The organism is Psychromonas ingrahamii 37 (genome assembly GCF_000015285.1).
GTDB classification, from domain to species: Bacteria; Pseudomonadota; Gammaproteobacteria; order Enterobacterales; family Psychromonadaceae; genus Psychromonas; species Psychromonas ingrahamii.
This window is the reverse complement of the sequence record NC_008709.1, coordinates 173,015-230,685: the sequence shown is the minus strand read 5'-3', so window position 1 is coordinate 230,685 and position 57,671 is coordinate 173,015. Positions and strand designations below refer to the sequence as shown.

The 57,671-nt window shown below is 39.4% G+C and carries 51 protein-coding genes (2 of these 51 running past the window's edge); 22 read left to right on the top strand and 29 right to left on the bottom strand.

The features are described from left to right. The 3 genes from PING_RS00965 to PING_RS00955 form a co-directional block, all read left to right on the top strand. Positions 1–622, top strand: partial view of a TIGR00153 family protein gene (locus PING_RS00965; protein ID WP_011768608.1) — the 3' portion only. The gene continues 59 nt to the left of window position 1, outside the view; 622 of the gene's 681 nt are visible here — the last part of the coding sequence; its start codon lies beyond the left edge, outside the window; its stop codon occupies positions 620–622. Between the two features lie 16 nt (positions 623–638). Next, a complete protein-coding gene (locus tag PING_RS00960; protein WP_011768607.1) occupies positions 639–1,904 on the top strand; it encodes an inorganic phosphate transporter in 1,266 nt (421 codons plus the stop codon). Positions 1,905–2,308: 404 nt separating this feature from the next. Further along, the gene (locus tag PING_RS00955) at positions 2,309–2,917 is read left to right on the top strand and encodes a TIGR04211 family SH3 domain-containing protein (protein WP_157035277.1); all 609 of its coding nucleotides are present in this window, start codon (positions 2,309–2,311) and stop codon (positions 2,915–2,917) included. Between the two features lie 52 nt (positions 2,918–2,969). On the opposite strand, the gene PING_RS00950 is transcribed toward PING_RS00955, so the two are convergent. Together PING_RS00950 and PING_RS00945 are read right to left on the bottom strand one after the other, a co-directional pair. Continuing rightward, positions 2,970–3,797, bottom strand: coding sequence for a general secretion pathway protein GspB (locus PING_RS00950; RefSeq protein WP_011768605.1), 828 nt, complete (start codon positions 3,795–3,797; stop codon positions 2,970–2,972). Then, positions 3,797–5,551: an ExeA family protein gene (locus tag PING_RS00945; RefSeq protein ID WP_011768604.1), complete on the bottom strand. Its 1,755-nt coding sequence runs from the start codon at positions 5,549–5,551 to the stop codon at positions 3,797–3,799. Before PING_RS00945 ends, PING_RS00950 begins: the two co-directional genes overlap by 1 nt. Positions 5,552–5,627: 76 nt before the next feature. On the opposite strand from PING_RS00945, the gene PING_RS00940 reads away from it, so the two are divergent. Both PING_RS00940 and PING_RS00935 read left to right on the top strand, forming a co-directional pair. Next, positions 5,628–6,857 carry a multifunctional CCA addition/repair protein gene (locus tag PING_RS00940; RefSeq protein WP_011768603.1) on the top strand — a complete coding sequence of 410 codons (1,230 nt, stop codon included), beginning with the start codon at positions 5,628–5,630 and terminating at the stop codon, positions 6,855–6,857. A 45-nt stretch (positions 6,858–6,902) separates the two neighbouring features. After that, positions 6,903–7,628: an ABC transporter permease gene (locus PING_RS00935; protein WP_011768602.1), complete on the top strand. Its 726-nt coding sequence runs from the start codon at positions 6,903–6,905 to the stop codon at positions 7,626–7,628. Positions 7,629–7,805: 177 nt separating this feature from the next. On the opposite strand, the gene PING_RS00930 is transcribed toward PING_RS00935, so the two are convergent. The 3 genes from PING_RS00930 to folB are packed head-to-tail and all read right to left on the bottom strand — an operon-like array spanning position 7,806 to position 9,484. Beyond that, the gene (locus PING_RS00930) at positions 7,806–8,609 is read right to left on the bottom strand and encodes an undecaprenyl-diphosphate phosphatase (RefSeq protein WP_011768601.1); all 804 of its coding nucleotides are present in this window, start codon (positions 8,607–8,609) and stop codon (positions 7,806–7,808) included. 27 nt (positions 8,610–8,636) lie between these two features. Then, entirely contained in the window at positions 8,637–9,131 is a 495-nt protein-coding gene (gene folK, locus PING_RS00925) for a 2-amino-4-hydroxy-6-hydroxymethyldihydropteridine diphosphokinase (protein WP_011768600.1), read from the bottom strand. Then, positions 9,131–9,484, bottom strand: coding sequence for a dihydroneopterin aldolase (gene folB, locus PING_RS00920; protein ID WP_011768599.1), 354 nt, complete (start codon positions 9,482–9,484; stop codon positions 9,131–9,133). Before folB ends, folK begins: the two co-directional genes overlap by 1 nt. Before the next feature lie 125 nt (positions 9,485–9,609). Between folB and plsY the strand changes: the two genes are divergently transcribed. From plsY to gloA, 3 genes are all read left to right on the top strand, one after another. Next, positions 9,610–10,206, top strand: coding sequence for a glycerol-3-phosphate 1-O-acyltransferase PlsY (gene plsY / locus PING_RS00915; RefSeq protein ID WP_011768598.1), 597 nt, complete (start codon positions 9,610–9,612; stop codon positions 10,204–10,206). 97 nt (positions 10,207–10,303) lie between these two features. Next, on the top strand, positions 10,304–10,729 hold the full coding sequence (locus PING_RS00910; RefSeq protein ID WP_198134728.1) for a c-type cytochrome: 426 nt from the start codon (positions 10,304–10,306) through the stop codon (positions 10,727–10,729). Between the two features lie 112 nt (positions 10,730–10,841). Beyond that, positions 10,842–11,255, top strand: coding sequence for a lactoylglutathione lyase (gene gloA, locus PING_RS00905; RefSeq protein WP_011768596.1), 414 nt, complete (start codon positions 10,842–10,844; stop codon positions 11,253–11,255). A gap of 74 nt (positions 11,256–11,329) precedes the next feature. On the opposite strand, the gene trpS is transcribed toward gloA, so the two are convergent. The 11 genes from trpS to PING_RS00850 all read right to left on the bottom strand — a co-directional run bounded on the left by trpS (position 11,330) and on the right by PING_RS00850 (position 21,742). Further along, complete coding sequence (gene trpS / locus PING_RS00900; RefSeq protein ID WP_011768595.1) at positions 11,330–12,331, bottom strand: tryptophan--tRNA ligase; 1,002 nt, start codon at positions 12,329–12,331, stop codon at positions 11,330–11,332. Positions 12,332–12,341: 10 nt separating this feature from the next. Then, the gene (gene rpe, locus PING_RS00895) at positions 12,342–13,010 is read right to left on the bottom strand and encodes a ribulose-phosphate 3-epimerase (RefSeq protein ID WP_011768594.1); all 669 of its coding nucleotides are present in this window, start codon (positions 13,008–13,010) and stop codon (positions 12,342–12,344) included. A 212-nt stretch (positions 13,011–13,222) separates the two neighbouring features. Then, positions 13,223–14,050, bottom strand: a complete 828-nt coding sequence (locus PING_RS00890) for a Dam family site-specific DNA-(adenine-N6)-methyltransferase (RefSeq protein ID WP_011768593.1) — start codon at positions 14,048–14,050, stop codon at positions 13,223–13,225. Then, on the bottom strand, positions 14,043–14,978 hold the full coding sequence (locus tag PING_RS00885) for an SPOR domain-containing protein (protein ID WP_011768592.1): 936 nt from the start codon (positions 14,976–14,978) through the stop codon (positions 14,043–14,045). The genes PING_RS00890 and PING_RS00885 overlap by 8 nt, the downstream gene beginning before the upstream one ends. Positions 14,979–15,181: 203 nt before the next feature. Further along, on the bottom strand, positions 15,182–16,252 hold the full coding sequence (gene aroB / locus PING_RS00880; RefSeq protein WP_011768591.1) for a 3-dehydroquinate synthase: 1,071 nt from the start codon (positions 16,250–16,252) through the stop codon (positions 15,182–15,184). Next, a complete protein-coding gene (gene aroK, locus PING_RS00875; RefSeq protein WP_011768590.1) occupies positions 16,252–16,767 on the bottom strand; it encodes a shikimate kinase AroK in 516 nt (171 codons plus the stop codon). Before aroK ends, aroB begins: the two co-directional genes overlap by 1 nt. Before the next feature lie 170 nt (positions 16,768–16,937). Next, positions 16,938–19,007 carry a type IV pilus secretin PilQ family protein gene (locus PING_RS00870; protein ID WP_011768589.1) on the bottom strand — a complete coding sequence of 690 codons (2,070 nt, stop codon included), beginning with the start codon at positions 19,005–19,007 and terminating at the stop codon, positions 16,938–16,940. 27 nt (positions 19,008–19,034) lie between these two features. Continuing rightward, on the bottom strand, positions 19,035–19,559 hold the full coding sequence (locus tag PING_RS00865; protein WP_011768588.1) for a pilus assembly protein PilP: 525 nt from the start codon (positions 19,557–19,559) through the stop codon (positions 19,035–19,037). Beyond that, positions 19,556–20,128 (bottom strand): type IV pilus inner membrane component PilO, encoded by a 573-nt coding sequence (locus tag PING_RS00860; RefSeq protein WP_011768587.1) that lies wholly within the window; start codon positions 20,126–20,128, stop codon positions 19,556–19,558. Before PING_RS00860 ends, PING_RS00865 begins: the two co-directional genes overlap by 4 nt. Continuing rightward, the gene (locus PING_RS00855) at positions 20,128–20,685 is read right to left on the bottom strand and encodes a PilN domain-containing protein (protein ID WP_011768586.1); all 558 of its coding nucleotides are present in this window, start codon (positions 20,683–20,685) and stop codon (positions 20,128–20,130) included. The genes PING_RS00860 and PING_RS00855 overlap by 1 nt, the downstream gene beginning before the upstream one ends. Next, positions 20,678–21,742 carry a pilus assembly protein PilM gene (locus tag PING_RS00850; RefSeq protein WP_011768585.1) on the bottom strand — a complete coding sequence of 355 codons (1,065 nt, stop codon included), beginning with the start codon at positions 21,740–21,742 and terminating at the stop codon, positions 20,678–20,680. Before PING_RS00850 ends, PING_RS00855 begins: the two co-directional genes overlap by 8 nt. 205 nt (positions 21,743–21,947) lie before the next feature. Here PING_RS00850 and PING_RS00845 point away from each other — a divergent pair, with 205 nt between their 5' ends. Beyond that, positions 21,948–24,500, top strand: coding sequence for a penicillin-binding protein 1A (locus tag PING_RS00845; protein ID WP_041766762.1), 2,553 nt, complete (start codon positions 21,948–21,950; stop codon positions 24,498–24,500). A gap of 383 nt (positions 24,501–24,883) precedes the next feature. On the opposite strand, the gene yrfG (PING_RS00840) is transcribed toward PING_RS00845, so the two are convergent. Then, complete coding sequence (gene yrfG / locus PING_RS00840) at positions 24,884–25,489, bottom strand: GMP/IMP nucleotidase (RefSeq protein ID WP_011768583.1); 606 nt, start codon at positions 25,487–25,489, stop codon at positions 24,884–24,886. 91 nt (positions 25,490–25,580) lie between these two features. Between yrfG (PING_RS00840) and PING_RS00835 the strand changes: the two genes are divergently transcribed. The 5 genes from PING_RS00835 (at position 25,581) to yrfG (PING_RS00815) (ending at position 33,144) form a co-directional block, all read left to right on the top strand. Next, a complete protein-coding gene (locus tag PING_RS00835) occupies positions 25,581–26,804 on the top strand; it encodes a tyrosine-type recombinase/integrase (RefSeq protein ID WP_011768582.1) in 1,224 nt (407 codons plus the stop codon). Further along, on the top strand, positions 26,785–29,115 hold the full coding sequence (locus tag PING_RS00830) for a hypothetical protein (RefSeq protein ID WP_041765730.1): 2,331 nt from the start codon (positions 26,785–26,787) through the stop codon (positions 29,113–29,115). Before PING_RS00835 ends, PING_RS00830 begins: the two co-directional genes overlap by 20 nt. Position 29,116: 1 nt before the next feature. Continuing rightward, positions 29,117–31,870: a hypothetical protein gene (locus PING_RS00825; RefSeq protein ID WP_011768580.1), complete on the top strand. Its 2,754-nt coding sequence runs from the start codon at positions 29,117–29,119 to the stop codon at positions 31,868–31,870. After that, entirely contained in the window at positions 31,867–32,394 is a 528-nt protein-coding gene (locus tag PING_RS00820; RefSeq protein ID WP_011768579.1) for a hypothetical protein, read from the top strand. Before PING_RS00825 ends, PING_RS00820 begins: the two co-directional genes overlap by 4 nt. Positions 32,395–32,472: 78 nt before the next feature. Then, positions 32,473–33,144, top strand: a complete 672-nt coding sequence (yrfG, locus tag PING_RS00815; RefSeq protein WP_011768578.1) for a GMP/IMP nucleotidase — start codon at positions 32,473–32,475, stop codon at positions 33,142–33,144. A 68-nt stretch (positions 33,145–33,212) separates the two neighbouring features. Here yrfG (PING_RS00815) and PING_RS21550 read toward each other — a convergent pair whose 3' ends face one another. From PING_RS21550 to PING_RS00795, 5 genes are all read right to left on the bottom strand, one after another. Continuing rightward, the gene (locus PING_RS21550) at positions 33,213–33,335 is read right to left on the bottom strand and encodes a hypothetical protein (RefSeq protein WP_269571554.1); all 123 of its coding nucleotides are present in this window, start codon (positions 33,333–33,335) and stop codon (positions 33,213–33,215) included. Between the two features lie 12 nt (positions 33,336–33,347). Next, positions 33,348–35,930 carry an EcoAI/FtnUII family type I restriction enzme subunit R gene (gene hsdR, locus PING_RS00810; RefSeq protein WP_011768577.1) on the bottom strand — a complete coding sequence of 861 codons (2,583 nt, stop codon included), beginning with the start codon at positions 35,928–35,930 and terminating at the stop codon, positions 33,348–33,350. Positions 35,931–35,966: 36 nt separating this feature from the next. Further along, complete coding sequence (locus PING_RS00805; protein ID WP_011768576.1) at positions 35,967–37,169, bottom strand: restriction endonuclease subunit S; 1,203 nt, start codon at positions 37,167–37,169, stop codon at positions 35,967–35,969. Then, the gene (locus tag PING_RS00800; protein ID WP_269571553.1) at positions 37,169–37,855 is read right to left on the bottom strand and encodes an HsdM family class I SAM-dependent methyltransferase; all 687 of its coding nucleotides are present in this window, start codon (positions 37,853–37,855) and stop codon (positions 37,169–37,171) included. Before PING_RS00800 ends, PING_RS00805 begins: the two co-directional genes overlap by 1 nt. Before the next feature lie 151 nt (positions 37,856–38,006). Continuing rightward, complete coding sequence (locus tag PING_RS00795) at positions 38,007–38,231, bottom strand: helix-turn-helix domain-containing protein (protein ID WP_011768575.1); 225 nt, start codon at positions 38,229–38,231, stop codon at positions 38,007–38,009. A 332-nt stretch (positions 38,232–38,563) separates the two neighbouring features. On the opposite strand from PING_RS00795, the gene PING_RS00790 reads away from it, so the two are divergent. The 3 genes from PING_RS00790 (at position 38,564) to PING_RS19685 (ending at position 40,740) form a co-directional block, all read left to right on the top strand. Beyond that, the gene (locus PING_RS00790; RefSeq protein WP_011768574.1) at positions 38,564–39,133 is read left to right on the top strand and encodes a hypothetical protein; all 570 of its coding nucleotides are present in this window, start codon (positions 38,564–38,566) and stop codon (positions 39,131–39,133) included. Then, the gene (locus PING_RS00785; protein ID WP_011768573.1) at positions 39,127–40,524 is read left to right on the top strand and encodes a DEAD/DEAH box helicase; all 1,398 of its coding nucleotides are present in this window, start codon (positions 39,127–39,129) and stop codon (positions 40,522–40,524) included. Before PING_RS00790 ends, PING_RS00785 begins: the two co-directional genes overlap by 7 nt. 63 nt (positions 40,525–40,587) lie before the next feature. Next, positions 40,588–40,740, top strand: a complete 153-nt coding sequence (locus tag PING_RS19685) for a DUF4113 domain-containing protein (protein ID WP_083761706.1) — start codon at positions 40,588–40,590, stop codon at positions 40,738–40,740. Between the two features lie 153 nt (positions 40,741–40,893). Here the strand turns inward: PING_RS19685 and PING_RS00780 are convergent, their stop codons facing one another. Further along, positions 40,894–41,115, bottom strand: a complete 222-nt coding sequence (locus tag PING_RS00780) for a hypothetical protein (RefSeq protein WP_011768572.1) — start codon at positions 41,113–41,115, stop codon at positions 40,894–40,896. A 519-nt stretch (positions 41,116–41,634) separates the two neighbouring features. Further along, entirely contained in the window at positions 41,635–43,254 is a 1,620-nt protein-coding gene (locus tag PING_RS00775) for a putative bifunctional diguanylate cyclase/phosphodiesterase (protein ID WP_011768571.1), read from the bottom strand. A 34-nt stretch (positions 43,255–43,288) separates the two neighbouring features. On the opposite strand from PING_RS00775, the gene PING_RS00770 reads away from it, so the two are divergent. After that, positions 43,289–44,272, top strand: a complete 984-nt coding sequence (locus tag PING_RS00770; protein ID WP_011768570.1) for an IS30 family transposase — start codon at positions 43,289–43,291, stop codon at positions 44,270–44,272. Between the two features lie 2,012 nt (positions 44,273–46,284). On the opposite strand, the gene PING_RS00765 is transcribed toward PING_RS00770, so the two are convergent. The 5 genes from PING_RS00765 to PING_RS00745 form a co-directional block, all read right to left on the bottom strand. After that, a complete protein-coding gene (locus tag PING_RS00765; RefSeq protein ID WP_011768569.1) occupies positions 46,285–48,546 on the bottom strand; it encodes a glycoside hydrolase family 3 protein in 2,262 nt (753 codons plus the stop codon). A 1,113-nt stretch (positions 48,547–49,659) separates the two neighbouring features. Next, positions 49,660–50,427: an FCD domain-containing protein gene (locus tag PING_RS00760; RefSeq protein ID WP_041765721.1), complete on the bottom strand. Its 768-nt coding sequence runs from the start codon at positions 50,425–50,427 to the stop codon at positions 49,660–49,662. A 343-nt stretch (positions 50,428–50,770) separates the two neighbouring features. Beyond that, positions 50,771–50,968, bottom strand: coding sequence for a hypothetical protein (locus PING_RS00755; protein ID WP_011768567.1), 198 nt, complete (start codon positions 50,966–50,968; stop codon positions 50,771–50,773). A gap of 225 nt (positions 50,969–51,193) precedes the next feature. Further along, positions 51,194–52,378 carry a mannonate dehydratase gene (gene uxuA / locus PING_RS00750; protein WP_011768566.1) on the bottom strand — a complete coding sequence of 395 codons (1,185 nt, stop codon included), beginning with the start codon at positions 52,376–52,378 and terminating at the stop codon, positions 51,194–51,196. Positions 52,379–52,544: 166 nt separating this feature from the next. Beyond that, a complete protein-coding gene (locus PING_RS00745; RefSeq protein ID WP_011768565.1) occupies positions 52,545–53,519 on the bottom strand; it encodes a TRAP transporter substrate-binding protein in 975 nt (324 codons plus the stop codon). Positions 53,520–53,803: 284 nt separating this feature from the next. Between PING_RS00745 and PING_RS00740 the strand changes: the two genes are divergently transcribed. The 4 genes from PING_RS00740 to uxaC all read left to right on the top strand — a co-directional run. Then, positions 53,804–54,295 (top strand): TRAP transporter small permease, encoded by a 492-nt coding sequence (locus PING_RS00740; RefSeq protein WP_011768564.1) that lies wholly within the window; start codon positions 53,804–53,806, stop codon positions 54,293–54,295. Between the two features lie 66 nt (positions 54,296–54,361). After that, complete coding sequence (locus PING_RS00735) at positions 54,362–55,669, top strand: TRAP transporter large permease (protein ID WP_011768563.1); 1,308 nt, start codon at positions 54,362–54,364, stop codon at positions 55,667–55,669. A gap of 75 nt (positions 55,670–55,744) precedes the next feature. Next, entirely contained in the window at positions 55,745–57,208 is a 1,464-nt protein-coding gene (locus tag PING_RS00730; RefSeq protein ID WP_011768562.1) for a fructuronate reductase, read from the top strand. 58 nt (positions 57,209–57,266) lie between these two features. Next, a protein-coding gene (gene uxaC, locus PING_RS00725; protein ID WP_041765717.1) for a glucuronate isomerase crosses the window boundary here: on the top strand, positions 57,267–57,671 show its start. 1,017 nt of this gene lie beyond the right edge of the window; 405 of the gene's 1,422 nt are visible here — the first part of the coding sequence; its start codon is at positions 57,267–57,269; the stop codon falls past the right edge of the window.

Here is a 57,671-nt window from a genome sequence, read left to right as displayed (position 1 = left end):
GCATATTGATAAAGTTGCGGCTTGCAGTGAGTTATTAATCCCTTTTTTTAAAGCGAGTAATGAACAGGATTGGATAAAAGCGGAAGAGATAAGAAAAGAGCTGTCCATGCTTGAAAAAAAAGCGGATGCTTTAAAACGAAAGCTCCACTTGAGATTACCAAAAGGTTTATTTATGCCTATTGCACGTGGTGATTTAATTGAGCTTGCTATCCGTCAGGACAAAATAGCCAATACGGCAAAAGATATTGCGGGACGGATTTTAGGCCGAAAGCTACAAATACCTCATGAAATAGAAAAAAATTTCATGGTCTATCTACAACGTTGTTTAGATGCCGTACAGCAGGCCCAAAAAGCCATTAATGAACTGGATGAATTATTAGAAACCGGTTTTAAAGGTCGCGAAGTGGATATAGTCACTAAGATGCTTGCTGAACTTGACGCGATTGAAGATGATACAGACTCTTTACAGATTAAACTTCGCGCAGATCTTTTTGCTGTCGAACAGCATTACAATGCCGTTGATGTTATGTTTCTTTACCAAATTTTAGAATGGGTAGGCCGTCTTGCGGATCATTCTGAATCAATCGGTGATCAACTCGAACTTATGATTGCGCGTTCATAACGCTTAAAGGATTTTTATGGATATTTTAACTTCATACGGAAGCATTCTTGTACTATTTGCGGGCGCTGTTGGTTTCCTTATGGCTTGGGGTATAGGTGCAAACGATGTTGCCAATGCAATGGGCACCTCCGTTGGCTCAAAAGCATTAACCATCAAACAGGCAATCATTATTGCCATGATCTTTGAATTTGCAGGCGCTTATTTAGCGGGTGGTGAAGTAACATCAACAATACGTAAAGGTATTATCGATGCCAGCTTCTACGTTGATCAACCCGAATTATTAGTCTTTGGTATGACGTCGGCGTTATTAGCCGCCGGTGTATGGTTAATGATTGCCTCCTATTTTGGTTGGCCAGTTTCTACAACACACTCTATTGTTGGTGCAATCGTTGGTTTCTCTGCCGTTGGAGTAGGAGTAGACAGCGTCGTCTGGATCAAGGTAACGGGTATTATTGGCAGTTGGGTGATAACCCCGCTGATCTCGGGTATTATTGCTTATATGATTTTTATGAGTTCGCAAAAATTAATATTTGATACTCAAGATCCGATTAAGAATGCCAAGCGTTATGTTCCATTTTATATGTTTCTGGCGGGTTTCCTGCTCTCTTTAGTAACTATTACTAAAGGCCTATCACATGTTGGTTTACATTTTACAACCTTTGAAGCGTTTGCCTTAGCCACTATTGTCGGTATCTCTGTTGCGGCGATTGGTAAAATATTTATTAACCGCATTAAAATCGATCCTAAAGCCGATAAAAAAATGCATTTTGCCAATGTCGAAAAAATATTTGCCGTATTGATGGTAGTGACAGCTTGTGCAATGGCTTTTGCACATGGTTCAAACGATGTCGCCAATGCGATCGGGCCACTTGCTGCTGTTGTTAGCATTGTTGAAAACAACGGCCAAATAGCGGCTAAAGCGGCACTGGCGTGGTGGATATTGCCATTAGGTGGTTTAGGGATTGTACTTGGTTTAGCTATTTTTGGTAGGCGTGTTATGGCCACCATTGGCACAGGTATTACCCACCTTACGCCAAGCCGAGGTTTTGCTGCAGAGCTTGCAGCTGCAGCAACCGTGGTTATCGCATCGGGAACTGGTTTACCCATCTCCACAACACAAACGTTAGTAGGTGCTGTCTTGGGCGTTGGTATGGCGCGAGGTATTGCGGCACTAAACTTAGGTGTTGTGCGTAATATAGTCATCTCATGGGTAGTAACCCTACCCATTGGTGCTGGTTTATCAATTATATTCTTCTATATGATGAAAGCTATTTTTAGCTAAATAAATGATTAACACTCATGCTACCTCAGGATGAAAAATCAACATTTTAAAGTAGAATAGGTGTAGTTATTACAAAAAAAGAGCTCTGGCTCTTTTTTTTGTCTCTAAGGCTTTTCCTTAGTGGTTTTTGCTTTTAAAATAGACTAATACCAAAAGAAATAAAAAAGTGATCACCCTTGTTGGTTAAAATTGTCCCTAACTGCGTTGTAAATTTTATTCAGAACATCCTGTTCTTCACCACTTTGTGGTTAGCTAAAGCTGTTCAAAATCGTTTTATGCGATTTTGTGAAGTTGAGAACAACGATCGAATGCAACTTTAGTGTTAATTTTTTCCTTCGCAATCATTGATCTCTTCATTAATTCTTTTGATATAAATTTTTACTTTAATAAATAGGATCCTGAAATTGAAAATATTCATCTATATTACCACTGTTATTTCGCTGATGCTGTGCATGAATGCGACTGCAGAAACCCGCTATGTGAGTGATGATATTTTCATTTATATGCATTCGGGACCAAGCCGGGAATATCGTATTATCGGCACACTTGACGTGGGCAGTCCGGTCACAACTTTAACATATAATAAAAAGACAGGTTTTTATCAAGTAAAAACTGCTAATGGTAAAACCGCCTGGGTAAAAGGCGATCAGTTACAAACGACTTTACCAGCAAAAAATTTGCTACCTGCAATCCAAAAAGAGCTCCAAGAAGCACAAATAAAACTACAAAATATTGATCAGAAAAACAGTGAGATATTGAATCAACAAAAGCAATCAATCATTGATAAAGACAACTTGATCGCAGCGCTAGAGAATGAGAAAAACAGCTTGCAGGAAAACATCATCGAGCTTAAAGCCACTAATCTGGAACTCGACTTGTTGCAGGATACCAAGGACGAACGGGTTAAAATGGAATGGATGTTGTATGGAGGCAGTGTGCTATTTTTTGGATTGCTGTGTGGTTTGCTGATCCCTTCGTTACCACGCCGTAAGAAAAACAACAATAATTGGTAAGACTGTATACCCAAACTGCTTGAAAATGGATCTTTAAGCCGTTTGGGTCGCACTATCTGTTAACCTTCCAATCAGTTAATGACTCTAAACTAAAACTTTGCCGATCCAATCGAAAGATACTACGATTGGGCTGAATCTCCAGCAGCTGTATTTTTCCTTGGGGGTCAAACTGCCCTTCCTTTAATTTGTTGCCATTAATCTTAATCCAACGTTCTTCTACAATGCTCGAATAGATATGTGTATCATATCTTATGCTTGGCACTTTTTGCTGAAAGTTACCGGCCATCTCATAAAGGTCTCTGCCATCATGGCTTAACTCGATCGGAGATAATTTATTCTGTTTTTTACTGTCGGCTAAGGCGAACTCAAAACGTTGTTGTAACTCATTAGAAACAGCCGAATAATCAAGCTCGCTGGTTAAATTGGCAGCATCTGTGGTTGATTCGTCCGGGACTAACTTTATGGGTGGCTCAGGCTTTTCAACCTCGGGTAAAGGTTGGGTTACAAAAGTCATTTCCTTAACGGCTTTGGGCGCTTTTTTGATTATTTTAATAGGCACTTCATTAACAGCGGGCGGGGTAACTTCAATAATGTCAGAATCAACTTTAATAATATTAGAATCAACTTCCATAATATCAGAATCAACTTCAAGCACATCTACCACTTTATCTAGCACAATTGATTGTTTTATCTTTATGCCATTCGTCTCTCCGTTAAGTTGCAGATAAAGTAATACACTTAATAAACTGATGATAACCAATAGGGATATTAATAAAGTAACTCGCCATTTAAACAGTCCTTTTTCAACCTCTGGTTGTTGGATAAAATGAGCGCCTGGTGATGATTTTTGCTTTTGCAGTGCCGCTAGAATTGTTGACATTAATTTACTTCCTGTTGTAGTCGTGGCAACTGAGAATTAACTATTTGCATTAGTGGTATTAAGGTTCGCTCGCCCACAATACCATCATCTTTTAAGCCATTTTCTATCTGAAAACGCATCACTTGCTGTAATAATGGCAAATCGAAGCGATTTTTACTCTCAATCGGCATTCCCTGCAACTTATTAAGTTGCCTCGCCAGCCAGGCTATTTGCTCACTTTGCTGGCCAAATTTAAGGTTACCCTGTAATTCAAAGGGTGCCTGCCAAAGTACCGTTAGCTCCCCTGACCAGTAGGTGTTAAACCAGGTTTCTGACACCTCAATAACTTGCCCGTCAATCAATAATTGGTAGCTGTCATTAATGGCATAAAGCACCGCATGTAAACTTTCTAAATTATCCCTTTCAAGTCTAACCACACTGGGGTAATTCAACTGCTTTAATTTTTTCAGGCTGGTATTTTCCGAATAACAGGATAACAACACACTTTTTCCCTGTTCACAATTAACCGTTTCGGGATCAACCTGATACCCCCAAACAGCATATAAATTTAATAGGGCATTAGCAAAGGTTGCATTGGAAATATCTAATAACTCATAATTATCAAACCAGTCAGGAGATTCATTCTTCTGTAATACTCCAACCTCGGTGGCTTGTTCCAATTCGGTTGGCACAGTATATTCTGCGGGAGGCGCGATGAGCTCTTCGGGAGGCACAATATTTTCTGGCAGAGGCGTAATATGTTCTTCCGGAGGCACGATCAGTTCTGGCAGAGACTCACCTAATGTGGCAGCTATAGCTGGTATGATTAATTCTGCCGGTTGTGCTTTGACCTCTTTAAAGCGGTTCAACAGTTCAGGAGCCTGAAAAGCAGTGAAGACAGCCAATAGGCTCAAAGCAATAAATCGCCAACTGCTTTTGAAGATCGCATTAAAAAGTGTTTGAGGTGGTGAAAGCGCCATCTCATCACTCGCTTTTTTTACCATCAACACCGTCACTTTTAATGAATTTTGAGTGTATGCACAGAGCAGGCTACGATCACAAAGTAAATTAATTAAGCGCGGGACTCCCTGACTGCGCTTAAAAACTTCTCTTACTGCCCGGTGTTCAAAAATCGGAAAACTTACCCCCGCAACATTCAATCGATGCTGGATATAATAGACGCTTTCCTGCTCCGTCAAAGGCATCAGATGGTAACGTGCGCTAATTCGCTGTGCCAATTGGCGCAACTCAGGCTGCTTCAGTTTTTGCTGTAACTCGGTTTGGCCAATTAAAATGACCTGTAATGGTTTTTTATTATTGGATTCAATATTGGTGAGCAAACGGAGTTGCTCTAATACCGAGAAGCTAAGATGTTGTGCTTCATCAATTAATACAATCGCACTCCGTCCTTGATGATGGTTATTCATCATCCAAGCGGTTAAGCTGTCAAATAATAATTTTAAACTGATCTTATCTTTTTCATAATCAATATGAAATTCATCACAGACAGTGGCCAGCAATTCAATATCAGTTAAAGCCGGGTTTAAAATAAAAGCGATATCGGTGGTTGCACCGATCTCCTGCAATAATTTACGGCAGACAGTGGTTTTTCCCGTACCCACTTCACCAGTTAATAAGACGAACCCGCCGTTACCTTGAACACCATATTGCAAATGGGCTATTGCCTCTTGATGACGGTTGCTCAAAAATAAAAAATCGGGATCAGGCGAGATCGAAAAGGGTTGCTCTTTTAAAGAGAAAAAATCTTGATACATAACAAAATCCAAAGAAAATAGTGACAAGAGAAGTTATTGCATATAATAACTAACTAAGACATAAAGAGGAAAAACAATGCAAATATTTTTAGTTGGAGGCGCAGTTCGTGATCAATTATTACAACTTAAGGTTAAAGATCGAGATTATGTAGTGATCGCAGCCACCCCGGATAAACTATTAAAGTTAGGTTTTCAGCAAGTAGGTAAAGATTTTCCCGTTTTTATCCATCCTCAAACGGGTGATGAATATGCCCTCGCACGCACTGAGCGAAAAAAAGGTTCCGGTCATAATGGATTTGAATGTTACGCTGGCCTGGATGTCACTCTCACGGAAGACTTAAAACGCCGAGATTTAACCATTAATGCCATTGCACAATCACCACAGGGAGAGTTGATTGATCCCTACCACGGGCTGCAGGATATACAGACCAAAACCCTGCGTCATATATCGACAGCATTTAGCGAAGATCCGTTGCGCGTTTTACGCGTTGCACGCTTCGCTGCGCGTTTTTACGATTTAGGCTTCAAAATTGCCCCGGAAACGCTCGATCTGATGCGCAGCTTAAGCAGTAGTGGTGAGTTAAATCATCTGACCGCAGAAAGGGTTTGGCAGGAAACCGCAAATGCGTTAAAAACCAATAACCCGCAGATCTATTTCCAGGTGTTACGCGACTGTGGTGCTCTGCCGCTTTTATTCCCCGAAATTGAAGCATTATTTGGTGTTCCTGCACCTAAAAAATGGCATCCTGAAATTGATACTGGCATACATACTTTAATGGTTGTAGAACAATCAGTAAAATTATCCGATTCACTTGCGTTTCGTTTTGCCTGCCTGGTACACGACCTTGGTAAGGCGCTAACACCCAAGGAACTCTGGCCCAGCCATAAAGGTCATGGGAAATTGGGTTTGCAGCTGATTAACAACTTATGTGAACGTCTTAAAATACCCAATGAATGCAGAGAATTGGCCTGTTTAGTCAGTGAGCACCATACGCTTATCCATAAGGGGTTGGAGTTAGAAGCAGACAGCCTAATCACATTAATGGATCAAAACGATGCATGGCGTAAGCCTGAACGGTTTTCGCAAATGTTACAGTGCTGCGTTGCCGACTCTAAGGGCCGAACCGGTTTTGAAGAGAAAGACTACCCCAGTGCAGATTATATTTGGCGTGCTTTTCAAGTGGCACAGTTAGTTGATGTACAACCAATTATTAAGCAAGGATATCAAGGTGCAGAGATTAAAGCTCAGTTAAAACATGCACGTATTCGATCAGTCGAACAGTATAAACAGAAGCACAGCGTATAATCGACTGACTTATTACGATCGCAACTTAATTTAAAGAGGCGGAAAATGTCTAATTCACTGACTATTCTCCCATTGCATAACTTGGCTATTGCCTTTATTCCGGTTTTCTTGGTGATCGTTATTTTATTTAAATGGTCACTAAACGGAAAATTTGCTCTCTATGCACTTTCTCGCATGTTAGTACAACTGCTGTTAGTCGGTTATTTTCTTAATTATCTTTTTGCTGGTGCTAATGCTTGGATTGTTGTGCTGTTGTTAATGCTGATGGTCCTATTTTCCAGTTGGATTGCCTTAGGCAATATTAAAGAGCTGCGTTTGCCATTATTAAAACGAACGATGATATCCGTTGCAATAGGCGGTGGCTTTACCTTATTAATTATTACCCAGGGCGTTTTAACATTACAGCCCTGGTATCAGGTACAAACCATGATCCCATTAGCGGGCATGATTTTTGCCAACTGTATGAATAGCGTCAGTCTTTCAGCAGAACGTTTTTATGCTGAGTTGTCGCGTGAGGCAGATTATATTAATGCGCGTAAAACTGCATTTCATGCTTCAATGATCCCAAATATTAATGCGTTATTTGCGGTTGGATTGATCTCCTTACCGGGCATGATGACTGGACAAATCTTATCCGGTACCTCCCCCTTTATTGCGGCAAGGTACCAAATAGTAGTGATGTGTATGGTCTTTGCCTCGGCAGGCATTTCTTCGGCTTGTTTTTTAGTGCTTAATAAAAACACCATAAAAAATAACAGCTCAATCACTTAACCTGCTCAAATTTAAGCTAAAGCACTAGACCGGTTAAAACTAGGTGCCCGACAAAATATAAGCTAAAGCACTGGACCTGTTGAATCTAAGTGCCCGACAAGATATAAGCTAAAGCGCTAGACCTGCTGAACATAGGCTCCCGACAAAATATAAGCTAAACCACTGAACCTGTTGAATCTAGGTGCCCGACAAAATATAAAACAAAAAACCACCTAACAGCAAACGATAGATAACAAAAGGCATCATGCCGACTCTATTGAGCAGGATTAGAAATACGTGAATACATAAAATAGCGCTGACAAAGGAGATCCCCGCACCTAAAAACAAAGGACCCCAGTCAACATATTCGTCGGATAAAATAAATTTAAGCAAATCATATCCGGAGGCCATGGCAATAATCGGAATAGACATTAAAAAGGAGAAACGCGCAGCGCCATTGCGGGTCAAACCCAACATTAAACCTGCAGTAATAGTAATACCTGAACGAGAAGTACCTGGGATCAAGGCTAATACTTGGGCAAAACCAATAAATAAAGCCCCTTTCAAGCCCGTTTGGTATTCTGTTTTTACCTGTTTGGCGTTCGCATCAGCCCACCACAGCAGTAAACCAAAAACAGTGGTTGTTACTGCAATCACATAACCACTACGTAAATAGGTTTCAACCAGTGATTTACCAAAAAAACCAATTAAAGCGGCTGGTATTGTCGACCAAAGAATCCACCAGGCAAGGCGACTATCTTGTGTTTCTCCTTTACCGCGCAGAGAGCCAACCCAGGCTCTCGACATATTAATGACCTCCATCCGAAAATAGATTAAGACCGCTGATAATGTGCCAATGTTAAGTATTAAATCAAAGGCTAAACCCTGATCCTGCCAACCTAAGAGTTGTGATGGTAAAATCAGATGAGCTGAGCTGGAAATAGGTAAAAATTCAGTTAATCCCTGAATTAAAGCTAATACAACAATTTGAAGTTCGGACATTTTTATCTCATATATAAAATAAAGTGATCAATAATGATCGGGAAGCTGTTTTGATACTTTCCACAATTTTTGCTTTTGTTGCGGATAATTCCGCCACAAGGCTTGATAGGTTTCACCCAGAACAGGGTGTCTTAATGTTGGTGCTAACTCGGATAAGGGTTTTAATACAAATGCATTTTTTAAAATTTCGCCGCGCGGTAAATCAATATCAGGATCTATCTGCTGGTCGTATAAAAGTAAATCTAAATCTAAGGTTCTTGGGGTAAACTTAGATGACTTTTCCGGGCGGCCATGCTGCTTCTCTATGCCTTTAAGTTTTTTAATTAATTCGACAATATTTTGCTCAGTATGCAATTTAACCACTAAATTGTAAAAATTAACCCCTGAAAAACCAACAGCTTCACTTTCGTAAAGAGGAGAAAGCAGTAACTCACCAAACTCAGCTTGTAATGCCGCAATACCTAAACGAATATTCTCAGATCGGTTGATACTGGAGCCGACGCCAATAAAAACGGCTGCCATTAACGAACACCACGCTCAATCTGTACCCCTAAACTTTGTGCCTTTGGCAAAGCCCCGGGTTTATGTAGTCTCACTTTAACCCAGGGCACTGCAAACTCCGCCATAATAAGCGCAGCAACGGATTCTGCCATGGTTTCAATTAACTCAAATTGATGCGTTTGGGCAAATTTAGTCACCGCTTCTGAAACACTAAAATAATTAAGTGCGAGTTTAATATCATCACTGCTTGCTGCGGGTTTATTATCGAATGCCATCTCTAAATCAAAATAGAGTTTTTGCTGTACCGATTTTTCCCAGTCATATACACCAATTGAGCTAATGACTTCTAACTGTTTAATAAAAATAATATCCATTTTGCAACCTGTCGGAATAAGTTAAAACGCTACCACTTAACAAAAAATCCACGTACTATCGTAGAAATAAAGAGCATCAATATAGCTGTACCGTATGTTACCTGAACAGGGAGAAATATATAGAAATGATTAACCTGATGACTTTAATATTTATTCTGGGTACCTACCTGTTTGGTTCGCTTAACGGAGCGATTTTATTATGTAAAGTCAAAGGGTGGCCAGATCCTCGCGCTGCAGGGTCGAAAAATCCTGGGGCCACGAACATGTTACGTTTACATGCTGCTCAAGCTGCCAGTGCTGTGCTTATTTTTGACCTGTTAAAAGGTACTATTCCTGTCTACCTGGCTTATTTTTGGGGTTATTCGCCTATTATGATTGGTGTGATTGCTATCGCAGCCTGCCTTGGGCATATTTTCCCGGTCTATTTTCAATTTAAAGGCGGCAAAGCGGTCGCCACCGGTTTAGGTACTTTATTGCCTTTAGGCATGGATTTAACCGGGTTATTGGTTTTAACTTGGTTATTTACTATTGCCGTTAGTGGTTATGCTTCATTGGCGGCGATCGTGGTAGCTATTGTGGCGCCCTTTTTTGTCGAGCAGATAAATCCTGAATATACAATATCCGTTTGTATGCTGTCGATATTAATTCTGCTTCGCCATATCGGCAATATTCGCCGAATTTTTAGCGGGAAAGAGAAAAAAATAGTGAACTGGAAGCGATAATCCTAATAAAGGCGTTGGTAGTTATAATCAACCTCGTTATAATTGGCACTTTTATAATATCTACAAATCCTTACACAACAGAAAAATGGAGTTTACCGTGAACCTTATTAAACGTATTACCCTGCTTATGGGCTTAACAATAAGCCTCTTCAGCACTGCAGGCTTTGCACAAGATCTTTCTGAAGCAGCCATTGCTGAACGTATTGCACCGGTAGGTAGCGTTTATTTAGATGGTGAAATAATGACCGCCCAGCAAAGTCCAGTTTCAGCTGAACCCGCAGGCCCAAGATCAGGTGAGAAAATTTATAACACTTACTGCATGGCCTGCCATGCGACAGGTGTGCTTGGCTCACCGAAAAAAGGCGATGCAGCCGCATGGGCACCGCGTATAGCACAGGGTGCTGAAATAATGCTAAAACATGCGATAGAAGGCTATAATTCTATGCCTGCAAAAGGCACATGTGGTGACTGTAGCGAACAGGAAATAGCATCAACTATTGCGTTCTTAACCGCTGGCCTTTAGTCTGTAAGATGAATTATCTAATTTAGCCACCTGTAAGGTGGCTTTTTTATAGCCAATATTTATAGCACCTGGTTATTGTTATGCACCTCCACATTAAAAATAGGAATTCAAAATGCGCTTATTACATACCATGTTACGTGTTGCAGATTTACAAAAATCGATCGATTTTTACAGCAATATTTTACAGATGAAATTACTGCGTCAATCTGAAAATGCTGATTATAAATATACGCTGGCATTTTTAGGTTATGGGGACGAGTCTGATACTACTGTACTCGAGCTCACTTACAATTGGGGCACAACAGAATATGATTTAGGCAATGCTTACGGACATATCGCTATTGAAACCGATGATATTTACGCTACCTGTGAAATGATAAAAAAGATGGGCGGTCAAGTTACCCGTGAAGCAGGGCCGGTTAAAGGCGGCACAACAGTGATCGCTTTTGTTAAGGATCCCGATGGTTATCAGATCGAATTAATTAATAAAAAAGACGCTGGCAAGGGTTTGGGTGCAGGGTCATAAAGCACTTTGCATAAAAAAACGCAGTGGTTGTTATTAACAAACACTGCGCTTTTTATTTTTATTCAATAAACAGGCTATTTTGGTAAAAAACCGACTTTATCGTAAACCTTCGCTAATGTATCAGCAGCACGTACACGCGCCTTCTGTGCACCGGCACGCGCAATCGCTTGTAATGCAGTCTCATCTTTCCGCAACTCTTTAAAGCGGGCTTGAATTGGTTCTAAGAGATTCACTACGGCGTCTGCAGTATCGCTCTTTAGATGACCATACATTTTATCTTCATATTCAGGGATCAGGCTTTCAATAGACTTACCCGTCGAGCAGGAAAGCAAGGTGAGTAAATTTGAAATACCCGGCTTTTCAACAGGATCAAAATAGATACGCGCCTGCTGATCAGAGTCTGTCTCCGCACTTTTAATTTTCTTCAAAATCTTTTTTGGATCTTCCAGCAAACCAATAAAGTTTTTAACATTATCATCGGACTTTGACATTTTCTTAGTTGGCTCCTGCAGGCTCATAATACGTGCTCCATGTTCAGGAATAGCAGGCTCAGGCACCACAAAAGTATCACCATAGGCATTATTGAAACGGATCGCAATATCACGTGCTAATTCAAGATGCTGTTTTTGATCACTGCCCACAGGCACATGTTTAGGCCCATAAATAAGAATATCGGCAGCCATCAATACCGGGTAACTGAATAATCCCACATTAATATTAGTAATATTCTTTTGTGATTTATCCTTAAACTGGGTCATACGGTTTAACTCACCCATCTGCGTATAACAGTTTAATATCCATGCAAGTTCTGCATGTTCCGTCACTTGTGACTGAATAAACATAGTACTTTTTTGTGGATCAATACCCACAGCCTGATACATAGCTAAACCATCATAAATTGCTTTGCGCAGTGCTTGTGGATCCTGGCGAACAGTAATCGCATGTAAATCAACCAGACAAAAAAGGCAGTCATGGGTTTTCTGCATCTCAACCCATTGACGCAACGCGCCCATATAGTTGCCTATGGTTAACGATCCCGAAGGCTGGCAACCGCTTAAAACTATTGGTTTAGTCATTTTTCTATCCTTAAATATTAGCTAACTCACCGCGCATTTTATCAATGACAACCTTATAATCAGGCTGATTAAAAATGGCGGAGCCAGACACAAACATATCTGCACCTGCCTCTGCGATTTCTTTAATATTGTCAGTTTTAACACCACCATCAACCTGTAAACGAATATCGCGGCCGCTGGTAGTGATCAATTTTTTGACCTGACGTAATTTTTCAAGGGTGTGCGGAATAAATGATTGGCCACCAAAACCTGGATTTACCGACATTAATAACACCACGTCGAGTTTATCCATAACATGGGTTAATACTTCTAATGAAGTAGCTGGATTTAACACTAAACCCGCTTTACAACCATGTTCTTTAATTAACTGTAAGGAGCGATCCACATGATCAGAGGCTTCAGGATGAAAGGTAATAATCGATGCGCCTGCTTTTGCAAACTCAACTATCATAGTATCGACCGGTTTTACCATAAGATGTACATCGATTGGCGCTGTAATACCATAGTCTCGTAAGGCCTTACAAACCATCGGACCAATGGTTAAATTAGGCACGTAGTGATTATCCATTACGTCAAAATGCACTACATCAGCACCAGCGTCTAATACTTTTTCAACATCTTCCCCCAACCGTGCAAAATCAGCAGAAAGGATTGAAGGGGCAATTAAATAATCGGTCATGATAGGTTTCCGTTTGCTAAAGTGAATGCGTATTCTACCGAAGCAAAAGCAAACAAACTATTTTTTATTGGCTCTATTCAAGATGATTGTTGTTAGTTTTCTTACTTATGCCTAACAGCTTGTAAATATTCAGATCACACTTATTGTCATTTTTTTATAACACATTGTAATTTAAATAGTTAAAACGGAAACAACTGTTAAATAGCAATTTTTTATTTTACGCGGGTAGAAAGTTGTGCATCAAACAGTGCGAATAACTCCCCCACAGGTTGACGGGTTGATGATTTACTACTGATGGTTCGAGAGACCTGTATCTTGTCGCAGAAAGCATCCCGATAGAGCTCCTGAGTTAAAATAGTGTCGTGGTTACTCACTAAAACGCTACACTTTGACTCACGCGCAAGTTTGGCAAGATTAGCTTGATCATCCAAGCTAAAACCATCACTTGCATAGCTGGTAAATGATGCACTTTTACTCAGCGCCACATAGGGGGGATCGCAATATAAGACATCATCATCACGTAAATACTGAAATAATTTCTGATAGGGTTTACAGGTAAAAGTCGCTTTTTTAGATTTTTCAGAAAAAATAAGCAGCTCTTTTTCTGGAAAATAAGGCTTTTTATAGCGTCCAAATGGCACATTAAAACCACCACTTTTATTATAACGACATAACCCGTTATAACCAAAACGATTCAGATAAAGGAATAATAATGAACGTTTATAAACATCTTTGCAGTTGTTAAATTCACTACGCAGTTGATAATAGATAGCCTCGTTATTAAATGCATCCTGGAAATAGTATTTGGCGTCACAGATAAACTGTTTCGGTTTACGTTTGACGATCTTATACATCTCGATCAAATCAGGATTAATATCATTAAGCAGGTATTCATCAAAGTTACTGTTTAGGAAGACAGAGCCCGCTCCGACAAAGGGTTCGATAAGACGTCTACCTTCAGGCAAACGTTGGTTGATTTGTTCAGTGAGTGTAAATTTACCACCTGCCCATTTTAGGAATGCACGATTTTTTTTAGTCATTTTTTAATTGTAAATCCTGCTGGATCTCTTTGTAGGTGAACACTTGTGATCTCAACTCAGATGAAGCATCGGGTAAATCTTGCTGGGCAATTTTTGCGGCGCTAAAACTGCTATATTCGCCAAGCAGAACAACATACCAAGGTTTATTATTTCTAATGCTCCGGTAAACATAAATATTTTCTTTAAGCAGATCATGTAGCACTACAAAGGCCTGCAGTTTTTCCCTCGTTGGCATATCAGCTAATCTTAGAGTAAATAAAGAGGGTGACTTAGCAAGCAGACTCTCTACCGGCCTCAATATTAAATTAAGCTCATTGAATTGCCCGGCATCTTTTAGAAAATGATCACTTTTTTCTAGCGATGAAAATAATTCGGCCTCTCCGTTAACAACGTCAATTTGCGAATCAGATGAATCATCCATCTTTATAATTGATCTGTTTGGCTGATCATTATTGCCCGGTCTCATTTTAGTAGGCTGTTGATTTTGACTTTCTGTTGGTAGTTGACTTTCCGTTGGTAGTTGATTTTCAGCAGGCTGTTGATTTTCAATTTTATCCAGCAATGGCTCTTTTTCTATATCCACAAGATCAATACGATAACGTTGTTCTAAGCCAATCAGTTCCTCCTTAGAAATAACCACCCGCTGATCACTAAGGTCACTAGCGCCAACTTTGTACGTCGTATTTTCTATCGGACCCTGCTGATCCTTATACCAATTTTCAGTAATGACTGTCTCGGGTGCTTTATTCACAACCCTTTTTTGTGCTGCATCGGGATCAACTGGATCGATCAATTCGCTTAATGAACTGGAAAAAAGATAAACAGTAAAACTTACAACAACCATCAACATTGCAAGTAATAATAAGAGTTGAGATAAATTTTCTTTAACCCATGAAGGTTGTTTATCATATCCAGAATTAGTACTCATATTTTCTGCTCATTAAATGACTCTATTAATAGATAACGTATTGTTTTATAATATGATTCTTATTAAGACTGTGTTTTACACACTAGCTATCAATAAAAATAATCTACTAAAAAAAGAGATCAGCCTATTCGCTGCTACATTTCATAAAATATGATTTTTATTCTTTTCACCCAACTGATTATATTAGACTCAGCATCGTCAATTTAAGACTCTATAACACTGCGAAGAACTGTTTCACTCACATTATCAAATATTTCACAGCGACCGATCGAGGTTGGTAAAATCAAACGTAACTTGCCATCTAATACTTTTTTGTCGAGTTGCATATGATCGAAAAACTGATCGTAATGCATATTTTCTGGTGCATTAACGGGCAGATCAAACTGTTTAATTAATAATATAATTTGCTCAATTTGTGCAGATTCAATGAGGCCAAGGTTTAAAGCAGTTTTTGCAGCCAGTACCATACCTGAGGCAACAGCTTCACCATGCAGCCAATTACCATAACCTTGCTCAGCCTCTATCGCATGACCAAAGGTATGTCCAAGATTCAACAATGCGCGAATACCACCCTCTTTTTCATCCAGAGAGACAATTTCAGCTTTAATTTCGCAGCAACGTTTAATCATATAGGTAATAGCAGCGGGTTGTAAGGTTTTAATCGCGGTAACATTTTCTTCAAGCCAGATAAAAAATGCCTGATCATAAAGAATGCCGTATTTAATGACTTCGGCCATTCCCGCTGAAAATTCACGTGCAGGTAATGTTTTAAGGCAATCTATATCAATAATAACTGACTGAGGTTGATAAAACGCGCCAATCATATTCTTACCCAGAGGATGATTAACCGCGGTTTTTCCACCAACGGAAGAATCAACTTGTGATAAAACGGTTGTTGGCACTTGGATAAAGGGTACTCCTCGCTGATAACAAGCGGCAGCAAAACCAGCCATATCACCGATAACCCCACCACCCAGCGCAATAATAGTCGTATCACGTGCGTGTTTATTAGACAGCAAAGCAGTTAAAATGATTTCAAAAGTATGTAAATTTTTGAACTTTTCACCATCGGGTAAAATAATTTCATCAATTTGAAAATCAATTAAAGTCTCTTTACAACAAGCTAAATACAAAGGCGCAACGATTTCATTGCTGACAATCATGACCCTTTTGCCCTTGATTGCCGATTTGAATAACTCAGCATGAGTTAATAAACCTTCACCAATTGATATCGGATAACTACGCTTACCCAGCGCTACAACTATTTTTTCCATTAGAAATCCAATAATGCAATGATTTGACTAGCGACAACCTTCGCGCTTTGCTCATCTGTTTCCATCGTATAATCAGCTACTTCATCATAAAACTCATTACGTTTTTCAGCTAATGCTTCTAATACCGTTCGTGGATCATCTGTTTGTAATAAGGGACGGCGTTTATCTTTTAATGTCCGGGCTAACTGTTTATTTACACTGGTTTTTAAGTAAACAACAATACCTCGTGCCGACAAATGTATCCTATTTTCAGGGCGAATAAGTGCTCCGCCACCTGTTGCTAAAACGATACCATGCTTTTGTGTCAGCTCATCAATCATGCTTTGTTCGCGATTACGGAAACCCTCTTCGCCCTCTACATCAAAAACCCACGCAATGTCTGCACCCGTTTTTTTCTCAATCTCTGCATCAGAATCAAGAAAATCAAGGTGTAACATTTGTGCTAAATGACGACCAATTGTGCTTTTGCCGGCGCCCATTGGGCCAATTAAGAAAATATTACGTTGTTCTGCCATGTTGAATTATTACTCAAGTGATTAATTACTGGGAACACCCTTTAGAAAAAGAGAAGTGTTGTATATTATCGCAATTGTTAATAAGCCATTGCAAGCCCATAAGTAAAATAAGCCCAAAGATTACCTTCAGGCTTATAAATTGCTGCTCAAAAACAGTTGGGAAAGGCGTTTTATCGGAATTTAGTTTGCATGACTATTCTTGGTGTGACAAAAATCAACAACTCGGACTTAGTGTTTTCCTCATTAGTCGATCTAAATAAGGCACCTAAATAAGGGATATCTCCCAGAAGAGGCACTTTACTCACAGCTATTGAGTTCCGTTGTTGATAAATACCCCCTAAAACCAATGTTTCGCCGTTACCAACTAAGACCTGAGTACCAATTTTCTGCGTATCAATAGCAACAGCTTCACCAGTACCGGCTGAAACTGTCTCACCCACGGTATCTTGGGTGATCTCCAAATCTAAGATCACCTTGTTATCGGGTGTAATTTGTGGTGTCACCGTAAGACTTAATACTGCTTTTTTGAAAGCCACGGAGGTTGCTCCGGATGAAGCGGACTCGACATAAGGAATCTCTGTACCCTGTTCGATATAGGCGGTTTGCTGATTCGCCGTGGTGATCCGCGGACTGGCAATAATTTCAGCTTTATTCTCGCTTTCCAATGCAGAAAGCTCTAAATCTAAGATATCACCATTAGAAAATTTCGCGAGCTTAAAGGCAATAGTACCAGCAGCATCGGTAGCAGGAAGATTAACATTTAAACTATCAACCGTACTACTACTTGTTGACGTCATACCCCATTTGACACCTAACTCTTCACTCACCGAGTCATCAACAGTGACCATACGCGCTTCTATCACCACCTGGCGAACCGGTATATCCAATATTTGAATCATCTTTTTCACCGCATCAATCACAGCTGCAGTATCTTTTACTAACAAGGTATTAGTACGGTTATCAACACTAACAGCACCACGTTCAGACAATAAGCTGGTTTTATCACTCGATAACATAGCAGAGATATCAGCTACTTTAGCATAATTGACTTGGATAAATTCAGAATACAGAGGCGCTAAATTAGCCACAGCATTTTCTGATTCTAACTGCTCGCGTTTTTTTGCGGCTAACTCGACAGCAGGAGCAATCATTAATACGTTACCGTCCAGACTCTTGCCAAGTCCTTTAACTTTTAAAATAATGTCCAGGGCCTGTTCCCAGGGCACATCATCAAGCCGCAAGGTTATATTCCCACTGACGGAATCAGTAATGACTAAATTAAAACCATTAAAATCCGCTATCAACTGCAACACAGTGCGCACCGGGATATCCTGAAAGTTTAAAGAGATGGCTTTTCCCTGATAGGCACTTTCTTTTTGATCTTGAAGTTTTTCAGAGATTTCAATCATAAACAGGGTATCTAACTGGTCATAACGATAGTTGTATTGATCTTTAATATCAAAAATAAGGCGCGTTTTCCCATCTTCTTTAAAGGTTTCCACTTTTTCTACTGCAGTCGCAAAATCAACAACGTCCATAATATATAATAATTCGTCGGGTATATAAGTACTCTGAAATTCAGCGATCAACTGATTATTACGACGACGAATGTCGACAGCTATACTGGAGTTATCAAGGTACACTAATAATTTGCCTTGTCCCTCTAAGCCACGCTTAAAGTCAAGTGAATGAATACTGTTAACGTAACCCTTAGGGGTTGTCTGATTGGAGGATAGAGCTGATGCATTAACCTTTTCCGTTGCAGTTTTTGTTGTTTGGCTGCCAGAATTTTGCACAACTGCGGACGCCAGAGCAAGCTCCTGTTTATCGCTCCCGGCGATATCAGCCCCGGTATGACCAAAACGCACAAAAAGAAGACTATTTTCCTGTACAACACGATAGGGCATTAAAGTGTCAAGGGTAATAGTTAAACGCAACCCCTCTTCTGTCCTCTTGGTTGCAACATTATTAATCCCCCCTTTTTCAATTTTAATCGGGTTTAGCGCTAAAACGGAACTCGCGTCTTTAATATCAATAACTAACTTGTTCGGGCGATAATATAATTTATCTTGGTAGCCACTAATAGATTCGTTGAATCCAAACCTCAATTCAAATTTACCGTCCACTAGAGGATTAATATCGAGCTTACCAAGTTGTGATTCAGCCGATCCAATAGGGGAATAAAGCAAGAATACCAGCGGAAAAATATTAAATAATGTTTTTAAATATGATGTGTTCATGGCGCTTATTCCATCCCTGTTTTAAGATTATTCGGACGAGCTTAACATTATTTTTGTTATCCGTTCTTGCCAGCAACCATCCCGATCCACGGCTAACTCTAATAAATCAATTTTATCTTTTGCTATGTTGACGACTTTACCGTGGTTCAATCCCAAGTAATAGCCGGGTTTAATTTTGTATAACTCGCCTCCCGTTACCTGCACCAGTCCCCAGAGTACCTGATCGACCATTACCGTTCCTCGCATAGTTAAGTTATCAAGCGAATACATCTCCAGAGCTTGTTTTTTGCGATTCAAATTAGGCTGAGGACAGCTTTTAGGTGCATTAATGACAGCAATCGCAACTTCTTCAGCCGTAGGTTCGCTAAAAGGATTACGACCAGTTGCTTGCGTAAAAGTTAAGGGATTAATTTGCTTAAAAGTAGGAACTTTATCATCGAGCGGATAATTTTTTGTTTTAGTTTCAGCAACAAAGCGAGTTAAATCATCAATATCGGCATCCACGCATGAGAATAAAGGAAAGGTCATGAGTAAAATGATAAAAAACCTCATTTTTGACTCTCCTTATAACGATATGTTTTAGCAATTACATTTAAAGTCATTAAACCTTGTTCACCTTTCGTCAATGTTAGATTATCCAAAATGACGATGCGCGGCAACGCTGCAATATCTGCGGCAAAATTCCCGAGATCTTGATAACGACCAATAACTTGAATACTAATAGGCACTTCAGTAGAAAGCTCCCCTTCTGTTTTAATTCCCCAGTTAATGCTTTTAAATTGCAGACCATTATCGGCACCAACAAAACTAATATCATCAAGTAAACTAGCTACCTCTGCACTACTCGGCAGCCTGTTAAGCAGACCCTTGAAAACAAGCCTAATATCGACCATTTGCGTGCGGTACTCTTCTAAATGAGAAGATAATGCAGCCTTTGTCTTAAACTCGTTTTTTAAAGCAATTTCTTTTTCTTCAACCTTTGCTAGATTATTTATCTGTGGCATAGTGATAAAATAAAAAAAAACACCACTTAATACAGCACAGACACACGCAATAAATACCACTCTGTGTAGCGCCGGCCAACTGCCTACAGTTTCAAAATCTAAGTCATTTAAATCCATCACTCTCCCCCTTTTCTTTCAGGAATGACAACAAATTTCATTACGAACTGACTTAGTTTTATAGGTTCGGTCGGTCCAGAAATGATAGAGCTAATATAAGCTTCTCCCAACCAACCAGAATTATCAATATTTCGGGTCATTTCAGCAAGGCGATTATTCGACTCACTCATCCCCCTAACATCAACTTGTTCGTTGGCAAATGTGATACTATTCAAATAAATACCTGTTGGGACAACTTGCGGCAAGATATTAAAGAGATGCGTTGCATAATTGCGCTTCTCTTCTAATTTTTGAATGAGAAGAATACGGCGTTCAAGCTCCTCCTTTTCTTTTTTGATTTGACGCACATCTGCAATGCGCCTGTCCAGGATGGTATTTTGGACCTGCAAGTATTCATTACGCTGGTTTTGTGCGCCAATTAAGGCATCAACATATAACTTCCCTAAATAAGACACTCCCAGGATCAAAATAGAACTTAAACCTAAAAAAATCAAAAACATTTTTTTCTTTTTCTTTTTAAGCTCATCCCGCCATGGCAATAAATTAATATTAGACATTACCCTGCCCTCTTAATGCTAACCCTAAGGCCATCATATACTTGGTGGAAAACTGATGAAGCAAACTTTTATCTGATGGATTTTTGTACTCAAACTCGAGAAATGGATTGGCAATTTCAGTCTCAAAGTCGAGCTGCTCTTGTATTTGAACTGCTAATCCAGGCAGTAATTGACACCCGCCAGTCAGCATAATTTTCGCAACGCCGATATTCTTGGGTGCGTTGGTAAACATGCGCAGATCAAAACGTAAATGATTCACTGTCATGGTAATAAAGGGTGCGAGGACATCAATATCACAATCGATCGGCCATTCACGCTCAATTTTAATTTTTTCTGCTTCATCCAGCTTTAAACCATAACGATCAGCTATCATCTGTGTGCAGACAGCCCCGCCATGATTTTTAGTCCGTGAAAATATAACTTGGCCTTGATGCAATATGTTTAAAGTCATTTCTGATGCACCAATATCAACAACCGCAATACCTTTCTCGAAATCGTCACTTGAAAAGAGCAAATTACAAGCGCGTGCCAGTGTATGGCTTGCAATATCAACAATTTTCACCTGTAATCCGGCTTCCTCAATACAATGCACTTGCGATAATACAGTATCTTTTCGCGCAGCACTCACTAAAACATCTTTTAAGTCCGGATTATTTGCATTGATACGAATAATTTCAAAATCCAAAAAAATTTCATCTAAGGGGAAGGGAATACTATTTTCGGCTTCAATTTCAACTTGATATTCCAAAGACTGATCATTTAAATTAGTATTCATTGGGATAACTTTGGTAATAACATCTGCACCGCTAACAGCAATTGCAACATTTTGGTATGACGCGGGAAATTTTTTGCATAATTGTTTAATAATTTCAGTCAATTTGGCTATATTTTCAAAGCGATGATCAACAATAACACCTTTTTCAACCGCTATTTCAGCAACCGCATCTATTTGAAACGTGCCCTTTCTCTTAGACAGTGCGATTGCTTTAATTGCACTTGAACCGAAGTCAATCCCAATCAAAGCACTTGGATTGGATTTTTTTAGACCTTTAAACATAAAATTCCTGTTAAAATAAATTTAATCTGTTGATAATAATACTAGTTGTTTAGACTGATATTAATTCTAAAATCAGTAAGTGCCAAGGTGTGAAGTCACAATTCCCTCTTTAACTACACAAATATCACTATATACTGATATCTATTGCGAACGAGTAACAATTTAAATCAATTAATGGCAACAAATTCTAAGGTACGTATAAATGATGCAATGGATTAAACGTTTGGTATTATTTTCAATTTTCACAGGCTTAATGGGTATTGGAGCCATAGTCGCAATTTATTATCACGTAAAATCTGATTTACCTGATGTTGCCACTATTACCGAGATTCAGTTACAGGTGCCAATGAAAGTTTACAGTATTGATGGTGAACTACTTTCTCAGTTTGGAGAAAAACGCCGTATTCCTCTCACCAAAGAGGATATTCCAGAGATGCTTACTAATGCTTTTATAGCGATAGAAGACAGTCGCTTTTACCAACATTTTGGGATCGATCCAATTGGTATTATCCGTGCAGCCACTGTATGGGCTTCAACGGGTTCAGCAACGCAAGGTGCCAGCACTATTACTCAGCAGGTCGCACGTAACTTCTTTTTAACCCGTGACAAAACATTCATCCGTAAAATTAAAGAGGTTTTTATTGCCGTTCAGCTCGAACAAATATTAACTAAAGATGAAATTATGATGCTCTATTTGAATAAAATAGCTTTGGGACAACGAGCATATGGTATTGGCGCAGCTGCTCAGGTTTATTATGGCAAAAATGTCTCAGAATTAACTTTGGCAGAAATGGCCCTTCTGGCGGGCTTGCCAAAAGCACCCTCGAATTTAAATCCGATCGCATCGCCTAAAAATGCAGAGATGCGTCGTAATGTGGTTTTATACCGTATGTTATCCGAAAACTACATTACTCAAGATCAATACGAAACTGCAAAAGCAAGCCCAATTACAGCGACATACCATGGCGCTGAGATAACACTATCGGCCCATTATGTTGCAGAAATAGCGCGTAATAAGTTAATTGAACTATATGGATCCGAACGCAGTTACAACGAAGGTTTTAATGTTTATACCACGATCAATAAAATTGACCAGCAAGCTGCTAACAAAGCAACACTTAATAACCTCCATGATTATGATAAACGTCATGGTTACCGCGGTGCGAGTAAAGTGTTATGGCAAGCGCCGGCAGAAAATTGGAGTACCAAGGCGATAGTTTCAAGTTTAAACCAAACACCTGACTCTGGCGATCTGCAGCCTGCAGTAGTTGTCGAGGTTAACAAACAGGCTATTAAAGTGATCACTAAAAATAGCCAGGGAGCCTTGCAAGAGATCGATTGGGATGGTTTAAAATGGGCCAGACCCTTCATCACAAATTCCAGACAAGGGACAGAGCCTAAAAAAGCATCTGACATTGTTGCTGTTGGCCAACAAATATGGGTTCGTGAAATTGCACAAAAATTAGAATTATCTCAATATCCCGCGGTCAGCGCGGCATTTGTTTCTCTTAATCCACAGGATGGGGCTATTACTTCTATGGTTGGTGGTTTTAGTTTTGAACAGAGTAAATTTAATCGTGCGACGCAAGCGCAGCGTCAAGTGGGTTCCAATATCAAGCCATTTATCTACTCTGCAGCACTGGATAGTGGTTATACGTTAGCCACTTTGGTTAATGATGCCCCCATTAATGAATGGGCGGGAAGTACAGCCTGGAGACCAAAAAACTCGCCGGAGGTTTATGCCGGCCCGATTCGCTTGCGTCAAGCTCTCGGACAATCTAAAAATGTCGTCTCCGTTCGCCTGGTACAGGATCTCGGATTAACAAAAGTGACCAACCAGCTGGAAAAATATGGTTTTGAGAGAGAGAATCTGCCCCAAAATAATACCATAGCGTTAGGCTCTGCCTCTATTTCGCCATTAAATCTCGCAACAGGTTATGCCATTATCGCCAACGGAGGCTTTAAAATAGAGCCCTATATTATTGAGCGTATTGAAGATGCTTATGGAAGCGTTATTTATCAGGCTAATCCTAAAATTGTTTGCTCTTATTGTGCTGAGCTTTATGCGCAACAGGGAGATAACCAGCAATTTATCGCAACACAAACAGAGTTAGACAAAAGCGCTAATATTTGCCCTATTTCACCCGTAAGTGCAGATCAAATTGCATCGGCAGTCATTAGCGCTGAAAATGCATTTTTAACCCGTGAATTATTAAAAACAGCAATCTGGGGAGGAGGCAGCTGGCAACATAATAGCGGTTGGAATGGTACAGGCTGGCGTGCTGGACGGGCTTTGGAGCGCCATGACATGGGTGGAAAAACAGGCACCACAAACGGATCGAAAGATGCCTGGTTTTCTGGTTTTGCAGGTAATACTGTAGCCACATCATGGGTTGGATTTGATGATTTCAATCTTGATTTAGGCAGAACCAGCTACAACAATAATCTTGATAAAGATCAAGCCACAGGGGGTGAGTATGGCGCAAGGACAGCTCAACCTGCCTGGATAGAATTTATGCAGGAAACGGCTTTATCAAACCCACGGGTAACAGTAGACACTCCCTCCACGATTTCGACCGTACGTATCGACCGAAAATCGGGACTGTTAACTTACGAGACAGATCACACTACATTGTTTGAATATTTCAGAGCAGATTCTGTCCCCACTGAATATATGAATCGAACGGCTGTCTTCAAAACAGAGGGTAATCAGGATATACCCTACAACGCCCCTACTTCTGTTGATGAACTGTTCTAGCACAGATTCCAGTACTGACTTAAAGATGCAGAAATCAGCATCTTTAAGTCATTTCAGTATATACCCATGATACTTCAAGATGCAAAGTCAGCAAGGAAAATTGTGCTGAAATGCTAGGCATAAAATTGAAGTATCGTTATTGTACATAGAGATTTTATAACAACGCAGATTAGCGCAATTTTCCTTGCCCTACGGGGCGCAAGCTCGAAAGCCAGCGCTGCGTTGCACCAATCGAAAAGAGAATAATCATTATGTTGCGTCTTGCTCTGGTCTCCGAGCTTGCCTCTGACAAAGCATCTGGAAGTAACATGGGTATAACGGTGCTGGCCTTTTTAGATAAGATAACAGAGAGAAAAATTTAACAATAGTAGTAGTATTATCTGTTATTCCTGTATTAATAATTCAGAAAATAGGTTAATACTCTGAAAATATTGCATCTCTTGCGCAGGTTTTTCGCTATCTGGCGTTTTGATACCGCGTAAGTAAGCAACGCCAACTTGCTGTGCAACCTGCAGTATTTTTTCATTGTCATCAATAAATAAAGACTGCTTAAAATCGACGCCATGTTGCTCTGCAGCCTTTTGCCAAAAAGTCCGGTTTTCCTTCGCTATCTGATAATCATGACTGGAAACAATGGCTTCGAAGTAATGTGTAATTTCACACTGTTGCATCTTTAATGCTATGCCACTACGATGAGCATTGGTTAACATAATAACCCGTTTATTTAACTTTTTCAGGTATTCCAAAAACCACAGAGTATCACTGCGCAATTGAATTTTATGCTTTGTTTGGTACTGTAATTGATGGATATCTAAGCCTAGGGTAGCACTCCAATAATCATAACAGTACCAATCTAAGCTTCCCGCAACCTTTGCATACTCCGCGGACATATGATGCTCTGCTTGTGCTAATGAAATATGCGCTTTCTTAGCATATTGACTGGGTACATACTCCATCCAGAAATGGTTGTCATAATGTAAATCGAGCAAAAGTTACCCCACATATTTATAGTTAAAATCGTATTGACTTAATTATGTTCTACAACTATTCTTTAACCTAAGAAAAATAAATAGGTTTTGTATGTTGAGTTTTAGTTCTATACATCATGGTTGCAAGTTATTTACTAAAGACGATCTTAGCCCTATCGTATTGCCTTGCTTTTTCTCTAATTTTTTAACTAAAAATTTAATTGTTTATGCGATAAATAAGAATAATATTCTTATTGAAAATCAAATTGAAAAAACCACATCCACATCTATTTTAAATAGACTAGAACAGTTTTTACATTGGCTAGAGTTCTATTCCAATCAGAGTGAATTTGTTTCTATAGAGACCCATCAAAACCTACCTAGCGAATTGCTGAATAACTATGTTAACAACATCCTTATTGAGGAAAATAGCCTAGGCGAAGCATCTGTAAAACAGAGTATTCAAGCATTAACTTCATACTATAATTACCTCTATCACACAGGGATTATTCCTTATCCCAAAGTCTTACGCATTAGGCCTGCGCTTCGAAATACAGCTCGTTCCAACACCAAAAAACGCACTAGTGTTAAATATTTCACGCCAGAATTACGCAATATCCTTTATCACAATACAGAGTCTATTCGTGATGAATTATTATTACGTACAGGAGGGGAATGCGGTTTACGATCTAAAGAAAACCAAGGCTTCTTATTAAATGATTTCCGCATAGGAACTAAAACGCATAAAGGATTACTTTCCCTGTTTGAAGATATGGAAGATAACCCAGAGAAATCCGAATTTGAATATTATTTGCAAGGGCGTTTCTCAAAGGCAAAACGACACAGCGGCGGAAGCTCTCGCAAAGTATATATACACAGCGATTTACTCAGGAGATTTAAAGAATATTACGAAATGGAGCGCCCTGAATCCGATAGTGATAGTTTTTTCTTAAACGACTCCAATTCCACACGCGCCAAACCTATCGCAGCCGCACGAGCCACTAAGATATTTAACATTGTGCGTAACAAAGTAATGTTAATCCAAGAAAAAGGATTGTTACCAGCTTATGGCCAGCTTCTAGAAAAAGGGCATACTCATCATATTTTGAGACATAGCTTTGCTACTGATAAGTTTTATTTTTTCTCAAAGCAGTGGAATATCGCCATTGATAATGTGACTACAACATCTCAAGTATACCTTGCCGTAGCGGCTCTACTGGGACACAGTGGGTCGAGTAAATCAGCCCCTACAACGACAAAAAACTATATTCGTAGCTGTCATATAAAAGAAAGCTTTGAAGCAAGCGAGGAAATAAATGACTACAGATATGGATGACACCACTAGGTCCGATGAAAACGATATAAAGTCCCAACAAATTATTACAGAGTGGAATAATAACCAAGGTGTCATTAGGCCTCTATTTATCCCAGAAAGCACACAATTCACTATCCCCGCGATGAGGAAAAACGTCGCAAAAACGGTTAGGTTAAGTGATATAAATTGTAAATATAAAAAACTTATTTTTTCGGCTCTTTATACTGCTTTTTATATTATATATTTCACAGACAGAGAGGCTATATCAAATCGCGTTATATACCGTCGAACTGTAGTAAGTTTTATTGAATATCTCAATGAAAGAACTATCACCAAAAATAACAGAACTAGAATATTTAAAGATTACGAAGAGTTTCGTGTAAAAAAAATGGGAGTAAAGCCTCAATCTACCGGTCTTAAAAGCATAAGAAAATTTATTTATTTTAGCATTGCCTACGAGCCATTCTCTAACCTATTAAGTGCAGAACAATATAAATACCTTGGGGTGCTTAATAAAACAAAAGCAGCCCCCTCAGAGAAGCAAGAATCATATACCCTAACAGACTGGTTTTCTTTTCATAGTTGGCTGCGTAGAGATGATATAGGCATTGGTAATGAGCTATTTAATAGATTGGCATCGCCGAAAGCATTAAGTTTATCACTCCGTATTACTGCTGAAGTAGCACTTTACAGTATACAGCAGGCTAAATACGCACTAATCGAATTCTTTAAAGAGAATAATATAACTACTCATCAGATACTGATTCCAATGCCAGCCCCCAAAAAAGCAGATTTTTCAGCTGAAGAATTTAAAGATAAACGTAAGCGTTGGCTCTGTTATATCTACCCTCATATCACTGAGCAATTGGCTTACCTACAAAAAACTTACAAAAAAAGCCCCTGCCAGAATAAATATTTAGGCATAGCATTTGAAATTATTCTTCATTCATGGTGTAAAAGTAATTCTATTGGGGATTCCTTAGCTAGGTTTCATAAAGAACAATACGTTGAAAGGTTTATAGTAGATAAGGACAAACGAAACACGGATCGCTTTAGCATTACTGAATCGTGGCTGTTCTCACATCAATTTTTATATGCTATTTCAGAGTATGCTCATAGCGAGAAAAAAGGTATTTTGCCTGTTTGTAAGGCAGAGCATCTGCTATTTCAATGGTTAATGGCCTACCAAAGTGTTCAACCTTCAGATATTGCAAAGCTAAAGTTAAGTGATTTTAACTTTTTGAAACGCAGGAATGGCATCATTACACATATATCTAGCAGTTATTTTAAAGGCCGATCGCAAGCTACGCATTACCTAAAAGATATCAAAGCCAATAGCACAATGGGGAAGGCTGTATTGAGTTTTATTAATGACAATACAGCGAACAGGAAAATTGATTTAGGTGCTTTAACTACATCATATAATGATGGCGGTATGACAACATATCAACAGGGATTATTAGCACCTTTAATTTCGTTGCTTGCAACATCTACCATCAATTTAGACATAAACCATGCGCTACAAAAACATAATACAACATCAGTCTTTATTGAAGCTTTTAATCTTATTATAAGGAGCGGTGTCGATTATGAAAAATACCGTGTTGACCAAAGTAGGAAATCTAGTACTACTACTGAGGCTAGCCGGGAGAAATGGCAGGAAAGGTGTGAGACCTACTGTAATAAAAATATATTTGGTCTTTCAGCAATTAAAAATAGTGCTATTCACGCTCGATCAGATTCTTTCAGCCCCACAATGATGCAAAACTACAATTCTCACTCTAATGAAACTGAGCAAAAAAATTATCGGACCGAGGCTAGCCTACAATGGCTCAATAGCTGCGGGCGGGTAACACGGGCTGTAATGCAAGATATGTATATTAATGTGTTCAGCCCATCTAAAGCACAAATCCAGTCTTATAATAGTGAATTTACGCAAGCTGCTGAGTTAATAAATTCACACAAAACCGATCTGTTAAATCGGATTAAAACAATAACAGGACAAAAGAGTGGGCGCGTAGATGAATTAGGGTTTATAGAATCAAATAAGGTCCATCATACAGAACTAGCTGATGTGATACTTTTAGTTGATGCCCCTGAAACAGTGATGAAGTTTTATCATTACGAGGCAGAAGTGAGTAAAAAATACAAGTCACTCGCATCGAAATCGCCTGAGTTCTTATTATTTACAGTACTACCTATGGCTGAATATGTTTCAACATTACTGCATGAAAAGAAATTTTCAATGGAATCCATGAAGAAGGGAAAGGCTCTTTATCTAAAATATGCCGCACATCTTCCTCCCCATTTCACTTCTCATTTAGGAATGTAATATGAGAGAAACTGATTTACATGCTAAGACTTCTGCCTATCAAAATTTTATGGACATGCTAGATGATCTATTGCAGCAATTATCACCGATTAACAGTGTGACTATTACCGATGATCTATGGATTTTCACCGACCGAGAGAAAAAAATATCAATCAATTTCAACCATTTCAACCTCCCTTACACGGAGTTTGTACGGGAAGTTTCACTTTCTTCTAAAAGTGATTTAATACGTGTAACTACAAAAGAGTTTGCTAAGCTACTCTGGCTATCTCAGCACGAAGATAAAGTAACCTATCAATCGTCAATAAAAATTTTAGATGTATTATCTTTATTGTTTAGTTACCTTGCAAACAAACAAATCACCTATATTGCTGAAAGTGAATTAGAGGACTTTTTTACATACCTACTAAGCTATAACCTAAATCAGGAAGGACTAAATTTACGGTTTTATCCACCGGCTTATCGCACTCGATTACACTTTTTAAACATAAAACTTTTGCTTCAAACGTTAAAAATTTATGGCTGTCCCTCTCTATTACCTCGGTTACATTATAATAAATACAAAGATGCGATTAACAACTCATGTTTAAATGTATTAGGCATTACTTTTTCTGATTATCAAAAAGGAGGGTCATTTAATTTTCTCGGTCTCGACACTGGCCGTCATTATATTGATTTTTGCTCTCAAACGTTTGAAGAACAGATTTCTTATGCGACAGCTTGCCGGCTAACCATGAGTGAAATGTCAACTGAAGTAAGTAGGCAAATGGGGTATAAATATACCGATGTTATTCAGCTAGTATGCTCAGAAATTCTTATGGGTATACCTAGTAATGAAATAAGAGGAAGGGAAATAAAAAAAACATCTCTCCCAACCCTAAAGGGTATAGTTGAGATTGTACACTGCCTTTTTTTTAAGCATTATTATGCTGTAATACAACAGAATAATGCCTTTAAACTGGATACTATTAATAGCATTATAGTCAAATTAGGTTTACCAGAAAACCGTTTTGATAATCAAGAATTTGTTAGATCAATGTTATTTGCTCGTTACTATGGTAAAAATGGTAAATCACGCTTAAACATTATAAAGGAATTTATAGCATCATTAAGATCAACGCATCCAAAGCTAAAACCACAGTGGTCTGAATCTGATTTTAATGGAATCGTAGATAGTGTCACTCAAACTACACCAATTGATATCAATAGCGTGGTATCTTTCTTTAAAGAGCACCATTCGATGTGCGATAAGCTACAACGATTTAATAAAATTACACATACTATCGGAGTTAGAAAATTAGAACGAGCTTTAATGAATGTTGAATCAGCAGGTGTAACCTTATTTGTTGCATTAACAGGGTGGCGAGCCACCGAATTTGGCTTCGCACTCAACAATATCCATATTAGTGTGAATAAAGATGTTCTTGATAGCACCTACACACCCTATCAATTTCATGTCAAATGGATAGTACCAAAAACCAGTAAAAATACACCTCTTAACCGTGAAATCACTTTATCTGGCTATTTATTAGCGACACAATTAGCTACATTAAATCAGTCAGGTATTAATAAGCCTTGTTTGCATTCAGCAATGAAAAAGGCCTCGATTAACAAGGTTATTACAAATCGGGTCAGTAGAATCTGGCAAGGTTTTATTGATTATTACAGCTTGTTTGAAGAGTTAGATGAATTAGAAAAACTGATAGTGTTGCAAAAGGACACGACACTTTCGAATCATCAGCAATCCGAGCTAGTGAAATTATCGAAAAACCATAACTTACAACAGAGCCAAACTCAAGCACTACAGGGCTTACGAGATCAATTGCGTGAGGAACTCCCTTGCTACCTTTTGGCTAATCAAGTCAACCAACAATCATTTGGTAAAAAACTTAAAGGTTACCGAGAAGGTTCACTTAAAACAGAAGAGCGGGCTTTACTGGAAAAATACTTGTCTGATGATACTAAAATGTCACTCAAGTCAGGAATTACACTGGACCAAGCAACAGTAAAACATATCAAAGAAGAATTTTTACAACGTGCAACTCATCCTACCCCTCATGCACTTCGCCACATATGGGCTGAAGCGGTATTACGTCGCTACCGTGGTAATGTTGGCAGGTTTATACGCGCTAACTTTAAACATTTAAACGATGATTTTTTTATGGCATATCTACGAGATAAAGAAATGAGTGCCGTGTATGAAATTTCACAACGAAATGTGATCAACGATATTGTCCGTCAACACTTACTTGCACTCAAGGATGACCAACGAAACTATACCGGTGGATTTGATAGTTATTTGAACAAAGTCGTTAATATAACTAATATAGCTTCAAATGAAGACTACATTAAAATGTCCCAAAAAATCAGCGACCGTATAGGTTCTATAAAACCAAATCCATGGGTAACATGCCTATTAAGATCTGGAACAGAGGAAAGAGCTAAATGCTCGCAAAATGGGATCCCTCAACGCCGTAATGCATCCCCTAAGTTATGCCTAGGGTGTATCAATGCAGACATCACTGAGGGAAATTACATCGGTATTGTGGTCTACACAAGTATTGATGTGGCCGCATGTCGTAACCCTGAGTTACCTGCATTTATCAAAATACAGCACCTTCCTGTTTTACAATTAGCTATTTCACAGATTAAAAAATTACGAAATAACAGCCAAGACGAAAAGTACAACAAGTTCATCAACCACTTACAAGAGAGCATAGATATTGCACAAAAAACTATAGATGGAGCGAAATGATGGATGATGGTTACCTAGAGCAATTTTTAGATGCAGATGAGTTATCGAATGAGCCGTTGGAGGAAGTAGAAAAAGAGAAAATCCCCAAGTGGGTAAGTAGCGAAAATAGCTCACTTAATGCTTACAATGCATTACTCTTGCTAAATAAAAAAAAGAAGGCTTATATTAAAAAGCATGGTCTAAAATCACAATACATTATAAAATCAAACTATCAGATTAAAAAATCTGAAGTGGCACGAGCAACAGGAAAGACAGCTCAACCCTTGTTTCACTCCACTGCTTACTCTGAATCATTACTTAGATTTTTTAATCAACTTAATAAGCAATTAGAAGAGGCTAAAGAAAAGCGTATTCTAACTGTGAAAAATGGATTGCAGAGTAGAAATAAAGAAGATTTAGTTAACGAACACAAAGACCTATTGAAAAATCATGAAGAGACTCAACTTCAAACTGTAGATGGAGTGTACCAGCGACTTCTTGATAACATGTCACTTGATGTTAAGAGCAAGCTAGGGTTGATATAGTAACAAAAGAAAAGAGTTAATATTCAAAAGCTTATTTTAATTTATAATTAATTACTTGTAATGACTATGGAATAAAAGATGGAATTAAATTGGAATAACATTAAAACAGTGTTGCTAGACATGGATGGAACATTGCTTGATCTTAACTTTGACTCATTTTTTTGGCGTGAGCACTTACCTATGCGCTACGCAGAATATCATAATCTTACACTGGTTCAGGCAAAGTCATATTTAAAAAATGAAACCAATAATGTAGCAGGGAAAATAGAATGGTACTGCCTAGATTACTGGGAAGAAAAGCTAAGTTTGCCTATTACTGACTTAAAGAGGGAAATTGAAGATAAAATATCATTACGACCTGATACAATTCCATTTTTAGATGCACTAAAAGCAGCTAAAAAAGAGGTTGTATTAGTGACTAACGCACACCCTAATAGCCTCTCACTGAAAGTAGAAAAAACCGCATTAGATAGCCATATTGACCGCCTAATATCTACTCATCAATATGGTGTAACAAAAGAATCTCAAACTCTTTGGAAGAAACTACAAGCTGATCTTAATTTTGATAGTGAAAGCACCTTATTTGTAGATGATAGTTTAACCATTTTAGACAGCGCTAAGAGTTTCGGTATTAAGTACCTCCTTGCAGTTGCAAATCCAGACTCTCAACGCCCCCCCCTGCAAAAAGAACAACTAAAAGGCTACCCATTTATTACTGATTATCGTCATATTCTGGCTGATATTAGATAGCAGTAGTTTTACATAATCATTTTCTATTATTGAAGGTTCTAAAATTATTAACTTATCCCCGTCCAATATTAAATTGGTATGGCACTGGTGGTGCTAATATCATTCAGTACTGCAACCAGAGCATCTCTTATTGCCAGTGTTTCTTTTTCATTGATATTTAAATAATACCCTTCTCTAAAACCCGTTTTCATTACAGCCTTTTTCTACTGATACAAATGCTTCTGAAAGCCGATAAACGTGTCACGTATTGCTGCCGGTGAACCAAACTCTGCTGCGGCATCGCTTATGGTGTTGTATTTAAGTTCTACCAAACTGCGCATTTTTTTAGCTGCCAATTCTTGTACGCCGTCTTCTATGTATTTATCTAATATGAATTCGATAAACTCGACTTGTTTGTAGGTGAACTCACTAGATATACCCGGTTTCGCCGTTGCGACACGTTCTTTACGGGTATGGGTGTCTTTTGCGTAGGCTACAAAGGCTAATAGGTCATATACGTCGCTGTCTTTGGCATCGATAATGTCTTTCATGCTATCGAGTTTTTCATCATCGTAACCCGCTTCATACAAATCAGTTAATAGCTTTTCGCGTGTGCTTGGATTGCTCCATATTTGGCGTAATTCATCTTCGTTACCAAAAAAACGTGGTAAGTCACCAAACAGTTGTTCTACAAATTGTTTTGCGGTGAGCATTTCACCATCGGCACCCATAAACAATACGCTTTTCATGTGTTGTATTTGGCGTACTTTTCCGTCGGTTAGGGTAATGAATATTTTATCTGGTCTGCCCGTATTCCCATCGTCGTCATCCGTATTACAGCTACAAGGTGTATCACCGCAGTTATTACAAGGCTCAGTTAGACACTGGCAAGGAGATTGATTACATTCGCCACAGGGTTCGTTTGGTGTGTCGTCTTTACAGTTACATGGGTTAAAACCACAAACCTCACAGATGCAAATGCATGGGCTGACATTACAAATATCACAAGGTTGTTCGTCTGGTTTTTCTTTAGGAGGTAATGGTTCACCATCCCATTCTGGATCTGCAAAATTATGATGTGCTTTTACAAAATCATACACGGTAAAAAATGATTTTCCGTCGTACAGTCGCGTACCACGACCAATAATCTGCTTAAACTCAATCATGTTATTACAGGGCCGCATTAGTACGATGTTACGTACGTTACGAGCATCTACGCCAGTGGATAACTTACGCGACGTAGTTAATATGGTTGGTATGGTTTTTTCGTTGTCGCAGAAGGTTCTTAAATCATTCTCACCCGCCGCGCCATCGTTAGCGGTAATACGTACACAATACGTTGGGTTGGTTGTCCAACCCTTTTGCACTGCGTATTGATTAATATAATCACGCACCATGCCCGCGTGTTCTTGTGTGCCACAAAATACGATGGTTTTATCATGTGGGTTGATGTGATCCATCCAATAGTGCACACGTTTTTGTTCGCGCTGTGGCATAGTGATGATGCGGTTAAAGTCACCTTCTTTATATACTCGGCCTGCTTCGGGTTCGCCTTTAAACGTCACCGCATCTCCCGGGGTATATTGGTATTCGTCCATCGTGCCGACAATTGGATACACCTTAAAGGGCGTTAAAAATCCGTCGTTGATCCCTTCTTTTAATGTGTAGCTGTAAACGGGTTCACCAAAGTATTTATAGCTGTCGACATTGTCAGTACGCTTTGGTGTCGCGGTTAAACCTAATTGCACAGCAGGCGCAAAATAGTTAAGAATATCGCGCCATGAGCTTTCGTCATTGGCACCGCCACGGTGACATTCATCAATAATAATAAAATCGAAGAAGTCTTCGGGGTATTGTCTGAAATTACAATTACTGGTGTCGGTAACTATAGGTAGGCTGTAGTCTTCGTCTTCCGGCAATTCTTCCTCATCACTGTCGTTAGTTGGGTTGCTAGCCGAATCTGTCATTAAGGTTTGGAAAATAGCCATAAAGATACTGGCGTTTTTAGGTACACCTTTGGCTTTTTTAATTTCACTCGGGGTAATACGCACCACGGCATCTTCGCCAAAAGCACCAAAGTCATTAAAGGCTTGTTTGGTTAATATATTACGGTCAGCCAAAAATAAAATACGAGGGCGTTTTTTAGCATTACTGGGGTTTTTAGCCGCTTGTAAACTCCAACGACTGTGAAATAACTTCCATGCGGTTTGAAAGGCAATACAGGTTTTACCCGTGCCTGTAGCAAGAGCAAGTAGTATGCGGTCTTTACCTAACGCTATGGCTTCTAATGCTTGGTTAATGGCGTTTTCTTGGTAATAACGAGGTTGCCAGTCACCTTTAAATTCAAAGGGTATTTGTGCAAAACGTGTCCGCCATGTGGCAGTATAGTCAGGCTCTGTTTTTCCAGTGACGGGTTCGAAGCACAAGCGCCACATGTCGGCTGGGCTTAGGTAGTTATCTACTAACTGCTCAAAACCCGTTAGCATATCTATTTGGTAAATGTCATGCCCGTTGGTGGCATAGGCAAAACGGCATTGTAAACGTTGAGCGTAGTCTTTCGCTTGGCGAACACCCTCTGTATAACTTAAGCTTTCTCTTTTAGCTTCAACGGCGGCAAGTTTTCGGCCTTGGAATTCTAAAACATAATCACTACTCAGGCTTGAGGCTCGTTTACCACCCCCTAAAATACGGCCTGCGGTAATGCCGAACTCACGGCGAATAATACTGCGCTCAGTGGTTCCCCAGCCATCTAAGGCCAATTTTGGCGAGATTAAGTCAGCGCGGGTTTCAGATTCGTTTCTATTCATGACACTTACCTGTGTTATAAAATTATTTACCGGTGATTACTTAGCCACTGTGCTTAACTCTCCACTAAAGGCTTTTTGTAAGATCGATTTTTTGAGTTCGTCTATTGAAGTTATTTTTTGACTATAAATATTTACCAATAAATTAGTTTTTTCTTCTAGATCATTAATTTCAGCGACAATTTTTATTTGTTCTGCAATTGTTGGTAACCTAATTGGTATATTTTTAATTTTACTTTGATTGAGATTTTTTTGACGGACGCCTCTTCTAAGCTTTAATAACTCTGGCTTAATAACGTTAATTGAATGAAGTATAAATTCTAAATTTATTTTGGGGTTCGGTTTAACACCCGCTACAGCTTGGTTAAATGTCCCATCGCGATCTAAAATTGACATTTTTAAAGCTGCTGTGTCATACATACCTATTAACAACGAGCCTTTTGGGAATAATTTCGCATTAGATCCGCTTAACCCTACTTCTGTAATTTTATTTTTTGAAGCTAATGTATACGTGTCGTTTAACTCACCAGAAGAATACCAAGGAATGTCTCCCCCCCAGAATCCAATTGTTGATTTTAGCGGGGTTCCCCCGGTACCTACATGTGCAATTTCACTTAATGTTTTCTCAACCCATCCTTCGCTTTTTTTACTGAATAATTGTTGTAAGTAGCTGTCGAATAACTCGCGGGCATTTTTTAGGTTTTGTTCGGTTTTTGTGCGGGTTTGTTCTAAGTCGGCAAACACGGTGTCGAGCAGTACCACAATGCGTTTTTGTTCTTGGATTGAATCAGGGTATGAAACGAAAAAATCATTTTGTAGTTTAGTTCTTGCTAATTCAGTCTGACCGCTTGCACCTTCTCCAGCTGAAGTAATCTCTTCCTCGATCTTAATGAGCATATAACCAAAGAAGTCGTTATGAAATAAACCGTTTTTAGGTCTTACAATAGTTACATGTGTATCTACAGTTGTAGGCTCTATAGGCATATTTCTCACCTGAGCAACTCGCCCTAGGGTACCTGTTCCAGTTGAATTAATTAATACATCACCAACTTGAACATATCGCTCTTCATTGACACTTTTTATGATTAGATTATGACGCCTTGCTAATGAATAATTAACAGTATGATCTCTAATACACTTTTGGTTAATTACACATATACCACCTTCATCAACATATTTCGGTGCAATACCACGTTTAATAATTTCACAAACGTTACCCAGTTTTTCTGTTTTCCATTCCATTACAGTAATCCCTGAATCTTAGCTAAAATAGCCTCTGATTCTTTATCTAGCGCGATAATATTTTCAATAATGACTTTAGGCTCACGTAATGGTGCGGCTTCTTCTATATTTGGGTTTTTAACCGACAAGTCATAGGTGGCTTGATTTATATCACTCACCGCTAATGACCAAGATTTATCTGAATCAGCAAAACTTTTTTGAAATTCAATAAATTCGGCTAAATCGTTGTCGTTCAGTGGATTAGTTTTCCCCATATTACGGCCTACATTAAGCTCGTAAAACCATGTGTTTAACGTGGGTTCACCTTTGGTAAAAAATAACACTACGGTTTTTACACCCGCACCTATAAAAGTGCCGCCAGGGCAGTCGAGTATCGTATGTAGATTACAGTTTTCCAATAGTTCTTTACGCAGGGCAATGGCGGCGTTGTCGGTATTACTTAAAAAGGTGTTTTTAATGACAATGGCGGCGCGGCCACCGGGTTTCAGCATTTTAATAAAGTGCTGTAAAAACAAAAATGCGGTTTCTCCAGTTTGTATCGGAAAGTTCTGTTGTACTTCTTTGCGCTCTTTACCGCCAAAGGGTGGATTTGCCAGTATTATGCTGTGTTGATTACTGGGTTGAATGTCTTGTAGGTTTTCAGACAATGTATTGGTGTGTAATACATTGGGTCGTTTGTTTACCAAAACTTAAAATAAAAAATATCAGGCGAAACCAAAATAGAAATAATTAAATATTTGATACCAAATGCTGATTTGGAGGAGTTTCAGAAGTTGGAGGAGTACTAAGAAAAGGGTTAAATCGGTACTTCTACGCCACAAAATAGTTACAGTGTAACTATTTTTGCTCGCTATTTATAAAAAAATCTCCTTCACTCACTTTTAATGCTTGAGCAAAATATCTAATTTCATAATCTGTTACCTGCCTATTTTGAGATTCAACTTTAGCTAACGTACTACGACTAAGATCAAAACCTAACAAACAGCATGCGGCAGCCAACTGCTCTTGTGTTAATCCTCGTTGCTTACGAATTTCTCGAATTTTTTTACCAATGGTATTCATTTACTGCTCCGTTAGTGGAGCGTCATCTTCCCATCTCGCAGAGCAAAAAATGCTCCGCTTAAGGAGCAATTAAAGATAGATGATAATTATTTAATTCTTAGTACTGAATAACTTACAAAGATATAGCTACTTTTTTCGTATATCTGAAACAAGAAGCAGTTAACGAAGATGCTTTAAGGTTAAAGATGAAATATGAAAACTGACTTGTGATTTCTGGATTTACCCTGATTTTAACTATTGATATTCCAGAGTAACTAATGAATAATTGCTCCGCTTGCAGAGCAATCCAGTCACACAAGAAATAATCAGCTTGTTTTAATAAAGGTCTAATAATGAGTCAGAAAGTTAATATGAATGTTTTTTTGCATTCTCTTTTGGTGATAAAGCAAATGAATGACTTCTCTGTGATAGCAGCTAAAGACGCTCTATTGCATGAACATGCTGAATTTACGGATTCAACAGAGGCTAGAAAATTTATCTACCGTCAATTATTACGTGGTGTAGATAAAGGACTATTAAAGCGAACGGACCTTGTTGATGACGGAATAAAAAATGTTTTATATTCAAAAACAGAGAAGTTCTTTGCCTCTACGATTGTTCCGATGAAACGGGGTGATAAACAAAAGAAAAGTTCTTCTCCAAAAATCATTAAGCAAGCGCCTAAAACCATCAATTACAAAGCCTTGCTAGAAAAAGAGCTGATGACTTATGAAATTGATTTAAACGCAAGCATTGAAGAAGTAAATGAATACAAGCGCCTTTCTAGTCGCTTTCCGGAATTAAAAGAAAAACTTCAGCAGCACCAACTGCAAACTAAAAATCAATCCGTCCAACTTCTTGGCAAAGTGCATGCGTTACAAAAATTACTGGGTTATACGGTCACGGGATATCAACCATGCTAAGAGCTTGGCAACAAGAATGTTTAACCACAGCAAAAAATCATTATTTAGAAATCAGTAAGCACTTTTTATGTTTAGCAACACCCGCTTCCGGGAAAACCGTATTAGCCGCTGAAGTTGCAGGATATTTGTTTGACACAAAGCAAATAGATTTTGTTTTATGTTTCTCGCCATCGATTACTGTGGCTGAAGGGATTAAGAATACCTTTGCACGTCGACTCAATTGTAATTTCGATGGTGTTATTGGCGCTATTGGTTGCTCTTATACCTATCAGAACATGCGGTTTTTTAACGAAGACAACTGGAAGATTATTAAGAATAATAGAGTGTTAGTGGTGTTTGATGAGATCCATCACTGCTCAGGCTCCTCATTTGATGATGCGAACGCCTGGGGGCAGGATATAGTGCAACACATTCAAGAACAGGCTGCGTATACTTTAGCGCTAACCGGGACTCCTTGGCGATCGGATCTCATCCCCATTGCGCTTGCTAATTACAGCGATCCCGATAATAAAATTCAATGTGATTACACCTATTCACTACAACAAGCTGTCGATGATGGCGTTTGCAGAAACCCCAAAATCGTTTTAATTGATAACGAAGAAATATCAGTGACGACCAAAGAGCAAGAAACGAAAGTCTTTAACTCACTGCATGATTTATTAAAAGCACCTTTAATTTCTTATCAGGATTTAATCTGTCATGAGGTAGTTATTCAATATATCTTGCAAAAAGGCTGTAATAAACTCGCTGAAATCAGGCAGTTTAACCAAGATGCAGGCGGACTCATTGTTGCTTCATCGGTGGAACATGCACAGCAGATATTGAAAATGCTCACTGAACAGTTCCAGCAAACCGCCGTTATTGTGACATATAAAGAGCCGGATGCAGCTGAACGAATCAAACATTTTCGTTTCTGTAATACAGAGTGGATTGTCAGTGTTGGCATGGTTGCAGAAGGTACGGACATACCCAGATTACAGGTTTGCTGCCATTTAAGCCGGGTTAAAACTGAGCTGTATTTCAGACAAGTTTTAGGTCGAATTTTAAGAGTAAATGAGGCTGTAAATCAGGAGGCTTGGTTGTTCACTTTTGCTGAAGAAAAGTTAAGTATATTTGCCCACCGAATAGATCAAGAATTGCCTGATTCTAATGTCTTAGTACGCGGTAATGCTATTGCTAAGCAATTTGATATAACTACTGCTAATAAAAAATCAGCTTCATCTTCAACTGACTTGAAACCACCATTAATGATGTCATTATTCGATGATGGAGCTTTCTCGGACAATTTAAACGATGCACCATCAGAAAATAAAAAAAACTATACCCCTGCTTATCTTGAATCTTTTGGTGGCTTTAGAGAAAAACTGATTGAAGCGTTTAGCCCGATATAGTTGATGATTATTGAATCCTCTATGCGACTGGCTGCTAGCGAATAGAAAAGTGATAATAGATTAGTGAAAGTGCTGGATAATATTAATCAAAAATACGGTACTGATACCGCGCTACTCGCCAGTCAAGGAATCGATGAAAAGTGGGCTATGCGCCGACAATTTTTAACACCGCAATACACAATCAAATGGCATGATATACCTAAGATATATTGTTGATCAGTATGGGTAGATACAAAAAACCACCATTTAGGTAGCCTTCTGAAGTGTTATATAACGGGGTTATGTGAAATTAAGAGTATTTTTTTCAATGCTCAGTTAACACCAAGCAACATTCTCTCAATTTAGGAGCATTATGAGATAAAACATACTTCACTCATCGTCCTCAATTCTATAAACCCCCAACATATCGTTCAGGTCACCCTCAATTTTATCATATGTATCGTCGAAATATTCTTGTGCTTCTTCGGTGTAACCCGATCCTTCTTCATCAACACAGTAACCGTCATCTCCGAATTTCTCTTCCACAAATTTATTGGCAGTTTCGCATAAGAACTCGATTACGTTAGAATTATCTAAAAAATGTTTTGTCATATCTATATTTAGTTTGATTTGAGAAAAAGATATTATATTTATTTAGCATACGCAACCTAGATCGCCGTTATTAATTGAAAACTGTGCTTTTAAAATTCCCTTCTTTTCCCAGTTTCTCAAATGACCGACCTAAAGTTGCCAGAAACACTAGAGGCGGTGGTTAAATTTGGAGAGTTCCATTCTTTTTGTCACCAACTGTGCGGCAGCTTTCTCACATCTGGGAGAAAAATCAAAGTCTCTTACCAACAAAGTCATTGAATATTCATGCACTGCTTAAACTATTTCGCTGAGGCGCTTTCGCCCCCAAAGCGCCTTATAAAACAAAAAATGGTCTCTATAATCGACCCCTGGTAAGTTTAAAAAGCACTCTTTACAGATAACTTTTCTGTTGATTTTTTGGTAATTAGGTTAGGCCCCGGATGCTCAAGCAATTGAGTAAACTTGCGCTTTCGTATAGTGATTGCTGTTTAATAGTGAGTTTGGACTTTCTGTAACATTGGTAACCCTCACTGTTTAAAATTAGGTGTCACTTAAACGAAAAATCAACGCTTCAAACTCATCAATTGGTACGGGCTTACTAAATAGATAGCCTTGATAATTCATACAGCCTTCACTCAACAAGTATTGTCTTTGTTCTACCGTTTCTACACCCTCGGCAATAACGTTAATACCTAAATTATGTGACATGGTAATGATGGTGCGTACAATCGCTCTGTCATTGGTATCCGTGAGAAGGTCACGCACAAATGACTGGTCTATTTTTAATTGATTGATGGGCAATTTTTTAAGATATTGTAAAGAAGAATAACCCGTACCAAAGTCATCTAATGAGAATAAAACACCTATTTTTCTCAGTGTATTAATTTTGGTAATAATGCCACTGACATTTTCTACCAACATACTTTCAGTTAGTTCTAGTTTAAGTCGTTCAGGGGTGATTTCATGCTTTTGCAGGATGCTTTTTAGTTGCTCTACAAAGTCTTCTTGATGAATTTGTAGAGCACTTACATTAACGGCGAGTACAAGATCTTGTGTCAGTGGTTTTTTTTGCCATTTTTTAAGTTGAGCGCAGGCTGTGTTTAATACCCATTCCCCTATTGGTAAAATAAGTCCTGTTTCTTCGGCTAAAGGGATAAAGTTAAAGGGGGAAATATAACCATCTTCTGGATGTTGCCAACGGATTAAAGCTTCAGCCCCTAATGCTTGACCAGAACTGCTAACCTGTATTTGATAATATAGCTGAAATTGATTGTGTTCAATCGCTTCGCGTAGTTCATGTTCCATCTCGGCACGGGCTGTAATAGCCTCTTGCATTGTTTGATTAAAGAAACAAAGGCGATTGTGCCCTGCGAGCCTAGATTGATGCATAGCAATATCAGCTTGCTTTAACAGTTTTTCCGATGCAAATTCATTCCCATTGAATATTGTTGCGCCGATACTGATGGTGCCACGATATTTGTGCATATTGAGCTGGTAAGGTTGAGTTAATAAAAAAATAATTTTTTTAGCAATATTTTGGATTTCGGTGTTAGCTTCAATGTCTCGCTCACTCAATTTTTCTAAAAGTATTACAAACTCATCACCGCTTAATCGGGCGATGGTATCAGCTTTTCTTACAATCTGAGTTAAGCGAGCAGTTACTTCTTTTAACAGTAAATTTCCCACACTGTACCCGTGGGTGTTGTTGATGATTTTAAGCTGGTTTAAATCAATAAATAGTAATGCACCATGATGGTTACTGTGCGCACTTTCAGCTAGGGCGAGATTAAGCCTATCAACTAACAAAAGACGATTTGGTAACTGAGTGATTTGATCAAAGTAGGCGAGGTTATTGATTTTTTCTGAGGCGGCTTTGTTTAGGGTAATATCGGTGATCGTAGCAACATAATTAGAGATCATCTTGCCCGTGTCTCTCACTGAGGCAATAGTCATATGCGCTAAATAGGTGTCACCGTTTTTGCGGCGATTCCAGATTTCACCTTCCCATGCGTCGGTGGTATTGATACTGTTCCACATCGCCTTATAGAGCACTTTGTCTTGTCGGCCTGAGCTAAAGAGCTTGGGTGTCTGTCCAATAACCTCTTCTGCACTGTAGCCTGAAATGCGAGTAAACCCTTGTTCAACATAGAAGTGCACCACTTAAACTATTCTTTAGTTAATTTGGAGGCATATTATGGGACAAAAATATTCACACCTATCCTTGCATGAAAGAAAGTTAATTTTTAATTGGTTTCATTACAGAAAAATGTCAATTCGAAAGATTGGAGATTTATTAAGCAGATCTCATACGACAATAAGCAGGGAAGTCAAAAGAAATGAATCGCAGTATTATGTGCCTACTTATTACCCTCATTCAGCTCAGCGTTACTATGCAATGAGAATGCGTAGAAGAGTAACTAAAGGGAGGTTAAGCAATGAAGGAACGAAACAGTATGTGATTAATAAGTTAAAAATAGGATGGACTCCTGAGCTTATTTCAGGCCGTTTAAAGCTAACTGGCGAAGAGAAATATATCTGCCATGAGTCTATCTATCAATATATCTACAAAGAGGCTAAAGAGCTTATTATTTATCTCCCTAGGAAACATAAGCGTCGTAGAATGAAATATCCAAGTCGGGCATACGTGGCTAAAACCAGTTTAAAAACCAGTATATTAGAGCGCCCTGAAGAAATAGATAATCGCTCAATCCCCGGCCATTGGGAAAGTGATTCTATAGAGTCGAAGGGACGAAAGCTTGCATTGAATGTCGTGGTTGAGCGAGTAACTCGAATGTCACATATAACAAAATTAAGTTCTAAAAAAGCATTAGCCACAAAAAATGCACTGATAAAAAAACTGGCAAATCACCCTAATGATTTTGTTTGCTCGGTAACCTATGATAATGGTTCAGAAAACGCCGGACACTTAAAAGTTAACGAAAAATTAGACTGTAAATCTTATTTTTGCCAAGCCTACCATAGCTGGGAAAAAGGAGCTGTAGAGCAAGTGAATGGTTTGATTAGGCGATTTCTACCTAAAGGAACTGACTTTGCTTTAGTCTCTCATAAGCGAATAGGAGAGATAGAAAACATACTAAACTCAAGACCAAGAAAGTGCCTAGGTTACAAGACACCTTTTGAAATCTATAATGAAATATGTGGTGCACTTCCAAGTTGAATGTGGGAAAGGCCTTATTCACACGAAGAATATGTTTATTCGCATCTGTGACAAGCATACCTTCTTGAGATTCAAATATGATGGCGGCAATACGAAATTCACGGGCAATGATTAACTCAGCAGCCAGTTTTTCTTTTTCCTCATGCTCAAATAACAATTTTTTATTGGCAATGACTAATTCAGCAGCCAGCTTTTCCGCCTTTTGATGTTCAAAGAGCAGTTTTTTATTGGCATCCAAACTCATAATATTAACCCTTCATATTTATAAGTAATGTATACGTTTTTTAAATGTATTGTTGTTGCCTAATTTTCTTGCAATCATCTATTAAAAAATTTTATTATTACTTACAGTAAAACAGATTCTATAACCTTTGATAAAAAAGTCCTCATTTCTTGTATTGGTGTCCCAACACTTCAAAATTGCTATTTTATGCTCTCAGAATAGGTATTAATATCGCTGCATTTACCATTCTATCCTTTAGCTTGGATAACCTCTTATCAAAAATAATGTTTTTCAACTGAATATTCAATGTGTGAATTATAAGCTATACGAGACATGCTGTGAAATTGTTAAGGGATTTAGTGAACATAAAGGGAGGCTTCTTAAAACCTCTCAGCGGTCAGTATTCGATTCTAAAGGCCGTTTTTTAGAAGTAACTACTATTCCATAAGCAGTATTTTACACGTTACTTGAATGCGACTTACCAAATGGAGGGTTCTTATCTGCCATTTTTTCTTGATTTCTGTAGCGTAAAAGTTAGATCGTACTATGCTTGCTTTTCCCCGTGAAGGGAGAGTTGTAGTGCCTAAGTGAATTTGGCCACTTTTTTTGTAAGGCGCTATGTGATGTGATGGACGCCCCTCCCCAATGGCGTCAACGTTTGCCATAATTAGATTAGATCGTTTAATCAAAGGAGCATCACAAAAAGCAAGGGTAAAACGGTCGAAGAGTTTTATCTAATGGCTTCCGAGATGCTAAATGAAGGTAGTGTTGTAAATACGGTTTCTCTTAAGTATGACTTAATGCAGTCAAAGAAGCGAATTGAAGAACTAGAAAAGAAACTATCGACCCAGCCAAGTGCTAAGTGAACCACTCCACCTAAACCGCACAGCCAATTCTTTTATTTGTTGATCGAAGAAGTCCACTTTAACAGATGCTCAAGCGTTATTAGCTTTTCAGCGGTTCTTATCAATAATGAATGATTCCTAAAAAATCGATGCAGGAATACCATTTAGAGCGGTATTGTCTGCCCGGAACTAGTGAGACATAAACTCTAAATCCCCGACTTAAAACACCTGATTTATTCATCTATCTACCCGAAACCTAGCCAAGTGCTGGGTTTTTTATTTTGTTGATTCATAGTGATTAAATTGGATAATACACCTTGCACTTTACATTTTACATTTTACATTTTACATTTTACATTTTACATTTTACAGTATTGTAAAGTACAAAGTACAAAGTACAAAGTGTAAAGTGTAAAGTTCTAAGGGACCATAGCACCGATGCCTTTACGATTTTTTGGGAGAAAACGAACGCAAATGAGGTAGTATCATTGCGAAAGATCTAAGGCGATGTATGTGCCTCTTTCTATGTTAGAAAGTTGAGGTGTTTACGCAGAACAAGTAAGCGGGAAAAGTTAAATTGAAATGTGTGTGCAGGGAAAGTGTAAAAATCAACCGTTATTTTCTATTTCAGGTCCGATTATCCAATTAAATTAACTCACTAAATCCGATCTCTTTTCAATAAGTTTGTTGAGTTTTTAGGTGGCGAAATTAGTTTTATTGCAAACTATGAAGGACAGCTTGCAAAGTAGAACTCTGGCAACAACTCCTTAGGCTGGCAGCCCATCGTTGGCCAATAACACCCTTGCCATTCCTATTATCTTCCCCTTAGTCAGGGTGATCTCACTATCTTGTAAGTGAGCGGGTTTGCCAGCTTCCGCTGGGCAAAAAAAACGGCGCCATTTCTGGCGCCGTTATTAAACAAGCTTACCTTTCAGCGTTACTCGTTACTCGTAGCTCAGACCGAAACCGAATGGATACAGCGTATCTGCTTCAGCATAACCCGGTGCGTCAGACGCCTGGTCGATAATCGCCTGACTGCTGTTAGCCAGTGCAAACGGCAGTTTGCCACTTGGATTGAACCCACCAGTAACAACGTCCATCAGCGCATTATCCTTAGAGCCGAAAGTCGCTAGAATAGCACCGGCGTCTTTCAGGCCGCTGGCTTCATCCATTACAAAAGGCTGACGGAAGTACACCGAAAGCACGGTATTTTCGGCACCAACTTCGGCCATCACCGCCTGGATATCTGTCAGAGACGGGGTGATATCCCAGGTTCCCGCAGCCGCCATACCGGTAAAGTCCAGCACATCGACTTCTTTAAAGTCCGCGCCACCGAACACTAACAAGCCGGTGTCTTTATTGGTTACCCGTACACGGATCAGCGCATAATCACTTTCTGCTGCGCTCGGACGTTCACCTTCTAGATCACCATTAGTCACAGTATAGCCGTAACCTTCAACGACCCCGCTGTCCATTCCCATAGTATAGAGATTAGCGGCTGCAGGAAGCGGCAGAATTGCTTCTACTGCACCTTCCGCGACTTTATTGTCAAGCAGTACAACGGCTTTACGTTGTGCCAGCAGAGCTTTTTCCTGAAATGATGCGTTACCGACAATGGCATTAGCACGTACAGGATCCACATAAGGATTTTCAAACAGCCCCAACTCAAACTGCACTTTCAGCAAACGTTTAACCGACTCGTCAATACGCGCTTCAGAAACCAGGCCCTGCTCGACCAGAGTACGAACCTCAGAATTACTGTGGAAACCGGAGAACACATCGGTGCCCGCTTCGATAGCCACAACCAGCTGTTCAGACTTGTCCTTGTCCTGCAGACCCCAGGCGCGGTTGTTTTGAATCGTGTCAGTATCAGACAGACCGTTGTTGGTCTCTCCGATAATACCGGTATCGGAGTTAATCACACCGCTAAAGCCAAGATCCCTGCGCAGCAGATCCGACAAAATTCCTTTGGAGAAGGCTATTCCGACATTACCGGCAGGCGTCCCCTCGGTCGTGCTGTATCCGTTATACGGGACACGTACTGTATCTTGGACACGATCAGAGACAACCTCGGCAAGTTGTATGCCACCCACATCCAAGTTAGTCTCGTCCGGATTACTCAGTGACCACTCGCCGCCACCGACAATACCGTAATAAGGCATCAGCGCCGCAACACCGGCATCGATCGCCGCTTTAAAGGGCTTAACATGGTAGTCAAAATTGCCAGTCGGATAGCTCTGATGCTGACCCGCCATGTAGTGCGGATCTAACCCTAGGAACTGCGGACCGCCGCCAGGAAAGTGCTTCATGGTCAGGACGACACTGCTAGGGGTCACCTCCTTACCCTGCAGGTTACTGACCAGCACCGTCATAATTTCAGAAGCCAGATCAGAATCTTCAGTAAAGGTTTCATGTACCCGGTACCAGCGCGGCTCGGTGGAGAGATCTGCCATATAACCGTACATGCCGCGCAGACCGATTGCATTCCACTCGGTGCGCATAATCTGGGCGAACTCGCCGATCAGCTCCATATCTCGGGTAGCAGCCAGACCCGCCTCTTTCGGCCATTCGGAGAAGGCACCGGCAGAAACGTTAATGCCGGCTCTGGCATTAGGATCGTTATGGTTACGCGCATTGGATTTAAACAGCGCCGGGATACCCAGACGGGTAGACTCGCTTAACTCCTGCACGATATTCATATATTGAGCGGCTTCCGAGGGGCTGATCGATGCGCTGGCGCGACCTGTGACAATATCCCCTCCTGGCGCACGCTCCCCAATAGGAAGAGCGTCAACCTCGTTCTGAGGCAGGATCGCGTTGCGGAAGATAAAGCGGGTCATCTTCTGCTGCTCGATATAATCAACGTGAGTGCCGTTCACCGAACCATAAGCCGCAGCGTTCATCGTATCAATCAGCATCATGCCGACTTTTTCTTCGAGCGTCATCTGAGAAACCAGATCGCCAACCCGCTCATCTACTGTCTTACGCCAATCTTCATAAACATTCAATATTCCGTTTTTATTAAGATCTTTAAACTGGTAACCGTCGGTGCTGATAAGATCAACTCCGCGCGCATCGAGTTTGGTCTGTGCAAACTCAGCCTTAACGACCTGCGTGGTCTCTATTACATCGTTGTTGCAACCGGCGAGAAAGACTGCCAGAGCGATCGGGGTAACAGAGAAGACTTTGTTCATTTTATTCTTCATGGATAAAACTCCGTATTGCTATCATTGATTGTGCGCTGGACTATACACAAGAATAAACATTTGGTTAACCAATTATTGTTAATATACCGATCCCGGTCAATCAATTGATCTAAACTGGTAGGTTTAATCATAAAAATTACAAATTAAAGTGCTTCATCACGGAAATTATTTTAATCACGTGCATTAGGTCAACCAATTAAGCTTGGGTATTTCATGTCCTAGACTCCTATCCAAAAATAACCAATTGATTTAATAGGCTTTATTTTTCATTTGCTGAGCATTTTAACAACAAAATTTTTTTTAAAATCAGGTTTGGAATGTGGGTTAGATAAACCCCTTTTAGAGTCAGCAGCATCTCCTCTATAAAGTCCGCTGCGGCTAACGGCAAGATTTATACCGCCATTACCATACATATCAACATGATCCGCAAGGTGAGCGGCTGCATGGAAGCTGTTGAGGTTATCTTCTCTTTACGCTAGGGGGATGAGTAAAATAGATACGCCTTAACAAAGAATTTTGGCATTTCAAGCAAGGCGTTATCAGGCGCACACCTAGAGTTAGTGCACATCCTAATGCCTTTTCTTTGACTTGGAACTGCGCTTATATATCAAAAAATTGTAGATAAGATACCGAGAAAGCCACAGGATAGGACGCGTTGGGTTGCCGTAAGATGGGTTGATCTACTTGGATTTTCAATTCGAAAACAAGGGCTTATTCTTCCGAACCCACGTCGACAAAGATGTGCTCGTTATAGTTGATTTTTTTATAAGGATCAGGATTTTTCGCAACGAATTTATATTGTTTGAGAGAATCCCAGTACACATAGGAGTAAATTGTTTAGGACAGTGACTGTTAATGAGAAAAGTAAAAATATCACGCTTGTTTATTTACCGACCTATCACACTTGACCTGAGTTTAATTGAGCTCCTCTGAAAGATGCATAAATATTATTGGGTCTCAATATCTGCTTCCTGCTGATCTAAAATATTTAAGCCAGAATTATTCAATATTTTGAATAAGTGTTCCTCAACATACCAGATAACTTCTCAATGAGTAGCAGTTAATTTAGTATCATCTGTCTTTATCAGGTTCAATCGTTTCTGTTAGCGAGGGCTAAGCCAACGAGACCACTGGATTATTGCTGAATAAAAAACCATCAAATAGAGGGTCATCCACATCAGATAGTTCCAGTAATGTTTGCTTAACATTTTCAAGATGTTGCCACATCGCATCTCTTGCAGCACTGGCGTCTCGGTGCTGTAAAGCCAGCAATATTTTTTCATGATCTTCCAGCCAGGCTTTGCGGTAATTTTGATTGACAATACGCGCATGTAATTGGAGCCACATCGAGCTGTTTTGACGACGTACCCATAAATCTTCAACCATATCTACCAGCACCTTATTTTGGGTAGCTTCGGCAATCGCCATATGAAACATTTTATCGCCATCATAATCGAAGCTTGCACCTTCAATTTGCTGGCGCTCCATTTGTAACGCTTTACGCAAACGAAAAATATCATTTCTCGTGACTTGAGTTGCCGCGAATTCTGCTATATGGCTTTCTAGTAATTGTCGCGCCTGTAACATTTCAAAGGGACCTGCATCATCAGATTCACTGGTACCGGTTTTTGCATCAATATCTTCCTTTGGTTGATTAATAATATAAACACCCGAGCCCTTCCTTACTTCCACTACATCTTGTAATTCCAGCATGATCAAAGCTTCCCGTACTACTGAACGACTCACTTGGCATTGCACAGCAATTTCTCTTTCTGGAGGAAGGCGATCACCGACAACGAATTCTCCACTAACGATGCGATCTTTTAAACCTTGACCAATCTTTTGGTAAAGACGTTTTTGAGGTGTTACAACTGCATTCATAATAATCTTCCATCTATTGGCATACCCGACAACTATCATAACATTTATCGATAGCAGATCAATACTTTGGTCAACCAATAAAAAGACTAAAAAATACCCGCCAGGATTTTTTAATGGCTATGCGCTAGTTAACCATTGTTATCGCTATAATCCTTTCAATTACAATGTGTTATAAAAACACAAAAAGAGCTTCAATTGCGATATTTACAATACGTTAAGGATGGACAGCATAAGCTAACAACCGCTTATTCATAGAAAATACCAATATGGCCAGAAGATCTACAGCACAAATTATCGGTTTTATTGATTAAAGATGAGCTTATAATTAAGCCATTATTTTATTTTAGATCTGCTTTTCAATCTGGTCAAGTTCAGATAGTCCATGGCGTTCTGCAAGTACCGCTTTTAAAAAACAGTTCAATTTTAGTTCATGCTCTCCTAGCATTTTTTTAATCGCCAATGACATCAGCGTTTCAATAATTTGTAGATCGCCTAACTTACAGCCCTCTACTTTAATTTCGTCGATTGTGACATTTCTCATATTATTCCTCTAAATAAAATAGTTAACAGTTAATGCAACTGATTGATTTATTTGAAATTTACTACCTTTATTCTCTTGCTTTATGAATCCTATTTATCGTCGCTTGAATAAATAAGAATGATCATCAGAACAGAATAAGTACAGGATTATATTGATTGCTAGGAAAATAAAAATCCGAGGCTGACTTTGTTCGGATTTTTATTTATATTGGTAGATAACTTGCAATTATTTATTAAAAAAAGCGCGTTTCAAACCGACTTCCAAACCACGTACTTCAGCCAATCCCTTTAAACGGCCTATAGCCGAATAACCTGGATTGGTTTTCTTTTTCAAATCATCAAGCATCTGGTGACCATGATCAGGACGCATAGGAATCAAACGGATATTACCTGATTTTTCACGGCGCTGCTCTTCTCTGAGTAATTCCATCACAACGTTATACATGTCCACATCACCGCCAAGGTGCGCTGCTTCATGGAAACTCTTTTGATTTTTTTCTCTTTGTGTCGAACGTAGATGCGTGAAGTAAATTCGATCGCCATGCTGCTTGATCATATTCACTAAATCATTATCACCACGTACACCGTAAGAGCCCGTACACATCGTGATACCGTTCATTTTTTCTGGTACTTGTGTAGTTAACCAGTTGATATCATCAATAGTAGAAACGACACGTGGCAAGCCTAAAATAGGACGTGGTGGATCATCTGGATGAATGGCCAATTTCAACCCGTATGATTCACAAATTGGCATTAATTCTTTTAAAAAAAAGGCTAAATTATTACGTAATGTCTCTTTATCTATGTCTTTATAACGATCTAATTGCGCCTGGAACTCCTCAAGTGTGTAACCTTCTTCAGCACCCGGTAAACCCGCAATAATATTCGCAGTTAATTTGGCGATTTGTGCCTCAGACATATTATCAAAATAGACTTTAGCTTGAAGCTGCTCATCTGCGCTGTAATCATTTTCTGCATTCGGACGCTTAAGAATATGCAATTCAAATGCAGCAAAAGCAATTTGATCAAAACGTAATGCGCGCGATCCATCTTCCATCTCAAATTCAAGATCAGTCCGTGTCCAATCAAGCACCGGCATAAAGTTATAGCAAACAGTGTCAATCCCACATTCAGCTAAATTAATAAGCGTTTGCTTATAATTTTCAATCCATGTTGCATAATTACCTGTACGCGTTTTAATCTCTTCATGTACAGGGACACTTTCAACCACCGACCAAGTTAAACTACTTCCTTCAATAATTTCCTTACGGGCTAAAATTGCTTTTTTACCCCACACCTGCCCATTTGGGATATCATGCAACCCATTAACAATACCCGTTGCGCCTGCTTGACGAATATCATTTAGCGATACGGGATCATTTGGGCCATACCAACGCCAAGTTTGTTCCATTACAACTACCTCATTATTTATAACAGCTCTCCTCAAGAAAAATTTATTGAGGAGACAGCCGATTAATTAAAAACACTTATTACACGAAACTTAGTTATATGTTATTTCGGTTCGGTAAGAAGCACTGGATTTGAGTTAAATAGATAACCATCACTGGCAAATATTTTTACTTAACTGCTTTAATTCGCTCAACTAACGCGGTTATTTCAGGAGTTAACTGCTGATATATCGGCTGAACAGCCTCCATAAACGGTGTTTTATCAGGGTTAATGAATGTAACACCCATTTTTTCTGCTTTAGTACGCTCTTTAGTTTCTGATTCAGCCCAAAGTGTTTTCATTAATTGCGATGAGTGAAGCGCTGCTTGTTTAACAATTTTTTGGTTTTCTGGTGTCATTGCATCAAATGCTTTAGTAGAAATAACCAATACATCAGGCACCATTGTGTGCTCATCTAAGGTCATAAATTTAGATACTTCAGCATGACCACTTAAGCTAAATGATGGAATGTTATTTTCAGCAGCATCCACCACTCCTTGTTGCAGTGCAGTATATAACTCACCATATGCCAATGGAGTTGGGTTACCGCCAAGCGCTGTCACCATGTTAATTGCAGAAGGGCTAGGCTGAACACGAACTTTTAGACCTTTTAAGTCTTCAGGGCTATTAATTGGTTTACCAGCGTAAAAGCTTCGAGCTCCTGCATCATAATAAGTCAAACCAATAAAACCACTACTCCGAGAAGCTTCCAGAATATCTTCACCTACAGCGCCTTCTTGCACGTTATAAAAATGCTGTTTGTCACGGAATAAGTAAGGTAAGTTGAATGCTGAGTAGTCAGATGAAAATGCTTCCAGCTCTGCCGCATTACTTTTTACTAAATCAAGTGCACCATTTTGCAATAACTCCATTGATTCACGCTGCGTACCTAATTGAGCATCTGGGTAAATACGAATTATCACTTCACCTTTTGTTTCCGCTTTAACTTCTGTTGCCATTGCGGTCATCGCTTTATGCACGGCATGATCGCGATTATGATTATGGCTTAACTTTAAGGTTGTCGCAGCTATAGATGATGCAGATAGACCAATAAATAATGCTGTTCCAATAACCGTCGTTAGTATATTTTTACGAATATTCATTTATTTACTCCATAATAATTTTAATTATCGCCCAGGGGCTCCAAGACAAAATGATTATTTACCGATAATATATTATAGTCAAACCAAAAATGTAAATTGGTTGACCTATATCACAAATAAACCCCCTTGATTGGTCGACCAACTGGGACGTGACCTATGTCACATTAGGCTATCTCTCAATCATCTATATTAGGCTCCTTACTTCACGGGTCATCTAGAATATTCGAGTTAACGCTTTAAATTGGTTAACCGAAAATATAAAATTAATAACAGGAAGATAATAAATGGGCAAAGTAATTACTTTTATAAATCGGGGGTTGGCGGCCTTTACCATATTTCTATCAACATTCTTAGTTTTTTGTGTTATATGGCAAGTTTTTTCGCGCTATGTAATTGGCGAGCCAAGCACAGTAACAGATGAGTTAGCCCGTTATTTATTCATGTGGGTAGCACTTATTGGTGCAGCTTACACAAGTGGTGCTAAGCGCCATTTAGCTATTGATTTGCTAACTAGAAAGTTAACCGGGAAAAGAAAAATAATAAATGAAATAGTAATAGAAATTGCAATTTCTACATTTGCCATAGTTGTTTTAGTTTATGGCGGCGCAGGTCTTGCCTTGAAAACACTGTCAGTAGGGCAAGTTACACCTGCACTAGGTTTGCAGATGGGGTATGTTTACTTCTGCCTGCCCATTTCGGGCTTATTAATGGTTTTTTATTCTTTCGTTTTTGCTGGCGGCAAAATAAAAGAACTTTTCTCTACGTCAGCGCAATAGTTAATATATTAATTACTGAAAAACACACTAAACACTCATCGTTTGTTAATACTAAGGAATATTTTTATGGAATGGCAAATCATTCTTACTCTTTTTGGGAGTTTTGCTGTGCTCCTCGTCATAGGTGTGCCGGTTTCGTTTGCGATTGGTTTATCTTCACTTGCAACTATAATGCTAAGCCTTCCAGCAGGTCCTGCCATTGCTGTCATAGCACAACGTATGGCAAGCGGGTTAGATAGCTTTGCTCTGTTAGCTATCCCATTTTTCATTTTAGCGGGTAATATAATGAATCAGGGAGGTATTGCTACCCGCCTGATAAACCTGGCTAAAGTGCTTGGAGGGCGCTTACCTGGTTCACTTGCACACGTTAACGTCATTGCAAACATGATGTTTGGTTCAATTTCAGGTTCAGCCGTCGCCTCCGCGGCGGCAGTAGGTGGAACAATGGCGCCACTGCAAAAGAAAGAGGGTTATGATGAACATTTTTCTGCAGCGGTCAATATCACTTCTTGCCCGACAGGTTTGTTAATTCCCCCAAGTAATACCTTGATTGTATTTTCATTAGTTTCCGGCGGGACATCTATCGCGGCGCTTTTCTTGGCGGGTTATATTCCAGGGCTAATTATGGGGTTAAGCTTAATGTGCGTCGCCGGGTTTATTTCCAAGCGTCGTGGCTACCCTCTCGCGCCGAGAGCACCCTTATCTGAAGTTATTGACACTACATTAAAAGCCCTCCCTTCTTTAACACTCGTTATTATTATCATGGGAGGTATCATAGCCGGTATTTTTACGGCAACAGAAGCATCGGCAATCGCGGTGGTTTATACCTTTTTACTGGCATTTGTTTTTTACCGTGAAGCCAAATTGAGCGAGCTGCCAAAGATTATTTTAGAATCAGCAGTGACGACCTCTATTGTTTTATTATTGATCGGCGCTTCAATGGGCATGTCATGGGCCATGGCTAACGGTGATATTCCTTACATGATTGCTGATGCGCTACTTGCTGTTTCGGATGACCCATTGATTATACTTTTGATTATTAACGTTATTTTGTTAATCATCGGTATCTTCATGGACATGACACCGGCAGTGCTTATTTTTACACCTATCTTTTTACCTATTGCATTAGACTTAGGTATCGACCCTGTGCACTTCGGCATAATGATGACCTTTAACCTTGCTATCGGTCTTTGTACCCCCCCCGTAGGCAGCGCGCTATTCATTGGTTGTTCTGTTGCAAAAATATCCATTGATAAAGTCATTAAACCCTTATTACCCTTCTACGCTGCTCTAATTGTTGCGCTTATGGCCGTTACCTTTATTCCTGAGCTAAGCCTTTACTTACCCAGGTTATTTCTAGGTTACGGTGACTAAAATCATCTGTTCAACAATAAATTTATATATGCCTCGTCGAAAATATATCGGCGCGATAAACACAGGAAAGATAATATGAAAAACATAGCGAATTCAGAAATAAACGCTCAAGTAATACGTCCTAATTACAATCGAACAGCCCTTAATAGCCGTATTGTTCATTTAGGATTTGGTGCCTTCCACCGTGCCCACCAAGCGTTATTTACCAGCGAGATGTTGGAAGAAACAGGTAGCGACTGGGGGATTTGTGAAATAAACCTCTTTGGTGGTGAGGAGCTTATAAAACAGCTTAGGGCCCAAGACCACCTTTTTAGCGTTGCCGAAAAAGGCGCTGATGCTACCCTTGTAAAAATAGCGGGATCTGTCGTTGAATCGCTCCACCCGACACTCGATGGCCAGCAAGCGGTTCTTGAAAAAATGGCCGAAGAACAAGTTGCGATTGTATCGATGACAATCACAGAAAAAGGCTATTGTGCCGATCCTGCAACGGGACGTTTAGACGCAAACAATGCGCTTATTAAAGCAGATTTAAGTCATCCAGCAGAGCCAAATTCTGCCATCGGTTACATCGTTGAAGCCCTGCGAATGAGAAAAGAACGCGGCATCAAACCTTTTACTGTCATGTCTTGTGATAACGTCCAGGAAAATGGCCATGTTGCCCGCGCCTCAGTGCTCGGTTTTGCTGCCTTGGTCGATAAAGATCTGGCGGCTTGGATTGAAGCTAACGTGACTTTTCCGTCCACTATGGTTGATCGAATTGTCCCTGCAGTAACCGCTGAAACATTATCTGAAATAGCGGCTTTACTGGGCGTTAACGATCCTTGCGGGATTGCCTGCGAACCTTTCAGACAGTGGGTTATCGAAGACAACTTTGTTAATGGCCGCCCAGAATGGAACCTTGTAGGAGCAGAGTTTGTACCTGATGTTGTGCCATTTGAAGAAATGAAACTGCGCATGCTTAACGGCAGCCATTCTTTCTTAGCTTACTTAGGTTACCTGGGTGGTTATGCGCATATTTCAGATACCATGACCAATAAAGATTACCGTAAAGCCGCTTTTGATATGATGATGAAAGCACAAGCACCGTCATTAAAGATGCCTGAAGGGGCGGATTTAGAAGGCTATGCGAATTTGTTGATTGACCGCTTCACCAACCCAAGCTTAAAACACCAAACTTGGCAAATTGCGATGGATGGAAGTCAGAAAATTCCGCAACGTATGGGTGGCTCCCTACGTTTTCATTTAGCCAATGGCAGTGATTATAAATGGCTGGCCATGGGGATTGCGGGTTGGATGGTTTATATCAGCGGTGAAGACGAAAAAAGTCAAGCAATTGATGTCCGCGACCCGATGCGCGAACAGTTTCAGGCTATTTATAAGCAACACGGCAAAAATAATTCTGTGATTAAAGCGTTATTAGGGATCGAAGCTGTCTTTTCTACTGATCTTATTCAAAATAATGAGTTTGTTGAGCAAGTCACACAAGCTTACCAGCTTATTGTAACAAAAGGCGCGCGCGCTGCCGTCGCATCACTTTAAATATTTGATATCCCCACGCTGCTGATTGGCGTTGGGGATATTTTTTATGGAGTCATCTATGAAAGCTTTTCTATGTGAAGATTTTCTTCTCAACAATAATGTAGCACGTCGTTTATACCATGACTTCGCGAAAGACATGCCTATCTATGATTATCACTGTCATTTAAATGCGCAGGAAGTTGCCGATAACCGTCAATTTGATAACCTTGGACAAATGTGGCTCGAAGGCGATCACTACAAATGGCGAGGCATGCGTACAGCAGGCATCAGCGAATCATTAATCACAGGCAAAGATACCTCTGATTTTGAAAAATACATGGCATGGGCAAAAACAGTACCGCAAACACTTGGTAATCCTCTATACCATTGGACACACCTAGAATTACGCCGTCCCTTTGGCATAACGGGAAAATTATTTAATCCCGACACCGCTGAAGTTATCTGGCATGAGTGTAACGAAATG

Coding starts and splice junctions, on each gene's coding strand:
- PING_RS00930 (WP_011768601.1), bottom strand. CDS start 8,609: ATGTCCGAACTTCAAATTGTTGTATTAGCTTTAATTCAGGGATTAACT.
- PING_RS00885 (WP_011768592.1), bottom strand. CDS start 14,978: ATGAGTACTAATTCTGGATATGATAAACAACCTTCATGGGTTAAAGAA.
- PING_RS00765 (WP_011768569.1), bottom strand. CDS start 48,546: ATGAAGAATAAAATGAACAAAGTCTTCTCTGTTACCCCGATCGCTCTG.
- PING_RS00890 (WP_011768593.1), bottom strand. CDS start 14,050: ATGACTAAAAAAAATCGTGCATTCCTAAAATGGGCAGGTGGTAAATTT.
- PING_RS00770 (WP_011768570.1), top strand. CDS start 43,289: ATGGGACAAAAATATTCACACCTATCCTTGCATGAAAGAAAGTTAATT.
- PING_RS00820 (WP_011768579.1), top strand. CDS start 31,867: ATGATGGATGATGGTTACCTAGAGCAATTTTTAGATGCAGATGAGTTA.
- aroK (WP_011768590.1), bottom strand. CDS start 16,767: ATGGCAGAACAACGTAATATTTTCTTAATTGGCCCAATGGGCGCCGGC.
- PING_RS00845 (WP_041766762.1), top strand. CDS start 21,948: ATGCAATGGATTAAACGTTTGGTATTATTTTCAATTTTCACAGGCTTA.
- PING_RS00740 (WP_011768564.1), top strand. CDS start 53,804: ATGGGCAAAGTAATTACTTTTATAAATCGGGGGTTGGCGGCCTTTACC.
- trpS (WP_011768595.1), bottom strand. CDS start 12,331: ATGACTAAACCAATAGTTTTAAGCGGTTGCCAGCCTTCGGGATCGTTA.
- PING_RS00870 (WP_011768589.1), bottom strand. CDS start 19,007: ATGAACACATCATATTTAAAAACATTATTTAATATTTTTCCGCTGGTA.
- folB (WP_011768599.1), bottom strand. CDS start 9,484: ATGGATATTATTTTTATTAAACAGTTAGAAGTCATTAGCTCAATTGGT.
- aroB (WP_011768591.1), bottom strand. CDS start 16,252: ATGGAAAAAATAGTTGTAGCGCTGGGTAAGCGTAGTTATCCGATATCA.
- PING_RS00805 (WP_011768576.1), bottom strand. CDS start 37,169: ATGGAATGGAAAACAGAAAAACTGGGTAACGTTTGTGAAATTATTAAA.
- PING_RS00865 (WP_011768588.1), bottom strand. CDS start 19,559: ATGAGGTTTTTTATCATTTTACTCATGACCTTTCCTTTATTCTCATGC.
- PING_RS00855 (WP_011768586.1), bottom strand. CDS start 20,685: ATGTCTAATATTAATTTATTGCCATGGCGGGATGAGCTTAAAAAGAAA.
- PING_RS00945 (WP_011768604.1), bottom strand. CDS start 5,551: ATGTATCAAGATTTTTTCTCTTTAAAAGAGCAACCCTTTTCGATCTCG.
- PING_RS00830 (WP_041765730.1), top strand. CDS start 26,785: ATGACTACAGATATGGATGACACCACTAGGTCCGATGAAAACGATATA.
- PING_RS00745 (WP_011768565.1), bottom strand. CDS start 53,519: ATGAATATTCGTAAAAATATACTAACGACGGTTATTGGAACAGCATTA.
- PING_RS00730 (WP_011768562.1), top strand. CDS start 55,745: ATGAAAAACATAGCGAATTCAGAAATAAACGCTCAAGTAATACGTCCT.
- PING_RS00790 (WP_011768574.1), top strand. CDS start 38,564: ATGAGTCAGAAAGTTAATATGAATGTTTTTTTGCATTCTCTTTTGGTG.
- PING_RS00940 (WP_011768603.1), top strand. CDS start 5,628: ATGCAAATATTTTTAGTTGGAGGCGCAGTTCGTGATCAATTATTACAA.
- PING_RS00935 (WP_011768602.1), top strand. CDS start 6,903: ATGTCTAATTCACTGACTATTCTCCCATTGCATAACTTGGCTATTGCC.
- yrfG (WP_011768578.1), top strand. CDS start 32,473: ATGGAATTAAATTGGAATAACATTAAAACAGTGTTGCTAGACATGGAT.
- folK (WP_011768600.1), bottom strand. CDS start 9,131: ATGGCAGCCGTTTTTATTGGCGTCGGCTCCAGTATCAACCGATCTGAG.
- PING_RS00950 (WP_011768605.1), bottom strand. CDS start 3,797: ATGTCAACAATTCTAGCGGCACTGCAAAAGCAAAAATCATCACCAGGC.
- uxuA (WP_011768566.1), bottom strand. CDS start 52,378: ATGGAACAAACTTGGCGTTGGTATGGCCCAAATGATCCCGTATCGCTA.
- PING_RS21550 (WP_269571554.1), bottom strand. CDS start 33,335: ATGAAAACGGGTTTTAGAGAAGGGTATTATTTAAATATCAATGAAAAA.
- hsdR (WP_011768577.1), bottom strand. CDS start 35,930: ATGAATAGAAACGAATCTGAAACCCGCGCTGACTTAATCTCGCCAAAA.
- gloA (WP_011768596.1), top strand. CDS start 10,842: ATGCGCTTATTACATACCATGTTACGTGTTGCAGATTTACAAAAATCG.
- PING_RS00795 (WP_011768575.1), bottom strand. CDS start 38,231: ATGAATACCATTGGTAAAAAAATTCGAGAAATTCGTAAGCAACGAGGA.
- PING_RS00780 (WP_011768572.1), bottom strand. CDS start 41,115: ATGACAAAACATTTTTTAGATAATTCTAACGTAATCGAGTTCTTATGC.
- PING_RS00785 (WP_011768573.1), top strand. CDS start 39,127: ATGCTAAGAGCTTGGCAACAAGAATGTTTAACCACAGCAAAAAATCAT.
- plsY (WP_011768598.1), top strand. CDS start 9,610: ATGATTAACCTGATGACTTTAATATTTATTCTGGGTACCTACCTGTTT.
- rpe (WP_011768594.1), bottom strand. CDS start 13,010: ATGACCGATTATTTAATTGCCCCTTCAATCCTTTCTGCTGATTTTGCA.
- PING_RS00960 (WP_011768607.1), top strand. CDS start 639: ATGGATATTTTAACTTCATACGGAAGCATTCTTGTACTATTTGCGGGC.
- PING_RS00850 (WP_011768585.1), bottom strand. CDS start 21,742: ATGTTTAAAGGTCTAAAAAAATCCAATCCAAGTGCTTTGATTGGGATT.
- PING_RS00735 (WP_011768563.1), top strand. CDS start 54,362: ATGGAATGGCAAATCATTCTTACTCTTTTTGGGAGTTTTGCTGTGCTC.
- PING_RS00860 (WP_011768587.1), bottom strand. CDS start 20,128: ATGGATTTAAATGACTTAGATTTTGAAACTGTAGGCAGTTGGCCGGCG.
- PING_RS00760 (WP_041765721.1), bottom strand. CDS start 50,427: ATGAATGCAGTTGTAACACCTCAAAAACGTCTTTACCAAAAGATTGGT.
- PING_RS00755 (WP_011768567.1), bottom strand. CDS start 50,968: ATGAGAAATGTCACAATCGACGAAATTAAAGTAGAGGGCTGTAAGTTA.
- PING_RS00825 (WP_011768580.1), top strand. CDS start 29,117: ATGAGAGAAACTGATTTACATGCTAAGACTTCTGCCTATCAAAATTTT.
- PING_RS00835 (WP_011768582.1), top strand. CDS start 25,581: ATGTTGAGTTTTAGTTCTATACATCATGGTTGCAAGTTATTTACTAAA.